At 73.6% G+C, this 57,548-nt stretch carries 45 protein-coding genes and 5 pseudogenes (1 of these 50 running past the window's edge); 26 read left to right on the top strand and 24 right to left on the bottom strand.

The features are described 5' to 3' along the window. From IE271_RS25655 to IE271_RS25625, 7 genes are all read right to left on the bottom strand, one after another. On the bottom strand, positions 1–908 hold the 5' portion of the coding sequence (locus IE271_RS25655; RefSeq protein ID WP_190192791.1) for an amino acid adenylation domain-containing protein. Its footprint begins 619 nt before the window's first position; only the first 908 of its 1,527 coding nucleotides appear in the window; its start codon is at positions 906–908; its stop codon lies off the left edge, out of view. Then, the gene (locus tag IE271_RS25650; protein WP_190192790.1) at positions 905–3,235 is read right to left on the bottom strand and encodes a lantibiotic dehydratase; all 2,331 of its coding nucleotides are present in this window, start codon (positions 3,233–3,235) and stop codon (positions 905–907) included. The genes IE271_RS25655 and IE271_RS25650 overlap by 4 nt, the downstream gene beginning before the upstream one ends. A 48-nt stretch (positions 3,236–3,283) precedes the next feature. Further along, positions 3,284–4,231, bottom strand: a complete 948-nt coding sequence (locus IE271_RS25645; protein WP_190192789.1) for an ornithine carbamoyltransferase — start codon at positions 4,229–4,231, stop codon at positions 3,284–3,286. 29 nt (positions 4,232–4,260) lie between these two features. Next, positions 4,261–5,529: a diaminobutyrate--2-oxoglutarate transaminase gene (locus IE271_RS25640; protein WP_190192788.1), complete on the bottom strand. Its 1,269-nt coding sequence runs from the start codon at positions 5,527–5,529 to the stop codon at positions 4,261–4,263. 30 nt (positions 5,530–5,559) lie between these two features. Continuing rightward, the gene (locus IE271_RS25635; protein WP_229919563.1) at positions 5,560–8,748 is read right to left on the bottom strand and encodes a non-ribosomal peptide synthetase; all 3,189 of its coding nucleotides are present in this window, start codon (positions 8,746–8,748) and stop codon (positions 5,560–5,562) included. Between the two features lie 174 nt (positions 8,749–8,922). Further along, the gene (locus IE271_RS25630; RefSeq protein ID WP_229919562.1) at positions 8,923–9,564 is read right to left on the bottom strand and encodes a helix-turn-helix transcriptional regulator; all 642 of its coding nucleotides are present in this window, start codon (positions 9,562–9,564) and stop codon (positions 8,923–8,925) included. Next, positions 9,561–10,184, bottom strand: a complete 624-nt coding sequence (locus IE271_RS25625; protein ID WP_190192786.1) for a response regulator transcription factor — start codon at positions 10,182–10,184, stop codon at positions 9,561–9,563. Before IE271_RS25625 ends, IE271_RS25630 begins: the two co-directional genes overlap by 4 nt. A 443-nt stretch (positions 10,185–10,627) precedes the next feature. Here IE271_RS25625 and IE271_RS25620 point away from each other — a divergent pair, with 443 nt between their 5' ends. The 3 genes from IE271_RS25620 (at position 10,628) to IE271_RS25610 (ending at position 17,043) form a co-directional block, all read left to right on the top strand. Continuing rightward, positions 10,628–13,732, top strand: a complete 3,105-nt coding sequence (locus IE271_RS25620; RefSeq protein WP_190192785.1) for a type 2 lanthipeptide synthetase LanM family protein — start codon at positions 10,628–10,630, stop codon at positions 13,730–13,732. Positions 13,733–13,858: 126 nt separating this feature from the next. Continuing rightward, on the top strand, positions 13,859–14,065 hold the full coding sequence (locus IE271_RS25615) for a hypothetical protein (RefSeq protein ID WP_190192784.1): 207 nt from the start codon (positions 13,859–13,861) through the stop codon (positions 14,063–14,065). Between the two features lie 71 nt (positions 14,066–14,136). Further along, positions 14,137–17,043, top strand: coding sequence for a helix-turn-helix transcriptional regulator (locus IE271_RS25610; protein ID WP_190192783.1), 2,907 nt, complete (start codon positions 14,137–14,139; stop codon positions 17,041–17,043). A gap of 697 nt (positions 17,044–17,740) precedes the next feature. On the opposite strand, the gene IE271_RS25605 is transcribed toward IE271_RS25610, so the two are convergent. Further along, the gene (locus IE271_RS25605; RefSeq protein WP_190192782.1) at positions 17,741–18,646 is read right to left on the bottom strand and encodes a LysR family transcriptional regulator; all 906 of its coding nucleotides are present in this window, start codon (positions 18,644–18,646) and stop codon (positions 17,741–17,743) included. A gap of 104 nt (positions 18,647–18,750) precedes the next feature. Here IE271_RS25605 and IE271_RS25600 point away from each other — a divergent pair, with 104 nt between their 5' ends. Next, positions 18,751–19,707 (top strand): DMT family transporter, encoded by a 957-nt coding sequence (locus IE271_RS25600; RefSeq protein WP_190192781.1) that lies wholly within the window; start codon positions 18,751–18,753, stop codon positions 19,705–19,707. Positions 19,708–20,221: 514 nt separating this feature from the next. On the opposite strand, the gene IE271_RS25595 is transcribed toward IE271_RS25600, so the two are convergent. Beyond that, positions 20,222–20,806: a TerD family protein gene (locus IE271_RS25595; RefSeq protein WP_190192780.1), complete on the bottom strand. Its 585-nt coding sequence runs from the start codon at positions 20,804–20,806 to the stop codon at positions 20,222–20,224. A 197-nt stretch (positions 20,807–21,003) separates the two neighbouring features. On the opposite strand from IE271_RS25595, the gene IE271_RS25590 reads away from it, so the two are divergent. Both IE271_RS25590 and IE271_RS25585 read left to right on the top strand, forming a co-directional pair. After that, the gene (locus IE271_RS25590) at positions 21,004–21,426 is read left to right on the top strand and encodes a cupin domain-containing protein (protein WP_229919561.1); all 423 of its coding nucleotides are present in this window, start codon (positions 21,004–21,006) and stop codon (positions 21,424–21,426) included. Positions 21,427–21,443: 17 nt separating this feature from the next. Then, the gene (locus IE271_RS25585) at positions 21,444–21,740 is read left to right on the top strand and encodes an antibiotic biosynthesis monooxygenase family protein (protein WP_190192779.1); all 297 of its coding nucleotides are present in this window, start codon (positions 21,444–21,446) and stop codon (positions 21,738–21,740) included. A 206-nt stretch (positions 21,741–21,946) separates the two neighbouring features. On the opposite strand, the gene IE271_RS25580 is transcribed toward IE271_RS25585, so the two are convergent. Next, entirely contained in the window at positions 21,947–24,118 is a 2,172-nt protein-coding gene (locus tag IE271_RS25580) for a TerD family protein (protein WP_190192778.1), read from the bottom strand. Positions 24,119–24,568: 450 nt separating this feature from the next. Between IE271_RS25580 and IE271_RS25575 the strand changes: the two genes are divergently transcribed. Beyond that, positions 24,569–25,744 (top strand): FAD-dependent oxidoreductase, encoded by a 1,176-nt coding sequence (locus IE271_RS25575; RefSeq protein WP_190192777.1) that lies wholly within the window; start codon positions 24,569–24,571, stop codon positions 25,742–25,744. Positions 25,745–25,842: 98 nt separating this feature from the next. Here IE271_RS25575 and IE271_RS42280 read toward each other — a convergent pair. The 3 genes and pseudogenes from IE271_RS42280 to IE271_RS25565 all read right to left on the bottom strand — a co-directional run. Beyond that, positions 25,843–26,085 (bottom strand): annotated as a pseudogene (locus IE271_RS42280) (LysR family transcriptional regulator); the annotation flags it as partial. A 30-nt stretch (positions 26,086–26,115) separates the two neighbouring features. Further along, positions 26,116–26,766, bottom strand: coding sequence for a LysR family transcriptional regulator (locus tag IE271_RS42275; protein WP_229919559.1), 651 nt, complete (start codon positions 26,764–26,766; stop codon positions 26,116–26,118). Between the two features lie 195 nt (positions 26,767–26,961). After that, on the bottom strand, positions 26,962–27,582 hold the full coding sequence (locus IE271_RS25565) for a TetR/AcrR family transcriptional regulator (RefSeq protein WP_190192776.1): 621 nt from the start codon (positions 27,580–27,582) through the stop codon (positions 26,962–26,964). Positions 27,583–27,691: 109 nt separating this feature from the next. Here IE271_RS25565 and IE271_RS25560 point away from each other — a divergent pair, with 109 nt between their 5' ends. The 12 genes and pseudogenes from IE271_RS25560 to IE271_RS25510 all read left to right on the top strand — a co-directional run bounded on the left by IE271_RS25560 (position 27,692) and on the right by IE271_RS25510 (position 39,585). Further along, complete coding sequence (locus tag IE271_RS25560) at positions 27,692–28,177, top strand: siderophore-interacting protein (RefSeq protein WP_229919558.1); 486 nt, start codon at positions 27,692–27,694, stop codon at positions 28,175–28,177. Positions 28,178–28,189: 12 nt separating this feature from the next. Continuing rightward, positions 28,190–30,409 carry a 2Fe-2S iron-sulfur cluster-binding protein gene (locus IE271_RS25555; RefSeq protein ID WP_190192775.1) on the top strand — a complete coding sequence of 740 codons (2,220 nt, stop codon included), beginning with the start codon at positions 28,190–28,192 and terminating at the stop codon, positions 30,407–30,409. A gap of 120 nt (positions 30,410–30,529) precedes the next feature. Then, positions 30,530–30,718, top strand: a pseudogene (locus tag IE271_RS25550) (alpha/beta fold hydrolase); the annotation flags it as partial. A 299-nt stretch (positions 30,719–31,017) separates the two neighbouring features. Beyond that, positions 31,018–32,085: a FecCD family ABC transporter permease gene (locus tag IE271_RS25545; protein ID WP_373308834.1), complete on the top strand. Its 1,068-nt coding sequence runs from the start codon at positions 31,018–31,020 to the stop codon at positions 32,083–32,085. Positions 32,086–32,113: 28 nt separating this feature from the next. Then, a complete protein-coding gene (locus IE271_RS25540) occupies positions 32,114–32,881 on the top strand; it encodes an ABC transporter ATP-binding protein (RefSeq protein WP_190192774.1) in 768 nt (255 codons plus the stop codon). An 8-nt stretch (positions 32,882–32,889) separates the two neighbouring features. After that, positions 32,890–33,912 carry an ABC transporter substrate-binding protein gene (locus IE271_RS25535; RefSeq protein WP_190192773.1) on the top strand — a complete coding sequence of 341 codons (1,023 nt, stop codon included), beginning with the start codon at positions 32,890–32,892 and terminating at the stop codon, positions 33,910–33,912. Between the two features lie 224 nt (positions 33,913–34,136). Further along, entirely contained in the window at positions 34,137–34,553 is a 417-nt protein-coding gene (locus tag IE271_RS44020; protein ID WP_373308831.1) for a GNAT family N-acetyltransferase, read from the top strand. Between the two features lie 32 nt (positions 34,554–34,585). Further along, positions 34,586–34,699: a putative leader peptide gene (locus IE271_RS44015; protein ID WP_351280599.1), complete on the top strand. Its 114-nt coding sequence runs from the start codon at positions 34,586–34,588 to the stop codon at positions 34,697–34,699. Positions 34,700–34,779: 80 nt separating this feature from the next. Next, entirely contained in the window at positions 34,780–35,991 is a 1,212-nt protein-coding gene (locus tag IE271_RS25525; RefSeq protein ID WP_190192771.1) for an LLM class flavin-dependent oxidoreductase, read from the top strand. Positions 35,992–36,012: 21 nt separating this feature from the next. Further along, positions 36,013–37,386, top strand: coding sequence for an NtaA/DmoA family FMN-dependent monooxygenase (locus tag IE271_RS25520; RefSeq protein ID WP_190192770.1), 1,374 nt, complete (start codon positions 36,013–36,015; stop codon positions 37,384–37,386). Beyond that, positions 37,383–38,465 (top strand): LLM class flavin-dependent oxidoreductase, encoded by a 1,083-nt coding sequence (locus IE271_RS25515; protein WP_190192769.1) that lies wholly within the window; start codon positions 37,383–37,385, stop codon positions 38,463–38,465. The genes IE271_RS25520 and IE271_RS25515 overlap by 4 nt, the downstream gene beginning before the upstream one ends. Further along, positions 38,458–39,585, top strand: coding sequence for an LLM class flavin-dependent oxidoreductase (locus IE271_RS25510; RefSeq protein ID WP_190192768.1), 1,128 nt, complete (start codon positions 38,458–38,460; stop codon positions 39,583–39,585). Before IE271_RS25515 ends, IE271_RS25510 begins: the two co-directional genes overlap by 8 nt. Before the next feature lie 75 nt (positions 39,586–39,660). Here IE271_RS25510 and IE271_RS25505 read toward each other — a convergent pair whose 3' ends face one another. From IE271_RS25505 to IE271_RS25485, 5 genes are all read right to left on the bottom strand, one after another. Next, positions 39,661–40,479: an ABC transporter ATP-binding protein gene (locus IE271_RS25505; RefSeq protein ID WP_190192767.1), complete on the bottom strand. Its 819-nt coding sequence runs from the start codon at positions 40,477–40,479 to the stop codon at positions 39,661–39,663. Next, entirely contained in the window at positions 40,466–41,518 is a 1,053-nt protein-coding gene (locus IE271_RS25500) for a taurine ABC transporter substrate-binding protein (RefSeq protein ID WP_190192766.1), read from the bottom strand. Before IE271_RS25500 ends, IE271_RS25505 begins: the two co-directional genes overlap by 14 nt. Positions 41,519–41,554: 36 nt before the next feature. Continuing rightward, a complete protein-coding gene (locus IE271_RS25495; RefSeq protein ID WP_190192765.1) occupies positions 41,555–42,430 on the bottom strand; it encodes an ABC transporter permease in 876 nt (291 codons plus the stop codon). Positions 42,431–43,134: 704 nt separating this feature from the next. Continuing rightward, on the bottom strand, positions 43,135–44,331 hold the full coding sequence (gene metX / locus IE271_RS25490; RefSeq protein WP_190192819.1) for a homoserine O-acetyltransferase MetX: 1,197 nt from the start codon (positions 44,329–44,331) through the stop codon (positions 43,135–43,137). Next, complete coding sequence (locus IE271_RS25485) at positions 44,328–45,689, bottom strand: bifunctional o-acetylhomoserine/o-acetylserine sulfhydrylase (protein WP_190192764.1); 1,362 nt, start codon at positions 45,687–45,689, stop codon at positions 44,328–44,330. Before IE271_RS25485 ends, metX begins: the two co-directional genes overlap by 4 nt. Positions 45,690–45,974: 285 nt before the next feature. Between IE271_RS25485 and IE271_RS43385 the strand changes: the two genes are divergently transcribed. Beyond that, entirely contained in the window at positions 45,975–46,100 is a 126-nt protein-coding gene (locus tag IE271_RS43385; protein ID WP_268256219.1) for a hypothetical protein, read from the top strand. Positions 46,101–46,269: 169 nt separating this feature from the next. Here the strand turns inward: IE271_RS43385 and IE271_RS25480 are convergent, their stop codons facing one another. Both IE271_RS25480 and IE271_RS25475 read right to left on the bottom strand, forming a co-directional pair. Continuing rightward, positions 46,270–46,932: a pyridoxine/pyridoxamine 5'-phosphate oxidase gene (locus IE271_RS25480; protein WP_190192763.1), complete on the bottom strand. Its 663-nt coding sequence runs from the start codon at positions 46,930–46,932 to the stop codon at positions 46,270–46,272. A 360-nt stretch (positions 46,933–47,292) separates the two neighbouring features. After that, positions 47,293–47,781, bottom strand: a complete 489-nt coding sequence (locus IE271_RS25475) for a MarR family winged helix-turn-helix transcriptional regulator (RefSeq protein ID WP_190192762.1) — start codon at positions 47,779–47,781, stop codon at positions 47,293–47,295. A 142-nt stretch (positions 47,782–47,923) separates the two neighbouring features. On the opposite strand from IE271_RS25475, the gene IE271_RS25470 reads away from it, so the two are divergent. Both IE271_RS25470 and IE271_RS25465 read left to right on the top strand, forming a co-directional pair. Beyond that, positions 47,924–49,084, top strand: coding sequence for a PP2C family protein-serine/threonine phosphatase (locus IE271_RS25470; protein ID WP_190192761.1), 1,161 nt, complete (start codon positions 47,924–47,926; stop codon positions 49,082–49,084). A 688-nt stretch (positions 49,085–49,772) separates the two neighbouring features. Then, complete coding sequence (locus IE271_RS25465; RefSeq protein WP_190192760.1) at positions 49,773–50,210, top strand: anti-sigma regulatory factor; 438 nt, start codon at positions 49,773–49,775, stop codon at positions 50,208–50,210. Positions 50,211–50,277: 67 nt separating this feature from the next. On the opposite strand, the gene IE271_RS25460 is transcribed toward IE271_RS25465, so the two are convergent. After that, entirely contained in the window at positions 50,278–50,673 is a 396-nt protein-coding gene (locus IE271_RS25460) for a cupin domain-containing protein (protein ID WP_190192759.1), read from the bottom strand. A gap of 52 nt (positions 50,674–50,725) precedes the next feature. Between IE271_RS25460 and IE271_RS25455 the strand changes: the two genes are divergently transcribed. After that, the gene (locus IE271_RS25455) at positions 50,726–51,718 is read left to right on the top strand and encodes a helix-turn-helix domain-containing protein (protein WP_190192758.1); all 993 of its coding nucleotides are present in this window, start codon (positions 50,726–50,728) and stop codon (positions 51,716–51,718) included. Between the two features lie 176 nt (positions 51,719–51,894). On the opposite strand, the gene IE271_RS25450 is transcribed toward IE271_RS25455, so the two are convergent. The 3 genes from IE271_RS25450 to IE271_RS25440 all read right to left on the bottom strand — a co-directional run bounded on the left by IE271_RS25450 (position 51,895) and on the right by IE271_RS25440 (position 55,681). Beyond that, the gene (locus tag IE271_RS25450; protein WP_190192757.1) at positions 51,895–52,380 is read right to left on the bottom strand and encodes a MarR family winged helix-turn-helix transcriptional regulator; all 486 of its coding nucleotides are present in this window, start codon (positions 52,378–52,380) and stop codon (positions 51,895–51,897) included. A 542-nt stretch (positions 52,381–52,922) separates the two neighbouring features. After that, on the bottom strand, positions 52,923–54,017 hold the full coding sequence (locus IE271_RS25445) for a hypothetical protein (protein ID WP_190192756.1): 1,095 nt from the start codon (positions 54,015–54,017) through the stop codon (positions 52,923–52,925). Then, positions 54,014–55,681, bottom strand: coding sequence for a M48 family metallopeptidase (locus IE271_RS25440; protein WP_190192755.1), 1,668 nt, complete (start codon positions 55,679–55,681; stop codon positions 54,014–54,016). Before IE271_RS25440 ends, IE271_RS25445 begins: the two co-directional genes overlap by 4 nt. A 209-nt stretch (positions 55,682–55,890) precedes the next feature. Between IE271_RS25440 and IE271_RS42270 the strand changes: the two are divergent. The 3 pseudogenes from IE271_RS42270 to IE271_RS25430 form a co-directional block, all read left to right on the top strand. Then, positions 55,891–56,173 (top strand): annotated as a pseudogene (locus tag IE271_RS42270) (MerR family transcriptional regulator); the annotation flags it as partial. A 6-nt stretch (positions 56,174–56,179) separates the two neighbouring features. Continuing rightward, positions 56,180–56,551, top strand: a pseudogene (locus tag IE271_RS25435) (nucleotide disphospho-sugar-binding domain-containing protein); the annotation flags it as partial. Between the two features lie 783 nt (positions 56,552–57,334). After that, a pseudogene (locus tag IE271_RS25430) lies at positions 57,335–57,548 on the top strand (RNA-binding protein); the annotation flags it as partial.

Raw genomic sequence — 57,548 nt, 5'->3', positions numbered from 1 at the left:
GTGCACTCGCTGGGCCCGTACTGGTTGACCAGCCGGCCGCCGACCAGGGCGCGGCCGCCGGCGGCGAGGAAGGGGCGCAGCGACTCGCCGCTGGAGCAGACCAGGCGCAGGGTGCGCAGCCGTTCGGCCGCGCGGGGGGACTGGGCGAGGAAGCTCAGGAAGGAGGGTGTGGTGCTGAGGACGGTGTCGACGCCGTACTCGGCGACGGTGTCGGCGAAAGCGTCGGCACCGAGCAGGCGCGAGCGTTCGGCCAGGACGACGCACCCGCCCGCGGCGAGCGGTGCGAAGGTGTCCCGGATGGACGCGTCGTAGCCGGGCGGGGCGAGCTGGAGGGCGACGGTGCCGGGGCCGAGGTCGTTGTCGCGGACGACGGCGCGCAGGTAGGTGTCCAGGCCGCCGTGCTCGATCAGGACGGGGTTGGGGGCGCCGGTCGAGCCCGAGGTGTGGCTGACGTAGGCGAGCGAGCGCGGATGGGGGACGGGGAAGGCGGCCGGCGGAGGAGCGGCTGCGGGGAGCCGGTCGACCAGGACGGCGCCCGCGTCGACCAGCGCTCCGAGGCGGTCGGCGAGGGCGGCGCAGGTGAGCAGGTGGGCCGCGCCGCCGCCGGCGGCGAGCGCGGCGAGCCGCCGGTCGGGCAGGCCGGTGTCCAGGGTGAGGAACGCCCCGCCGGCCCGGACCACCGCGGCGGTCGCGACCACGGCGTCGGCGCCGGGGGGCAGGGCCACCGCGCAGACCCGCTCCGGTCCCACGCCGTGGGCGGCGAGGTGGGCGGCGAGCCGGTCGACGCGGGCGGCGAGTTCGCCGTAGCCGGTCGGGCCGTCGGCGGTCAGCAGGGCGGTGGAGTGCGGTGCGCGCTCGGCGTGCGCGCGGATGTCGTCGACGAAGGTGGTCCGTGCGGCGGCGGTCATGCCGGCTCCCCGGGGGCGGCGCTCCGGTCGACGGCGACGAGGCGCAGTTCGGAGGTGTAGCGCCGGCCCTGGTCGTCGGTGAGCCAGGTCTGTTCGGGGGTGGGGAGCATCTCGGTGACGGTGAGGCGGGCGTCGGGGTCCTTGCGGGTGAGGCGGCGGGCGGCCTTGGCGAGGATGTTGACGTAGACGGGGCTGTCGAAGTCGACGAAGAAGGGCCGTGGTTCGGTGGGGGAGACGACGAAGACGAAGCGGGGCAGTTCGTGGGTGTCGCGCCACTGCCGGGCCCGGACGAACCGCCGGGCCTCGCTCTTGTCGTCGGCGAAGGCCAGCGCGGAGCCGGTGAACCGCCAGGTCTCCCGGGCGACGACGGTGGAGTCGATGGTGATCCGGGGCGAGTGGTCGCCGTCCGGGCGCAGGGTGAAGCGGTCCATCACACGGTCGGTGAGCGCGTGGCAGAACACGTCGAGCAGGTCGAAGACCGAGCCGTCGGGCAGCACCGCCGACAGCCGGCCGGCGCGCTCCTCCACCCGCACGTCGCCGGAGCGGACGGTGCGCGGGCGGTGCGGGTCGGCGCTGTGGTCGGCGAGTGCGACGTAGTAGTCCTGCGGGCGCTCCAGGGACTGGCGGCTGCGGGCCGACCACTTCAGCGGAAGCTCCTTGGGCAGCATGGGGAGCAGCCGCGGGCCGGGGAAGTCGCGGGTGGTCTCGTCGATCAGCTGCCCGCGGTCGGGGTGCTGGTGGACGAAGAGCGACTGGCCGAGGGTGTTCATGGCGACGTGCAGTTCGCCGATGACGAGCTGGAACTCGCCGCGTTCGACGGCGTCCGGGTCCTCGGCGACGATCATCAGGTCGGGGCTGATGTACCGGCTGAGCGACCAGCCGCGCCCGCCCTCGGGGAACGCCTCGCGCACCTGGTCGGCGATGGCGGCACTGGAAAGCGAGACCCGCCGGGCGCCGGCCGGGGCGCCGATGATCCGCCCCCAGCGTTCGCGCAGGTCGGCCTGGATGCGCTCGATGTCGGCCACGGACTCCGGGTGCGGGGCGGGCAGGCAGGCGAACCAGAGCGAGCCGAGGTCGACCTGCTCGTGCCGCTCCCGCAGCTTCAGGTAGGCATCGTGGATGCGCGCGCCGACGGCCTCCGCGTACCGGTCGGTCATCCAGCGGGCGGCGGTCAGGCACAGTTCCAGCGGCGCGAGCTGCTCCAGGACGGCGGTGCCCACGGTCGCCGTGGCGGACCGGCGGCAGTCGGAGTACACGAGGGCGCGGTTGGGCGCGGTCCTGGCCCCCTTCTCGCGGACCGCCGCGACCTCGGTGATCTCGGCGAAGCCGCTCTCCAGGGCGGCGAGCGCGGCGGTCAGCTCCTCGGGGTCGGCACCGGCCCGCTCGACCCGGTCGCGGCCGGTCTCCAGCACCGCCAGCTTGGCCAGGGCGGGCTCGCGTACCGCCGGGTCGCCGATGCGCTCCAGGAGGGCGCGCAGTTCCCGCTCGGGGTGGGTGCCGGCGGGCACGTCGAGCTTCCAGCCGATCAGGCGGCGGGAGACCAGCCATTGCAGGGCCTCGGCCACCTCGCGGGCAGGCAGGTCCCGGCCCAGCTCCCGGGCGGCCAGGCCGGTGATCTCGGCGGGTGTCCTGCGCCCGTCGCACAGGCGCAGGACGGTGAGCGCGGGTTCACGTACCGGTTGCGGAGGGCGGCCGGGCAGACGCACCGTGCCGTCGGCCACCCGGACGAACGGGACCCGGCGCGGCGGTGTCCACCCGCGTACCCGCGGGTCGCGGTCGATCGCCTTCGCGAGGGCGTCCATCGACCAGCTGGAGAAGTAGACCCGGGACTCGGCCACCAGGCCGGCGCCGGGGCGCACCTCGACGCCGCGCCGGAGGGGGTCGAAGGTGCCCCAGCCGACCGGGCCGAAGAACCCGATGGTGTCGTTCTTGACGCAGAACCGCTGCCAGTAGTGGGCGACCAGCTCCTCGCGCTGGCGGGGCATGCTGGTGCGGCTCCCGGCGGCCGGCGTCCAGTCGAGGAACGGCTTGATGCCGGTGCGGAGCACCGCACGGTTCTGCCAGGCGACCGCGGCCCGGAACGGCGCCGAGGCGGCGATCTCCTGGAGGTCGCGCGCGGTCCGCACCGCGGCCGCGGAGAACGCCTCCTCGAACGCCTCCCAGTCCGCCCCCGCCGGTACCTCCCCGGGGGCGAACTTGTCCGCGGCCGCGGCCAGGCCCTGTGGGGCCAGCCGGAGTACCCCCGCGGCGGGGAAGCCGGGCCCGCGGAGTGCGAAGTGCGTCCACAGGCGCCACCCGCCGCCGGGCATGCGTATGGTGTCGGACATTGCTGTGCTACCTCCCTGGGAAATGTGCGCCGTGCCGGCGGCCGGTCGTCAGGCCGGTTGTGCCGGGATGCCGCCGAGGCACCACTCCAGAACGGCGCGGGCGCTGTGGTACTTGTTCTCGGCCTGTTCGAACGCGATGCTCGCGGGGCCGTCCAGCACCTCGCCGGTCACCTCGTCGCCGCGGTGCGCGGGCAGGTCGTGCATGAAGGCGGCGCCGGGGCAGGCCGCCAGCACGGCGGCGTCCACCCGGAAGGGGGCGAAGACGCGCCGCCAGTCCGGGTCGGGCTTGGTCGTGCCGGTCGTCTGCCACCGGGTGGTGTAGACGATGTCGGCCTGAGGCAGGTCGGCCATGTTGTGCCGTTCCTCGACCAGCGCGCCGGACTCCTTGGCGTGGCCGAGGGCCCGGTCGAGGAAGGCCGGGTCGAGTCCGTAGCCGGCCGGGGTCCGCAGGTGCAGCTCGGTGCCGGGGAACCGGCTGAGGGCCAGGGCGAGCGCCGAGGCGGTGTTGTTGCCCTCACCGACGTACAGCACCCGCAGCCCCTCGATCCGCCCGAAGCGGCCGAGCATCGTGGTGAGGTCGGTGAGGGCCTGGGTGGGGTGTTCGGCGGCGCTCATCGCGTTGACCACGGCCATCCGCTGCTGGGCGGCGTAGGCGCGGAGCTCCCCGGTGCTGCCGGCGGTCCGCGCCACCAGCACGTCGAGCATGCGGGAGAGCACGTCGCCGGTGTCCTCGGAGCTCTCCCCGGTGTTCTCCTGGAGGTCGCCGGGGCCGTAGGTGATCAGCCGGCCGCCGAGCCGGAGCGCACCGGCCGAGAACGCGGTCCGGGTGCGGGTGGACGTCTTGCGGAACAGCACGCCGACGACGGCGTCGGCGAGCGGCCGGGCGCCGTCGTGCTCGCCGGCGGCGTACTGGGCGCCGCGGTGCACGAGCCAGCGCAGCTCCCGGTCGGTCAGGTCGTCGAGGGAGACCAGGTGGTGGCGGTGGGGTCGGGACATCGGAAGGGCCCTTCTCGGGTGGCCGGCCGTCAGTTCGCTCGCAGGGCGTCGTGCAGGATGCCGAGCCCCTCGTCGAGCAGGCCGGGCGAGACGGTCAGCGGGGGCATCACCTTGAGGACCTCGTCGTACCGGCCGCAGCGCTCGACGATCAGGCCGTGCTCGAAGGCGTGGCGCTGGACGCGCTCGGCCCGGTCCGCACCGCCGGCGCGGGCGGTGTCGATGCCGAGCACCATGCCCCGGCCGCGCAGCACGAGGCCGGGGTCCAGCGCGCCCACGTCGGCCCGGAACCGGGCGAGGCGTTGCGCGCCCTGCCGAAGACCGGTCAGGAAGTCGTCCTGCTGCCAGAGTTCGCACGCCGCGGTGGCCGCGACGAAGGCGAGCTGGTTGCCGCGGAACGTGCCGGTGTGCTCACCGGGCTGCCACAGGTCCAGCTCGCGGCGGAACAGGGTGAGCGAGAGCGGCAGCCCGTAGCCGCTGAGGGACTTGGAGACGGTGACGATGTCCGGCACGATCCCGGAGTCCTCGAAGCCGAAGAACGTGCCGGTGCGGCCGCAGCCGGTCTGGATCTCGTCCAGGATCAGCAGCACCCCGTACCGCTCGGTGACCTCGCGCAGCCGGCGCAGCCACTGACGGCTCGCCGGGTAGACGCCGCCCTCCATCTGCACCGGTTCCACGACGACCGCCGCGGGCGGTTCGGTGCCGGAGGACGGGTCGGCCCACAGCCGCTCGATCAGGCCGATCGAGTCGAACGGGCCGAGCGGGCCGTCCTCGAAGGGGACGAAGGTCACGTCCCCGCCGGCGACCGCGCCCGCACGGCGGGCGCGGCGGCTGCCGGTGATCTCCAGTGAACCGCGCGACATGCCGTGGTAGGCGCCGGTGAAGGCCGTCAGACCGGTGCGACCGGTCGCCCGGCGGGCCAGCTTGAGGGCGGCCTCCACCGCGTCGGTTCCGGTCGGGCCGGTGAACTGCACCTTGAAGTCGAGGCCGCGGGGCTGCAGGACGACCTCGGTGAACCGGGTGAGGAAGTCGCGCTTGGCGACGGTGTGCAGGTCGAGGCCGTGCATGAGGCCGTCGTCGGCGAGGTGGTCGAGGATGCGCCGCTTGACGGCGTCGTGGTTGTGCCCGTAGTTGAGGCTGCCGGCGCCGCAGAAGAAGTCGATGAAGGCTCGGCCGTCGTCGGTGTGCAGCAGCGCGCCCTTGGCGCGCTCGAACACCGCGGGGAAGGTGCGGCAGTACATGCGCACCTCGGATTCGGTCCTCTCGAAGACGGAGGTGTCGGTGGTCGCAACGAGGGTCATGGCGGTCCTTGGGCGAGGGGGCGGTTTCGGTCAGCGGCCGGCGGTCGTGCGGTCGCCGCGCGGTCGTGCGGTCAGCCGCGGCAGGGGGCCGTCCGCGGCCGGCCGCGGGTAGCCGTCCAGGGCCGCGGCGAGGGCGGCGACGGTGGGGTGGTCGAACAGGGCCCGCACGGGAACGTCCACGCCGAGGGCGGCGCGCAGTCGCACGGACACCCGGGTGGCGAGCAGCGAGTGCCCGCCGAGCAGGAAGAAGTCGTCGTGGGCGCCGATCCCGGTGGCGTCGAGGACCTCCTCCCAGATCCTGGCCACGGACCGTTCCCGGGGGGTGCGCGGAGCGGCGGCCGGGCCGGCCGCCTGTGGCGTCGGCACCGGCAGCGCGTGACGGTCGACCTTCCCGCTGACCGCGGTCGGGAGGGCGTCCAGCAGGACGAACGCGGCCGGGATCAAGGGATGGGGCAGGGAGTCGAGCAGCCCGGCGCGCAGGACGTCGGGCGTGGGAGGGTTCCCGGCGTCCTCCACGACCAGGTACGCGGTGAGCTGCCGGCCGCCGTCGGCGCCCGGCGTCGGGTGCACCACGGCGGCGCGGACGCCGTCGAGGGCGAGCAGTGCGGCCTCGATCTCGCCCGGTTCGATCCGGTGGCCGCGGATCTTCACCTGGTGGTCGCTGCGGCCGAGGATCTCCAGCGAGCCGTCCGGACGGAGCCGGCCGAGGTCGCCGGTGGCGTACAGCCGGCCGCCGGGCGTGGTGGCGTGCGGGTCGGGGAGGAAGACGCCGGCGGTCTGGGCGGGCCGCCCCCGGTAACCCCAGGCGAGGCCGTCGCCCCCGATGCAGACCTGCCCGGTGCCGCCCTCGGCCACCGGCTCCAGCCGGTCGTCGAGCACCCGGACGGTGGTGTTGTCCACGGCGGTCCACTGCCGTACCCGCCCGTCGGCGCCGTGCCGGGCCACGCTGGTCCAGATCGTGGCCTCGGTCGGCCCGTAGAGGTCCAGGACCGGGGCGCCGCCGGCGGCGAGCGCCGCGGCCAGGTCGGTGTGGAGCTTCTCGCCGCCGGACAGCACGGTGAGGCCGGGGCCGGGGGTCCAGCCGGTGTCGACCAGCATCCGCAGCATCGACGGAGTGGCCTGGAGCAGGTCCGGACGGGCCTCGCCGATCAGACGGATTAGGCGCTCCGGGTCGCGGGCCTGCTCGGCGTCGGCCAGCACCAGCCGGGCGCCGGTCAGCAGCGGCAGGCACAGCTCCAGCATCGAGGGGTCGAAGGAGGCGGTGGTGACGCCGAGGACGGTGGTCGACGGACCCGGCTCCAGCCGGGCCGTCATCGCGTGCAGGAAGTTGGTCAGGGCACGGTGCGGGATCTGCACGCCCTTGGGCGTGCCGGTCGAGCCGGAGGTGTGGAAGACGTACGCGAGGTCGTCCGGTCCGGTGGTCCGCTCGAACCGGTGCGCCGGGCCGGCCGGCGGCGGGGCGCCGTCGAGCAGGAGGGTCCTCGCCCGTGTGCCGGCCACCCGTTCGGCCAGCGGGCCGGTGGTGACGACCACGGCGGCCCTGGTGTCCTCGATCAGGTGGCCGATACGGCGTACGGGGTGCAGGGGGTCGAGCGGGACGTAGGCGCCGTCCGCCTTGAGGACGCCGAGCAGGGCGACGAGGAGCCCGGTGCCGCGCTCCAGCAGGACGCCCACCCGGGTGCCGCGGCCGACGCCGAGGCCGCGCAGCCGGTGCGCCAGCCCGTCGGCCCGCTCGTCGAGTTCGGCGTAGCTCAGCTCTCCGTCCCGGGAGCGGACGGCGGTGGCGTCCGGGGTGCGGCGGGCCTGCCGCTCGAACAGGTCGGCAACGGTCTGCGGGGGCACGGCGCGGGCGTTGCCGAGACCGAGCGCGAGCCGGCGGCGGCGCTCGCCGCCGGGCAGCGGTTCGAGTGCCGAGGTGGCGTGGATCAGCGGCTCGTCCGGGGCGGCGAGCAGGCCGCGCAGCAGCCGGACGTAGTCCTCCGTGAGGCGGGCGGCCGTCGCGGGCGTGAACAGCGCGGTGGCGTACTGCAGACGCAGCCCCATACTGCCGTCGGGACGTCCGAGCAGGTCGAGCGCCAGGTCGAACGGTGTTCCGGCGACCGGGGTGGGCACCAGGTCGACCGTCAGGCCGGGCAGGTCGGGCGGTGCGGCCTGGGAGTCGAGGGTCAGGAAGGAGACCTGGAAGAGGGGGTTGCGGCTGAGGTCGCGGGACGGGGCCAGCTCGCCGACCACGCGTTCGAACGGTGTGTCGGCGTGGGTGAGGTCGGTCAGGGACGCGTCCCTGACCCGGTCCACCAGTTCGCCGAAGCCCGGCCGGCCGGACAGGTCGGCGCGCAGGACCACGGTGTTGACGAAGGGGCCGATGAGGTCCCTGGCGGCGGCGTGGCCGCGGCCCGCGACCGGGGTGCCGACGGCGAAGTCGCTCTGTCCGCTGTACCGGCCCAGCTGGGCCTGGAAGGCCGCGAGCAGCACCATGAACCGGGTGGCGCGGCGGGACCGGGCCAGCCGGTCGGCCCGTGCCACCAGGTCGGCCGGGAGGGTGAACCGGGCCACGGCGGCGGTGCCGTCGAACTCGGCGGGGCGGGGCCGGTCGGTCGGCAGATCCAGCGGCGGCAGGCCCGCCAGCCGTGAGCGCCAGTGGTCGAGGCCGCGGGCGAGCCGGGGACCGGCCGACCGCTCGCGCTGCCGGGCCGCGAGGTCGGCGTACTGCAGGGGGAGTTCCGGGAGTCCGTGGGGGACGCCGGTGGTCCTGGCGCGGTAGGCCGCGGCCAGGTCGCGGGTGAGGATGTTCCAGGAGGAGAAGTCGAAGGCGATGTGGTGCACCACGACGGCCAGCAGGTGGTCGTCGGGGGCGAGCCGCGCCAGGGTGGCACGCAGCGGCGGCGCGGTCGACAGGTCGACCGGCCGGTGCAGCGCGCGGTCGAGGACCGCGGCGATGCCGGCCGCCGAGGCGGGCGCCTCGACCGTGTCCAGCGGAACCGCGACCCGCGGGACCACGTGGGCCAGCGGCTCGCCGTCGGCGGCCGAGTACCGGGTGCGCAGCACCTCGTGCCGGTCGACCACGTCGGTCAGGGCGGCGGCGAGGGCCTCGGTGTCGAGGCCGCCGCGCAGGCGCAGCGCCAGCGGAAGCAGATGGTCCGCCGTGCCGGGTCGCAGTTGGTCGAGGAACCACAGCCGTTGCTGCGAGAAGGACGTCGTCCGGCCGTCACCGCGGTCCACCGGCTCACCTCCAAGGAGTCTCGGGTAGGTCGTCGCGCGCCTCGGCTGGCCGGGGCACATCCGGAGCTTGCCGTCGCGGTGCGGCGGCGCAGTAGGGAAGGAGCGGCAGCGCGTGCAGCGGCTTTTGCTGCGTCAATGTCTCTGGTCGGGGCCGCGACCTGGACCGGGACCGGGTCAGATCAGCCCGGTGCGCACGCCGTACGCCACCGCGTGGGCCCGGTTGCGGACCTGCAGACGGGTCATCAGGTCGTACATGACGTTCTTCACGGTGTGCTGGGAGCAGGAGAGCTCACGGGCGATGGCCGCGTTGCCGTGCCCCTCCGCCACCAGCGTGAGCACCGTTCTCTGCCGGGCCGTCAGCGGCGGGCCGGGGACGGGGTGCCGGCGCTCCGCGTCGCTGTCGTCCGCCTCGCCGAGGAGGCGGACCAGGACGCCGTAGGGCATCCGGCCCTCGCCGTACCGGGCACTGCGGACGGCGGTGAGCAGGCGCTCCGGGGTGGCCTCGGCGGACTGCAGCATGACCACCGCCCCGGCCCGGACGGCCAGCCGCACCCCCGCGGCGGTGAAGGTGTCGGCGACCAGCAGCAGGGGGCCGCCGCCGCGTTCCGGCCAGCCGTCGAGCGCCGCCCCGGGCGTCCGGCCGGCGGCCACCCGCACGGCCCCGTCGGAGCCCGCGGCCGCCAGCTCGATGCCGGCCCGGCGCAGGCCGGCGGCCACCGTGTCGCGGGCCGCCCCGCCCGCCGGGCCGAGGTGCACGCGCAGTGCGCGTTCGCGCCGTCCGGCCTCCGGCGCCGCTTCGAGGACGAGGCCGGTCACAGCAGGCCCGTCCGCAGGGCGTAGGCCACCGCGTGGGCGCGGTTGCGCAGCCGGAACCGCTGGGTGATGTCGCGGACCACGGTGGTCACGGTCCGCGCGGAGTAGCAGAGTTCCTTGGCGATCTCGTCGGTCTCCCGGCCGTCGGCCACCATCCGCAGGACCGCGCGTTCCCGCTCGTCCAGGCCCCAGTCCGGTCCGCGCCCCCGCGCGCCGGGGTACGTATCGGTCCCGGTGCCCTGGTCGAGGAGGCCGTCGATCAGGTCGGGCGGCACGGTGCAGTCGCCGCCGGCCACCGTCAGCACGGTCCGCGCCAGCCGGTCGGCGTTGACCTCGTGCCGGCGCAGGAGGCCGCGGGCCCCGGCGTTGATGGCGTCCGCGGCCTCGGCCGGGGACAGGTCGGAGGCGATCACGATGACGGCGGGTCTGTGAGGACCGGTGCCGGTCGCGTTCACCAGGTCGAGTTCCCGGCGGGCCACTCGATCGAAGATCACGACGGCCACGTCGGCCTTCTCCTCCGGCTGGACCAGCGCGATGTCAGGGTTGCCGGACAGGGCGCTGACGGCGCCGGCCTCGAGCACCGGGTCCAGGGCCACGACGCACAGTGATAGGGGGTTGCCCATGTGCACTCCTCGGTCAGCGTGGGACGAACCTCTCGGCGAAGAGTCTCGGCAACCCGCGCGCCGTGCCGCATGGGGCGTGATCACCCGCATTCCCGTACCCCCGCCGAGCCGCCCCTGCAGGGCCGGCCAACGGCCCGGCCCTGCAGGGGCGGTGCGCCTCATGGTTCCGGCCCGGGGTGCAGCACCACTTGCAGCAGCGGCTGCAGCGACCCGTCGCCGGCGTCCGGTCCCGGGCGTGAGGCGGTCGCCCGCCGCGGGAAGCGGGCGGCGAACACCGCCAGTGGACACCACCGACACCACCGAGACAGGTGACCACCCGGTGCCGGGCCGTCCGGTGGTGCGGAGGGGGGACACGGTGGCGGCGGCACATGGGTAGTCCGCCGCGAAATGTAGGGGCGCCACTCCCTGTACGGACGGGCGACACCGCTGCAAGAGTGGCGGACGTGACCACAACCGACACCGTCTTCCCCGCCACGGGGGCGACGCCCTCCTGGTGGGCGCCGGCCGCGACACTGCGCGAACGGCTGTCGGCCCCGCACCCGCCTGCGGCGCCGGCGGCGGGCCCGGCCGCCGGGGCGCGTACCCGTTCGGCGGTCGAGCCGGCCTGCCAGTCCGCGCGCTCGGCCCGACTGGGCGCCGACGCCCGGCTGATGGCGGCGCTCGCCGTCGAACCTCCGGCCCGGCTGGCCGGCCGGCTCGCCAAGCCGCAGTGGGCGGAGTTCGTGGAAGACGCGGTCGCCGACGCGGCGGACGGGGCGGCGGTGTTCGAACCGGTGCTGCGCCCGCTGGTGGCGGCGGCCGTCGCCGAGCTGCTCGAACAAGCCGGCGCGGGCGGCGCCGAACCGGGCGAGGCGGCGGTGTTCGCCCGGGAGTACGCCCGCTGGCTGGCACGGCGGCTGGCCAAGGCGGCCGCCCGGACCCTGGTCGTCGAACTCGCCGCCGCGCGTGCCGCGGGCGACCTGTCCGGTACCACCGCGGCGGCCCGGTTCGCCGACTTCGCCGCCCGGGCGGGCACCCGGGCGGGTCTCGCCCGGTTGTTCGCCGGATACCCGGTGCTCGCCCGTCTGCTGGCCCGGACCTGCCGGCACACCGCCCGGTCCGGCGCCGAACTGCTGGCGCGGCTCGCCGCCGACCGGCGGGAGCTCGCCGACGAGCTGTTCGGCGGGCGGGACCCGGGCCCGCTGGCCGCCGCCGAGCTGGGACTCGGGGACCTGCACCAGCAGGGCAGGTCGGTGGCGGTGCTCCGGTTCGCCGGCGGCGGCAGCGCGGTCTACAAGCCGCGGCCGGTCGACCAGCACGCCCTGCTGGACCGCATGGCCGGCTGGCTGGGCGCCGAAGTGCCGGGTCTGGAGCTGCGCACCCCGCTCTGGGTGGCCGGGGACGGCTACGGGTGGCTGGAGTACATCGACCACCGGACCTGCCGTTCGCTCACCGAGATCGACCGGTTCCACCGTCGGCAGGGCGCGCTGATCGCGCTGGCCCACACCCTCGAAGGGGTGGACCTGCACTACGAGAACCTTCTCGCGCACGGCGACCAGCCCGTGCTCGTCGACGTCGAGACACTGCTGCACCCCGTCCTGCGGGAGGGGGGAACCACCCGGCCGGATCCGGCCGCCGAGGCGCACGCCTCCTCGGTGCACCGTACCTGCCTGCTGCCGCAGCTCCTGATGGGCGAGCTCGGCGCGGTCGACGTCTCCGCGCTGGGCGGCGCGCCCGGCGGGGAGTCCCCCAACACCCGGATGGTCTGGGAGGACGCCGGCACGGACGAGATGCGCCTGGTGCGCCGCCCGGTGCCGTTCACCGGCGCGCTGAACCGGCCGTACAGCGCCGCGACGGGGCCCGAGAGCGCCGACCGGCTGGCCGCGGTCCTGGCCGGATTCCGCGCCGGGTACGACGCCGTCGTCCGGCACCGCGACGAACTGTCCGGTCCGGCCGGGCTGCTGGCCGCGGGCGCGGACGCGGTCGGCCGGCTGGTGGTCCGCCCGACGATGCTGTACGCCACCCTGCTGGAGGAGGCGACCCATCCGCAGGTGCTGCGCGACGGGCTCGACCGGGACGCCATGTTCGCGGTGCTGTGGGCCGAGTCGGACGGCGACCCGGCCCGCCAGGCCCTGATCGAGTACGAGATCGCCGATCTGTGGGACGGCGACGTCCCCGTCTTCTTCCACCGGCCCGGCTCGCCGGAGGTCCTCGCCTCGGACGGGAGCCCGGTGAACGGCGTCCTGGACATGACCGGCCTCGCCTCCGCGCAGGCGAAGCTCGCCGCCATGGGCGCCGTCGACCGTCACGCCCAGGAGTGGATCATCTCGGCCACCTTGGCGTCCACGGAGCCGGGCACCGCCGGACGCCACCACCGGGTGGATCGCCGGGCCCGCCCGGCTCCCGCCGCCCTGCCGGAACCCTCCGCGCTGCTGGCCGCCGCCTCCGGGGTCGCCGACGAGATCGCCGGCCGGGCCGTCCGCGGGCACGGGCGGGTCAACTGGATCGGCCTGGAGGCGGTCGACGACCGCTGGACGGTGCTGCCCATGGGCGCCGGGCTGGCCCAGGGATACAGCGGTGTGGCCCTGTTCCTGGCCCAGCTCGGCGCGCTCACCGGCTCCGCCCGGCACACCGAGCTGGCCCGGGCGGCGCTCGCCCCGGTTCCCGAACTCGTCGCCGCGATGGCCGCCGACCCGGCGCTGAGCCGAGCCGTGGGCCCGGGCGGCTTCGAGGGCCTGGGCGGGGTCTGCTACGCCCTCGCACGGGTGGCGACCCTGGTCGACGACGACCTCGCCGAGTGCCTGCCGACGGCGCTGGACGCCCTGGCGCTGGCGGCGCTCGGCGACGACACCCCGCCGGACGTGTCGGCCGGCCTGGCCGGAGCGCTCGCCGCCCTGCACGCGGTGCACCGCGAGCGCGGTCTGCCGCAGGCCGCCGACCTCGCCGACCGGATCGCCGAACGGCTGCTGCGGCTTCCGCCGGCCGCCCGGCCCGGCGACGAGGCGCCGGAGCGCTTCGGCTTCGCCTTCGGCGAGGCCGGGATTGGCTGGGCGCTCGCCCGGCACGCACGGTTCGCCGGCGGCCCGCTGGGCGCGCGGGCCGACGCGGCCGGCCGGGCCAGGCTGACCACCGCGCTCGCGGCGACGGACCGGCTCGACGCGGGCTGGTGCTCCGGCACGGCCGGTGTCGTGCTGGCGGCGGCCGACGCCGGGCTCTGTCCGCAGTCGGCTCAAGGCCCGGCCCGGGACGCGAGCCGCCGGCTCACCGAGCACCCGCCGGTGGCCGACCTCAGCCTGTGCCACGGCGAGCTGGGCATCGCGGAGGCGGTGGCCGCACTCGCCGGGCACGGCCACATCGAGGCGCGCGGCAGCCTGACCGGCCGGACCGGCCCGGTCCTCGGACTGCTCCACGCCTGGGGGCCCCGCTGCGGGACACCCGGGCGCACAGCGACACCCGGACTGCTCACCGGGCTGTCCGGCATCGGCTACGCCCTGCTCCGGCTGGGCTTCGCCGACACCGTGCCCTCGGTCCTGCTGCTCGATTCCGCCCAGGGCGGCGGGTGGAGCTGAGCGCCCTGTACCGCCGCCCGGTCCGGTACCCGCGGCGCGGGCGCCACGACGACCTTCCCGAACAGCGCGACAGTCAGCGAACAGAACGATCCCAGAGCGGATCGATCCCCATGGAGAGGAAGACCCATGTCCCACTTCCCGCAGAACGGTGCCGTCCGCGACGAGGCCACGAGAGCGTCCGTGACGGCCACCGACCCGGCCGGCGAAATCCGACTGGTCCGCTGGAACGGGGCGTGCGCCCGGACCCGGGCGCTGGCCGGGATGAACCTCGGCAGCGGCGTGCTGGTCGGCCTCGGCTCCGTCACCAACACCACGGTGTCGGTGCCCGCTTGACCTGCCGTCACGCACGATTCGTCCGAACAGGTCTGCGCCTTTCGTGAGGCGAGTGACTACTATCCGTAGGTATGCGTCTGCGGGCAGCTCATCTCATTGGTCGTGAGGCCGAAGTCGCCGAGCTCGGCGAATTGCTGCGGGATCTGAGCCGGTCACGCGGAGGCACGGCGTTTCTGGTCGGAGAGGGCGGGATCGGCAAGTCGCGGCTGGTCGCCGAGTTGATCGGGTCGGCGCTGGACGCCGGTGTCCGGGTTCTCAAAGGCCGGAGCAGCACCATCGGGCCGATGGTGCCGCTCCGGCCCCTCACCGAGGCCCTGATGCCGCTCTCCCGCGGCGGGGTCACACCGGACGAGGCGAGCCTCGGGCCGTACCGCCCGGCCCTCGGCCGGCTTGTCCCGGGCTGGAGCACCGGCGCCCCCGACCAGGGATCGACGGTGGTGCTGGCCGAGGCGGTCCTGCGGCTCCTCGCCTTCGCCGGCCGCGAGAACGGCTGCCTGCTGGTGCTGGAGGACCTGCACGACGCCGACACCGAGACCCTCGCCGTCGTCGAGTACCTGGTGGACAACCTCGAACAGCAGCCGCTCATGCTGGTGGCGACCGTCCGGTCGGAGCCCGGGGAGGCGTTGCGCCTCGCCGAGTCCGCCGGGCGCCGTTACAGCGGGACGGTGTTCCGGTTGGCGCCGTTGGACGCCGACGGGGTCGGCCGGATGATCGCCTCCTGCCTGGACACCGATCCGGGCCTGATGCCCGCAGAGGTGCTCGTCCGGATGTGGGAGGACAGCGCGGGCATCCCGTTCCTGGTGGAGGAACTCCTCCAGGGTGCGGTCGCCGGCGGCTCGCTCGTCCGCGAGGGCGCCGCCTGGCGGGTGGCTGGCGACCTCCGCCGCAACATGCCCAGAACGCTGCTGGAGGGCGCCATCCACCGTATCGACCAGCTCGGCCCGCAGGGGCGGACGCTGCTCTCCGCCGCCGCCGTGCTGGGCCGGCGGTTCCCCTTGTCGGTGCTCCAGTCGATGACCGGCGTCGACGACCGGAGCCTGCTCAGCCACCTGCACGCCGGCGTCGCGGCCCGGCTGGTCGCCGCCGACGAACCCGCCCCCGACTGGTACGCGTTCCAGCAACCGCTGACCGCCGAGGCGCTGCTCGCACAGCTCACCCCGACCGCCCGGGCCACCCTGTCCCACCAGGCCGCGAACGCGATCGAGACCCTCAACCCCGGCTTGCCGGGCGACTGGTGCCCGCTGGCGGCGACCCTGCGCGCCGACGCCGGCGACCCCGTCCGGGCCGGCCGGCTGTTCACCGAGGCCGGACGTCGTGCCCTCGCCGACGGCGCGGTCGCATCCGCGGTCGCGTTGCTCGACCGCGCCGAGCGGCTGCTGGCGGGAGGAGGTGACTCCGCCGCCCGCGCCGAGGCCCTGGAGGCGCTGCTGCCCGCGCTCGCGGAGACCGGGGACCTGACCCGCGCGCTCAGCCTCACCGGCAGTCTGCGCGAACTCGTCGGAGCCGGCCTGGACGCGGCCCGGCTGGCGGCCCTGCACACCCGCCTCGCGCACGTGGCGTACATGGCGGGTCGCTGGGCCGACGGCAACAACCAGATCGAACGGGCCCGCGCCCTGCTGGAGACGGCGCCGGACGAGACGCACACCGCGCTGACCGACGTGGTGGAGGCATACCTGTGCCTCGACACGCCCGGGCAGGACCGCACCCAGCGGGCCGAGCGGCTGGCACGGGCCGCGCTCGGCACCGCCGAGCAGCGCGGTCTGCCCCTGGTGGCCTGCCAGGCGTGGGAGCTTCTGGGCGTGGTCGCCCGTGAGCGCGACCTGTCGGAGGCCAGCACCTACCTGGAACGGGCGATGAGCACCGCCGAGCGGCACCGCCTGCCGCTCCAGCGGATGTACGCGCTCACCCGGCTCGGCGGCATCCGATGGCTGGACGACGGCAGCACCGCCACCCTCGACGAGGCCCGTACGGAGGCCCGGCGGCTGGGCGCGGTCACCGTCGTCTACGACATCGACGGCATCCTCACCCTGCACGACGTGCTGTGCGGCCGGTTCGCCGAGGCCCGGGCGCGGGGCGACGAGACGCTGACCATGGCAGCCCGCCTGAAGCTGACGCCGACGGGCCGCTACGTGCTGATGACCCGCGCGGTGCTGGCGGCCCACCAGGGCGACCGGACCGCCATGGAGGAGGCCCTGGCGGAGTTCGGACGCTGGGGCGGGAGACGCTCGCCCGAGGAGCCGCTGACCCTCGGCCTGGCCCGGGTCTTCTGCGCCCTCCTGGAGGAGGACCGGGACCGGGCGGCCCGGGACATGGCCGAGCTCCAGGTGCTGGAGGCCGAGAACCCGACCACCTTCCACCTGAGCGGACGGCACGGCCTCGGCCTGCTGCTCGACCTCCTGGGCGGCCGGTCCGACCGCGGTCACCTCGACCGGGTGGCCGCCAGCGCCGCGGGCCGGATGCGGTGGAACCGCCACTTCGTCCTGCTCGCCGAGGCCGTCCTGCTCGGCCGGGAGGGCCGGCCCGAGGAGGCCGGACGCGCGGCGCTTCTCGCCCAGAGGGAGGGCGCGCCCTATCCCACCGCCCGCCACCTCGGACAGCGGCTGGTCGCGGAGGAGGCCCACGAGCTGAACTGGGGCGATCCGGAAAGATGGCTGCGGGAGGCCGAACACCACTTCCGCGAGACCTCCGACACCGCGGTGGTCGGCGCCTGCCGGACCCTCCTGCGCGCGATCGGCGCGCCGGTGCGCCAGCACCGCACCGGCAGTGACCTCATCCCGCCGGAGCTGCGCCTCAAGGGCATGACGGTCCGCGAGTACGAGGTGTTCCAGCTGCTGGCCGACCGCCTCAGCAACAAGGACATCGCCGCCCGGCTCTACATATCGCCGCGCACCGTCGAGAAGCACGTCGCCAGTCTGATCGCCAAGACCGGGCAGCCCAACCGCTCGCGGCTCTGCGCCCTGGCGGCGGAGCGGTCCTGACGGCCGGGCAGGTACTCCCGTCCTGCTTCGGAACCGCCTCACGCCCGTGGAGCCGGGGCGCTGTCGAGGGATCAGCTCGCGTGACGGTGCTCGTCGACGAGGCCGGCGACGGCTTGTCGGCGTTTGCTCCGGGGCGTCGGCAGGGGGGACGACGCCAGGGCCGTCGGGGAGGGGCGGCCCCGGCGGCGGTGCGGGAGCCGACGTCGGCCGACGTCGGCACGCCGCTGGAGCGATTGGTGGTGGCCGAGGCGGCTGCGGAGGGCGGACACCTCCCGTACGCCGCCCCGCTCGGCGAGCCGGTGCCGGAGCGGTTCGCCGGGGAACTGGCCGCCGCCCGCGAGCATGTCGGGTACCGCGAGCGGGGTGAGACACGCCGCCCGCCGAGCTGGAGGAGCGCTGCGCCCGCGTCCGCGAGGACGTGCTGCCGTCCTTGCCGGCCGCCGGCGGTCCGGACCGGGTGACCTGGGCGTGAGCCGGGTGACGTGGCTTTACGGTGCCGCGCGGGTCGCGGACGACGGCGGTCTCGCGGCCGGCGGAAGTCGGGAAGACGGCCCCACGGCTGTGAAGGTCATGGTGAAGGGGGCGGATGTCACGGCGCTGAGCTTTCGGCGCGTACGCCGCTGGGCGAGCGGATCGGGGCTGAACCGCTCCTGGCCCCATGGAGATCTCGGACGGTGCGCGCCTGGCCGGGGACGGCTCACTTCCTCGTCGCGCCCACCGTGCCCGTAAGGGTGTCGAGGAGGGTGCGCAGTGCGGGCCGGTCCAGGGACGCCTCCTGGACCACGGCGTAGATCGCCCTGACGGGCTCGGGGCGGCGGACCCGGCGGACGACGACGCCGGGATGGCGGGCGTCCAGTCCCAGCCGGGGGATCAGGCTGACGCCGAGGCCCGCGGCGACGAAGCCCTGGGCGGTGGCGTAGTCCTGCGAGTTCGCCACGAAGTCGGGGCTGAAGCCGGCCGCGGCGCAGGCGTCGAGGAGCGGGTCGAGGCACGGACCGGGGGACTCGCTGCCGACCCAGGGTTCGCCGGCGAGGTCGGCCAGGTCGACCACGCGGTGCGCGGCGAGCGGATGTCCGGTGGGAAGCACCGCCCGGTAGGCGTCGTCGAGCAGGTGCACCACCCGGACGCTCCGGCCGTGCTGCCCGTCCGGGGGCCGGCCCACGACGATGCCCAGGTCGACGTTGCCGCGGCTCACCTCCGGCAGGGTTTCGTCCGGATCGGCCAGCAGGGGGTCGATCGCCACGCCCGGGTGCTCACGGCGGACCCGGGCGAGGGCGGGGGCCAGGAGCGTCGGGCCGACCGAGGAGAAGTAGCGGACGGTGAGCCGTCCGGTGCGTCCGGCGCGCAGATCGGCCAGCGCGGTCTCGGCCTCGGACAGGCGCTCGCTGATGTCGGCGGCGTACCGGCCGAGCAGCCGGCCGGCCGCCGTGGGCCGCACTCCCCGGCCGGCCCGTTCCAGCAGGGCGAGTCCGGCCTCCTTCTCCAGTGCCGCCACCTGCTGGCTGACGGCCGAGGGCGTGTAGCCGAGGTGGGCCGCCGCCGCGGTCACCGATCCGCTGCTGATCACCGCGCGCAGCACCTGCATGCGCCTCACATCGAGCATGCAGCACAGCTTAACGAAGATGCAGAACTTTTCACTTGTCCTTCCAAATGGGGTGCGGCACCGTTTCTCGGGCCGACCGGGACGACGCAAAGGGGATCGGTGTCATGAAGAGGACCTGGGCGTGGGCGCGGATCGGCGTGCTCGCCCTGCTGTGGGGATCGACCTTCCTGTGGATCGATCTGGCCCTGGACGCACTGACTCCGGTGCAGGTGACCTTCAGCCGCTGCGCCCTCGGAGCGGTCACGCTCCTGGTCGCCTGCCGGGTGTCGGGTCACCGGCTCCCGCACGGCCGGGCGGTCCGGGGCCGCATCGTCGTGGCCGCCGTCTTCTGCAACGCCGTACCGTTCGCCCTGTTCAGCTTCGGCCAGCAGGGCATCGACTCGGGCGTCGCCGGCGTACTGAACGCCACGACCCCGCTGTGGTCGCTGCTGATCGGTGCCGTCGCCGGAACCGAGCGCGGACTGCGGGCGGCCCGGCTGGGCGGGTTCCTGCTCGGTTTCGCCGGCGTCGTGCTGATCCTCGCCCCGTGGCAGGCGGCCGGGGCGGGCGGCCTGGGCGTCCTCGCCGTCACCGCCGCGGCGGCCAGTTACGCGGTCGGCTTCGCGTTCATGGGCAGGCACCTGGTCGGCCGCGGCATCCCCACCCTCTCGCTCTCCGCGGCACAGCTCCTCGCGGCGACCGTCCTCACCGCGCCGACTCTGCCGGCCGGCGGCCTGTCACCGGTCGAGCCGGACGCGCGGACGGTGATCGTCGTCATCGTCCTGGGCGTGGTCGCCACCGGGACCACGTTCCACCTGACCTACCGCAACATCGCCGCAGAGGGCGCCACCAGCACGGCGACCCTGGGCTACCTGCTGCCCGTGGTCTCGGTGGCGCTGGGAGTCGTCGTGCTCGACGAGGACTTCGGCCCGCGGACCGCCCTCGGCATGGCGGTCGTACTCGTCGGCGTCGCCCTGACCCGGCGGCAGCCCCGGCCGTCCGCACCGGCGACGCGGCCGCCGGCGCAGCCCGCGGGACCGGCCGCCACCGCCGCCGAGAACCCACCGCACCGCCTTCCGTGACGGGAGGGGAGCGTACGGCGGTGACCGCACTGGCCCCGACCACGGCCCCTGCCGCATCACTGCACACCGGCCGCCCGGTCATCGGCGTCCGCGAAGGGCCGGAAGGCCCGACGACGCTCGCGCCCGGTACGACGGCGGCGCAGCGAGCACGCGGCGCCCCGCTGACCGCGGCACTCCGTCTCCTCGGGGCGACCGGCGCAGAGGGGACGGGGGTTACGGCTTGCGGTCCGACTCCGCGAGTTCGGGGTGGCCTTCCGCCGGCGCGACATCGCGTGCTCGTGGCGCGGGATGAGCATCCCGGCGTTCTGCGCCGCGGTGGGTCTGCCCGGCAGGGCCAGTCGCGTGAAGAGCCGCGCGGCACACGGGCAGGCCGTGCGCACGAGCACGGCGACCGGTCGTGCCGGACCGTCGGTCCGGCGCGTTGCCTCAGGTCGGAGGCGGTGAAGCGGGTGCGGAGCACCGCGGCGTCCCGCGGGGCCCGGCGGTCGTCCGGCTGCCGGGCCCGAGGGGCGTCCTACTTGCTGACGGCGAAGCGCATCAGGGCGTGCTCGTCGCCCTGCTTGATCTTCCCCGTCGCGTTGATCACTTCGAGCTTCCACGTGTCACCGACCCGCACGGCCTTGGCCACGGCGCAGCCGTTGTCCTGGGTGAGCAGGCTGGGCCAGATGTCGGCGACCTGCTGGGAACTTCCCCCGGTCGCGTCGTAGACCTTGAAGCTGATGTTGCGTGCCTTCTGGAAGGAGCTGCCCCTCTTGAAGGCGGCGGCGACGAACACGATCGATGTGATGTTGGCGGGGACGCGTGCGAACTCCACCGTGACGGTCTCGTCGTCGCCGTCGCCGCGCCCGGTCTGGTTGTCGCCGCTGTGCACCAGGGAGCCGTTGCCCATGGGGTCGAGGGAGTCGAGGCCCGCCAGGCGCACCGGGTCCGCGCCCTGCATGGCGATGGCGATCAGGTCGAGGTCGGTGCCGGTCTTGCGGCGCAGCAGGCCCATGACTCCGCCGCTGGCGCCGGCCGTGGGGTCCCACGACACGCCGATGGACAGATGGGTCACTCCGTCCAGGTCTGCCGGGCCGTCTTCCTTCGTGAGCGTGATCATGCGTATGTCATCCTTTTGCCGAGGTACTACACACGCAGAGTGTGCCCGGTGCTCTGTTGGTTCCACGGAACGGGTCCGGGACGGGGCGCGCGACCCCGGCAGCTGTCCGTTCCGGTGACGGAGGCGGCCCACCGACTTCGGTGACGCGTCGTGGCCCCGGGCCGGCCGGGCGTCACGGCCCGTCCCGTCATGCGAGCGTGCCGGCGCCGGTCGGCAGGGCGAAGGCGATGTACGCCGGAGAGACGGGCCGGTGCGTCGGCGACGCCGGTGCCGTGCTCGCCCCCGGCGGCGAGATCCCCGACGGCCCGGGCCGCCACGACGCGCCCACCGGCGGCGCGGGCATCGCCCTGCACACCCACGACTGCCCGGAGAGCGTCACCGTCCTGGAAGGTGACGCCGTCGTGGAGATCGACGGCACCGAACACCACGTCACCCGCTTCGACACCACGTACGTCCCGGCCGGCATGCCCCACCGGTTCCGCAACGCCTCCGCCACCGAGCCGATGCGCATCCTGTGGATCCATGCCACCGTCGATGTCACCCGCACCATGGTAGAGACGGGCGTCACCGCACGGGGCGACGCCGAGCACCACGAGGCCGCCGCCGAGAAGCGCGGCTGACCAGGGAGAAGCACCACATGATCACCGAAATCGCCCAGATCGAAGTCCAGCCGGGCCAGGAGCAGGGGTTCGAGGAGGCCGTCGCCGAGGCCCTGCCCCACTTCCTCGCGGCCGACGGCTGCCACGGGGTCGACCTGCTCCGCGGCGTCGAGCACCCCTCGCGCTACCGGCTGATGGTCCGCTGGGAGACGGTCGAGCACCACACCGTCACCTTCCGCGCCTCCGAGGGCTTCGCCCGGTGGCGGGCCCTGGCCGAGCCGTACTTCGCCGTTGCGCCGCAGGTCGAACACGTGCACTCCGTCCTTGCGTCATGACGTCGGCGGCCGGGACCGCCGAGGTCCCGGCCGGCCCCGGCCCACAAGGATGTGACAGCCGCTGAGCCGATCCGGGCGGCGCCCGCGCGGTGAGCGCGGGCGCCGCCCGGATCGATGCCGAGGGCGAGGGAAGCGAGAGAGCTTGTTTCAGGAAAGGAATGAAGAAGGAAGCCCTTTCATGGCCTCGCCTCGGGCGACGTTAGCACTCAGCCCGGGATCACGTCGCGCAGATTTTTGAGAGTGATGACGCGGGAGTCCGGGTGCAGCCCGTCGGGACGTTCGAGACCGATGTACGTCACGGGCCCGTCCGGGACCGGCCCGCCGTCCCACAGCTCCACGTCCGCCGTGTCGCCGGACATCAGGCCGACCAGGTAGCGCACCGTCAGGTACTCGCGCGTCACGACGGCGCGCACCACCTTGGACACCGACACCTGGTTCTCCTCGACGCGGTTGGCCGACGAGACGCCCTTCAGGTACAGGTGCGTCCACTTCGCGCGCCACCGGCCGTCGTCCTCGCGCCGGAACACCAGCGGCAGCGCCACCCGCCCCGCCCCGCGGAGCTCCGACTTCATCCGCACCGTCCGCGGCTCGAACGGCCGGCCCTTCTGCTCGCCGTCGCGCAGCATGAAGCCGAAGAACGACTCCTCGACCTCCTCGAAGCCCTCGCCGGCGAAGATGTTGACCTGCGGAACGATGAACGCGCCGCGTACCCGGTCCAGGGACAGGTCGATGAACTCCGAGGCCCCGTCGGGCGCCTCGGTGACATCGCCCGAGTGCCTGCCGCCGACAGCCGTGAGGGACGTGTAGGAGAGCCAGGAGTCGGTGCTGTAGTCGGCGCGGAGGAGCAGCGCCGAGAGGTCGTAGTCGGTCCGCTTCCCGGTCTCCTTCCAGTACACGAAGAAGCGCAGCCGTTCGCCGTCGACGGCCGAGACCGAACCCCGCGGCAGCGTGCCGAGCCCGGCCGCGGTCGCCCTCCCGCTGAGCGGGAGCGCCACGTCGAGGACGTCGGGGTCGAGCAGCAGCCGGCCCGGCGCCGGGAGCCTGCGGCGCACCTCGGCGTCGAGGGCGGCGACCAGACGGTCGCGGTCGGCGGCGGGTACGGGCCGCCGGGCGTCGGGGGCGGCCCAGCCGCGGCCCCGGCGGTTGACGAAGACCCGGGGGTCGCCGGTGGCCGGCTCCCGGTTCTGGAAGTGCTCGCGCACCGACAGCACGACCCGGCCGGAGACCGCGGGAGCGGCCCGCACCGCGGCGGCCACCACCGCGTCCCGCTCCTCCTGGCCGGCGGCGGTACGCAGCAGGAGGTCCAGGGCGCGGAACAGTCTGCCGGGAGCGGACTCCAGCAGCCGCACCGCACCGAGAACGTCGGGCTCGTCGAGCAGCTGCTGGACACGGCTGTCGAAGGACCGCGCCTCCTTCTGCCCCCGTGCCACGGCGAACACGTCGGCGGCGTGCGGCCAGTGCGGGTACTCGTGCGGGTGGAGACGCTCACCGAGCCGCTTGAAGGGCTCGCGGTGCGCGTGGACGTCGGCCAGCTTGGCGGGGTTCGCCGCGACCACGGAGTCGAGGCCCGCGAGCAGCGCACGGCGGACCGGCCGCGGCAGAGTCCGGAACCGGGTCGGCTCCTGCAGCGTCACGTCGCCGCCCGACAGCGCGCAGGCCAGTCGCAGCACATCGGTGACGGTGTCCAGCAGGAGGTCCGCGCCGGCGGCGAGACGGGCCTCGTTGACGACCGCCCGGTTCTCCCGGACCGGGATCGACTCCGGCTGGGGGCCGGGCGCGCACCGCTCGGCGAGGGCCTTGAGGTCGCGCAGGTGGTCCTCGCCCAGGGGCGTCGTGCTGCCGGCCAGGGCCAGGTACAGGTCCGTGAGTTCGTCGTCCAGGTCCCGCCCGAGGTGCAGGACGGTCACCCGGTCGCCCGCCGAGGCGATCAGCTCGTCCTGCGCCGCGAGCATCTCCTCGTAGGTGTGCTGGTAGCGGCCGTACGCGGGGAGGCTGAGCAGGTCCAGCACACCGTGCGCCAGCTGCGTCAGCACGTTGTCGCGGGACGTGCCGTCACTCAGCGCCTTCGTCACACACCGCATCCAGAACTCTTCGGTGTCCGGTACGTTCGCCGGGAAGTCGATGAAGTACGAGTTGTGCCGGACGTGGTCGCCCACCATCTCGCCCACGGTGCGCAGCGTCCGCCTGGCGGTGTGCACGACCGCGGCCTCGGACAGCCCCGCCAGCCGCTCCAGCAGCTCCGCCGAGAGCTTGAAGCCCACGGACGCCAGCGCCGCGTCGAACTGCCGCGCGGCGGTGGTCCCTTCCCCGGCGGAGCCCTTGGGGAAGGGAAGACGGTGGGTGTGCCGGATGACCAGCGATTCGAGACTGTGCGCCATTCAGGGATGATCGCAGGGGCGCACGAGTCGGCGCACGGGAGTTTCCGCTCCGCACTCCGGCGTTGTGATCACACCGTCGCCCTTCTCCGGTGTCCGTACCGTCCATACCGGCGACGGCGTCGAAACCGTCGCCCGCTCCTCCCACGAGCCGCTCACGACCCGCGGGCTCCCCGCCGGCCGCCGGCCGCCAGATGCCGGTCAGGCGATGCGCAGTGCGCGATACGGACTTTGGGCCTCCGTCCACCCCTGGCGTCCCGCGTCATCGGCTTCTCGGACCGGAAGGTACGTCACGGGGACGCTCCGCTCGCAGAGGGCCGGTCCCCGCCGTCGGCCGTAGGCCGGGGGAGGACCGCGTTCGGGCCCGGCCCGCTCACGATCGACTCGGCGCCGTCGTTTCGGTTCGGTGACGGGGCGGGACCGGCTCGGTGAGGGGCCGTACGTTGTACCGGCATGAGACCCCGTACCCGTATCGCCGTGGTCGGCAGCGGACCCGCCGGCCTTGTCCTCGCCCGTGTCCTGCACCGTCATGGCCATCCTGTCACCGTCCTCGAACGCGACCCCGCCCCGGATGCCCGCCCCCCGGGCGGCACGCTGGACCTGCAGGAGGGGATGGGCCAGCTGGCGCTGGAGAAGGCGGGGCTGCTGGCGGGGTTCCAGGCGCTGTCCCGTCCCGAGGGGCAGGCCATGCGCATCCTGGACACGGACGGGACCGTCCTGCGCGACTGGCGGCCTCGTCCGGGCGAGCGGGCCCATCCCGAGATCGACCGCGGGCAACTCCGTGACTTGTTGCTCGGCCCTCTGGACGTGCAGTGGGGGCGGGGCGTGACGGAGGTGGTGCCGGAGGGCCGGGACGGCGTGCTGGTCCGGTTCGCGGACGGGCGTCAGGAGACGTTCGACCTCGTGATCGGCGCGGACGGTGCCTGGTCCCGGGTGCGTCCGGCGGTCTCGTCCGCGACGCCGCAGTACACCGGCGTCACCCTGGTCGAGACCTCCCTGGACGACGTCGACACCCGCCACCCCGACCTCGCCCGGCTGGTCGGCGACGGTTCCGTGGCGGTGTACGGCGTGAACCGCGCGCTCGTCGCCCAGCGCAACAGCGGCGGCCACGTCAAGGTGTACGCCCAGTTCCGCGTGGAGCTGGACCGGCACACGGACCCGGACCGGCATACGAGGCACATGGGCCCGGACCGGCGCGCGGGCCTGGGCCCGGCCGACGCCGAGGCCGTGCGGTCGAACCTGCTGGCCCTGTTCGACGGCTGGGCCGCTCCCGTCCTCGACCTCCTGCGCCATGGCACGACGTTCGTCCGCCGCCCCCTCTACGTCCTTCCCGTGCCTCACACCTGGACCCACGTCTTCGGGGTGACGCTGCTGGGCGACGCCGCCCACCTGATGCCGCCGTTGGGGGCGGGCGCGAACCTCGCGATGCTGGAAGGCGCCGAACTCGCCGAGTCCATCGCCGCCGCCTCCGGCCCGGAAGAATTGGACGAGGCCGTCCGCGCCTTCGAGGAACAGATGTGGGCACGGGCCGGCAGGTGGGCGAACATCACGACGGCCGGTCTGGAACGCCTCGTGAGTCCGGACCCCTCCCAGGCCATCGCCCTCTTCGACGAGGTCCAGCCTTCCTGACCCGACTGCCGGGCACGGGGACACGGCCCGGTCCGCCGGGCCTTCGCCCCGGACCGCCCGGCTGTGCACAGGGTCACTGTGCCGGCCGGCCGCGGAACTCAGATCGTCCGTCGTAGCGCGGTCTCCACGGCATCGATCAGCGGGTCGCCTTCGGACCGGGGGTGCCGTGCGAGGCCGAGTCCGACGTCCGGCAGGACGGGCGGAGCGGCTGCGTCGTGGCAGGCCATGGCCGGTTCGAGGTTCGTGGGCAGGAGCGCCGCGACGCCGAGCCCGGCACGTAGCGCGGCGAGCACACCGGCCAGGCTGTTGCTGTCGAACGCCACCCGCCAGGGCCGTCCGGCGCGTTCCCGGGTGTCCGGCGCCGACGTACGTCAGGAGCACGTGTCGGAGAACGGCACCACCGGCAGCGGATCGGCGGCCACGTCCATGCCTTGGCCGATCGCCCAGACCAGCGGGTGGCGCACCGTCCGGCGCGGCGGTCCGGGAATGGCCGCCACCTCGTTGAGCACGAGCTGGACGCGGCCCGTGTCGTAGGCCTCCCGCATCGCGGCGTCGGACATGCTGAGCACCTCCAGGGTCGCGTCGGGATGCAGCCGGGCGAGGTCGGCGAGGGCCTGCGGGAGCTGGGACGCGGCGAGGTCTTCGAGCAGTCCGACACCGCAGCGGCCGGTGAGCACGCGCCCGGTCTCGGTGAGTGCCTGCGCGGACAGCGAGAGGATGCGTTCGGCGTACGGCAGGAGCTCCTCGCCCGCCCGGGTCGGCGGGACACCGGACGGTGAGCGGTGGAGCAGTGGACGTCCGACGGTTCTTTCGAGCTTGCGCACCTGCTGGCTGAGCGCGGGCTGAGCCTGTCCGAGCGTGGCCGCGGCGCGGCTGATGCCGCCCGCCCGCACGACGGTGACGAAGGACCGCAGCGGCGCGGTCTCGAGGTCCGCCGACCGGATTCCTGCCGTCCCGACGCCGTGCGTCGCCTCGGCCGCCCACTGCGGCTCGCCTCCGGTCGGCGAGAGGAACGGACGCAACCCGTGTGCAGTGATCAGCGGCTCGAACCGCGGGGCACCGAGCCGAGCGCGTGACGGTCCCGGCCCTGCACGGCGCTGGGATCGGCTCATTGCCTTCCGGCGCGTGTCCGGCTGCGCCTTCGGGTTCTCGCGCCGGCGTCCACCTTTCCTGCCGTCGCGGTGGATGCGGCGACGAGGGGCGCCGTGCCGGTGCGGCTACTGGTCGCCGCGCAGATAGCGGGTGACCATGTCCACCAGTTCGTTCTCGAACGTCTCGACCGGGATGGTCCGCGGATGGGCCATGAGCCTGTGCGTATTGATCTCCACGGTGGACACGATCAGCTCGGCCGCGGTGTCGAGGTCTCGTACCCGGACGTCCGGGTGCCGGGCGAGGAGGTCGCGCACCTGGCCGACGCGCGTCCTTCCGTGCCGGTCGATGGCGTCGAGCAGTTCCTGTGAGAGCGGCGCCTCCTCGATCATGATGCGCAGCAGGTGCGGGTCTTCGCGGTGGTGGTCGATCGCGTCGCGGACCAGTACCCGCGCCATCGCCTCCAGGCTGCCGGCGGACAGATCGATCCGGTCGGTCCGCGTCAACGCGCCGCGGTCGATGTGCCGCACCATCAGCTCGGCGAGGATGGCGTCCTTGTTCGGGAAGTACTGGTACAGCGAGCCGATGGAGATGCGGGCGCGCTCGGCGATGCGGTTGGTGGTGCCGGCGGCGTAGCCGTACTCGGTGAAAACGTGAGCAGCGGCGGTGAGGATGCGCTCGCGGGTGAGCTCGGCGCGCACCTGACGGGGCTTGCGACGTGGCTGAAGACGGCGGTCGGCCGACGGCATCTGCAGGTCCTCCTCAGGGTGGGAAAAGCGAGTAGTCAAAAAGCTGAGTCATTGCTCACAATAATGGCATGACCTGCAAAGACAGCGGCACGGCCGATCCGGGGGACACATGGTGATCCCCAAGGCGCACCCACCCGGGCCGCGCACGACGGCCACGCCGGAGGTGCGTCGTGGCACCTTCCTCGCGCCGGGCTTCGCGAGCGTCGCTCCCGGCGGTCCGGCCGTGCGGGACCTCACCGTCGCCGGCGACGGCCACACGGTTCGGCTGTTCCTCCCGCGCGAGGGACAGGGCGTGTCACGGATGCCGGCGGTCCCGGACGGGGCATGGACCGCCCGGCTGATGCCGGGGCCGAAGCCGGTCCGGCCGCGGGTGCGCAACCTGACGGGCCGGCGCGTGCGGCCCGCGGACGACGCGATCGGCGTCGAGTCCGTCCCGCACGGGGATTCGCCCCTGTCGTCCCGGGTGCGTCGGGCCGAGCCGGGCGACCCGGCCGGCCACGTCGGTGCGGCGGCATCCGGTCGACGACCGCGGCGTGCCCGAGCGGGACATCTCGTTCTTCGGCTGCCGGCCCCTGGGCCGGTCGGCCTCGGCTGAGAGGAGTAGTTCGTGCAGCAGTCGAACCAGTCCAGCACCCTGCGCCGGCTGACGACGGTGGACGAGGTCGAGGCGGTCGTCGGCCGCCCGGCGTCGGTGGTCGTGCTCAAGCAGATCAGCGCCCTCGACGAGGGCTGCCGGGCCGTCCTCGCCCGGTGTCCGGTCGCGGCCTTCGGCTACCGGGACGCCGACGGCGTCAGCAGGACGACCTTCATCGGCGGCACCCCGGGGTTCGCCCGCGTCCACTCGCCTACGCGGATCTCGTTCTCCCTGCCCGAGTCCGGAGTCCCGCACGGTCCGGTCTCGTTCTTCTTCCTCCTGCCGGGCGTCGGGGAGGTCCTGCGCGTCAACGGCTCGGTGGCCGCGCACAAGGGCGCGGAGACGACCGTCGACGTCGAGGAGGCCTACGTGCACTGCGCGCAGGCCGTCCTGCGGTCCCGCCTGTGGCAGCCGCCCGGCCCGCCCGGCCCGCCCGGCCCGCCCGTCCCGGCCGGGCCGGCCGCCGGACTCGCGGGGGACGGGCCCCTGTGCCGACCCGGCGTCGCCGAGTTCCTGGCTGCGGCCCCGTTCCTCGCACTGTCCACGTGGGACCGCTCCGGTGGGAGCGACACGAGTCCGCGGGGGGACCGGCGGACGGTGGCGCGGATCCTGGACGGCCGCACGCTCGCCATTCCGGACCGCAGGGGCAACAAACGCGCCGACACGCTCCACAACCTGCTCCAGGACGACCGGCTCTCGCTCGCCGCGCTCGTTCCGGGGCGCGCCGGTGTCCTGCATGTCCGCGGCCGCGGCGCGATCACCGACGATCCCGCGCTGCTGGAGACGATGGCGCTGCGCGGGACGCCCCCGCACCTGGCGCTGCTCATCGACGTCGAGCACGCCGAGGTGAGCGGCAACGACGCCGTGGCGCGCTCGCGGCCGTGGACCCCCGGCGCACACGTCGACCGCGGCACGGTGCCGGATCTGATGGCGCTGGCGGGGGAACACCTCGCGGCCGGTTCGGCCGGGACCGGCGGCGGTCCTCCCGCGTTCCTGCTCAGGCTCATCGGGGCGATCCCTGGGGTGGACCGGTTGCTGCGGCTGGTGATGAACCGCGCCTACCGCTCCGGACTGCGCAAGGAGGGCTACGAGGACGTCGGGCCCGGTGCGGGCGGTCGGCGCCGTGGCTCCGTGCGTCGGCGTTCCGCCGCCGACGGCGGGACGGAGGGAACGGAGAACCCTCTGCGAGAGGTGCGCATCGCCGAGGTGCGCAGGGAGACACCGAGCGCGCTCACCCTCGTGCTGGAGGACGTCGGCAAGAACCCGGGAACGTTCGACTTCCGGCCCGGCCAGTTCTTCACGCTCGTCGCCGGCGTCGACGGACGCACGGTGCGGCGGGCCTACTCGGCCTCGTCCGCACCCGGGTCGTCCCGGCTCGAGGTCACCGTCAAGCACATCGAGGGCGGCCGGTTCTCCACCCACGTGCACCGGAACCTGCGCCCCGGGGACCGCCTCGCGGTGTGCGGCCCGTCGGGGACCTTCCACACCGAGCCGCGGCCCCCGGATCAGATCGTGCTCGTCGCGGCGGGCAGCGGCGTGACGCCGATGATGAGCATGATCCGCGCACGGCTCGCCGACCGGCCGGGCCGCGACCGGATCGCGCTGCTCCACAGCAGCCGCAGCGCGGAAGAGACCATCTTCGGCGACGAGCTGACCCGGCTGGCGAAGGACAATCCCGACCGGCTCTCGGTCACCCACGTCCTGACCGGCCGCGACGGGCGGCTCGACGCGGACGGCGTGCGTCGTTGGGTCACCGGCCTGTCCCCGGCCCGGGACGCCCACTACTACGTCTGCGGTCCCGGACCGCTGATGGACACCGTCCAGGGCGTCCTGGCCGGGCTCGGAGTCCCGGACGAGCTGGTGCACCAGGAGCACTACACCAGCGCACGGGGTACCGGGACCGTGGCGACGGTGCCCCAGGAGATGACCGTCGAGCGGGACGGGCGTCCCGTCGGCACGGTGGTGGTCGAGCCCGGCCAAACGCTGCTCGACGCGGGACTCGCCGCGGGGCTGCCGATGCCGTACTCCTGCACGGTCGGCAACTGCGGCGATTGCATGGTGCGGCTCCGCGGCGGAGAGGTCGCGCAGGGCGAGCCGAACTGCCTCACGCCGGGACAGAGAGCCGACGGCTACGTGCTGACGTGTGTGGGCCGACCACTGTCCAAGGTCACTCTGGACATCACGGACCAGTGATCGCCGGCCGAGCCGCGCGCGACGCGGCCGGCCGGTCCGGAGGTGCCTCTGTGTGCTTCGTCAAGCGTGCGGGCGACCTCGGCCCGAGTCCGATCCTCCGCGGGTGAGAGGACGGCGGGCATGGACATCCGCCGTAGGAACAATGTGACGGTCGTCGGACCGGTCACCGGCCCGGACGGCGGGGCGGCCGCGGGCCCGGCCGTGGTCCTGGCGCACGGCTTCGGCTGTGACCAGAACATGTGGCGGCTGGTCGTGCCCGCGCCGGCCGAGCGGTACCGGGTGGTGCTGTTCGACTACGGCTCGGCTCGCCCCTGATGCCGCCGAGACCGCGGGCGCCGGCTGCGCCTCCTCGGCCGGCACCCGCGTTTGTTAAGCTGCCCGGGCCTCCCGCGGGGGAAGTCCGGTGAGAGTCCGGCGCTGACCCGCAACGGTGTGCGCGGGGACCTGACGGTCCGTCGCGCGAGCCCGATCGCCCGTGGGTGGTGCGACCCGTTGACTGCTCGCCGTGGACTGCGAGAGGGGACCGCGCGGCCGGTGTGCCGTACGGGCTGTCTCCCGCCTGACGCTCTCCCGGTGGCCCGAGGCGAAGGACCGCCACCGCCGTGCCCGTGCCCCCACCTTCGACACTGTCAGCCGGCCGCCGCCGGAGATCCGCGGCGCCGCTGGTGCTCGGGCTCGCGGTCCTGCTCCTGGCGTCGCTGGTGTGCGGTGTGGGCCTGGGAGCCGCCGGGATCGGCTGGGCCGAGGTCCTGCGGTTCCTGTGGGCCGGCCTCACGGGCGGAACCGTGCGCGCCGGGGACGCCGCCGCCTACACCATCGTCTGGGAGATCCGGCTGCCGCGCACCGTGCTCGGCGCCGTCGTCGGAGCGGGCCTCGCGGCCGTCGGTACGGCCGTCCAGGCCATGGTCCGCAACGCACTCGCCGACCCGTTCGTGCTGGGCGTCTCCTCCGGCGCGGCCGTGGGCGCCAACGCCGTCATCCTGCTCGGGGCGTTCGCGGGACTGGGGGTCTGGGCCCTGTCGGCGTCGGCGTTCGCGTCGGCGCTCGCCGCCATGGCCCTGGTGTACGCGGTGGCCCGCTCGCCGCACGGGCTCACACCGCTGCGCCTGATCCTCACCGGTACGGCCCTGGCCTTCGGCTTCGAGGCCGTCACCACGGTGATGGTGTTCGGCGCGGCCCGCGGTGAGGCGGCCCGTGCCGCGATGATGTGGCTGCTGGGCAGCCTGGGCGGCGCCACCTGGGCCCAGGTACCGCTCGCCGCCGTGACCGTGGCCGCAGGCTGGGCGTGGCTGCGGGTGCGGGCCGAGGCGCTCAACGCGCTGGCCATGGGGGACGAGACCGCCGCGGCGCTCGGCGTGCCGCCGGGGCGGTTGCGCAGGGAGCTGTTCGCGGTCACCGCCGCCGTGACCGGGACGGTGGTCGCGGTCAGCGGGGCGATCGGGTTCGTGGGGTTGATGGTGCCGCACCTGGTGCGGATGCTGGTGGGTGCCGACCACCGGCGGGTGCTCGCCGTGGCGCCGCTCGCCGGGGCCGTCCTGCTGGTGTGGGCGGACGTGCTGTCCCGGCTGCTGCTCGCACCGGCGGAGCTGCCGGTCGGAGTGATCACCGCGGTGCTGGGCGTCCCCGCCTTCCTGCTGCTGATGCGGCGCGGCGGCTACGCGTTCGGAAGCCGCTGACCGCGGCGGAAAGGAGGGGAGGCGACCCATGCGGCTCGACATCGAGGACGTGACGGTCGAGGCGGCCGGGGCCCGGCTGGTGGAGGACATCCGGCTCACCGTGGACGACGGCTCCTTCGTGGGGCTGGTCGGCCCGAACGGCAGCGGCAAGTCGACGCTGCTGCGCTGCGCGTACCGGGCGCTGCGGCCGGCGGCGGGCGCGGTGCGGCTCGACGGGGACGACGTGCACGCGCTGGCGCCCCGGGCCGCGGCCCGGGTGCTGGCCGCGCTGCCCCAGGAGTCGTCGGCGGAGTTCGACTTCACCGTCGCCGAGGTGGTCGCGATGGGGCGGCTGCCGCACCGGGAGCGGACCGCCGCCGAGGACCGGGCGATCTGCGCGCAGGCCATGGACCGCACCGGTGTGGGACACCTGGCCGGCCGCGGGTTCCTGGCCCTGTCCGGCGGCGAGAGGCAGCGGGTGCTCGTCGCCCGCGCGCTCGCCCAGCGGCCCCGGGTGCTCGTCCTCGACGAACCCACCAACCACCTGGACATCGCCCACCAGTTGGACGTGCTGTCCCTGGTCCGGGCCAGCGGCCCGACGGTGCTGGCCGCCCTGCACGACCTCAACCTGGCCGCCGCGCACTGCGACGTGCTGTACGTGATCGCCGGCGGCCGGATCGTCGCCTCCGGACCGCCGCACGACGTCCTGACCCCCGACCTGCTCGCCGAGGTGTTCGGAGTCCGCGCGCACCCCGTGCGGCACCCGGGGACCGGCGCCGTCCAACTGCTCTTCGACCTGCTTCCGCCCACTGCGTAAGGACACTTGTGCGCAAGCTCCTCGCCGCCTCCCTCTGCCTGCTCGCGACCCTCACGGCCACCGGCTGCGGTGCCACCGTCGAACCGTCCGGGAGAACCGGAACCTCCGAGAGGGCCGGGACATCCGCGGTCACCCTCACCAACTGCGGCCGCGAGGTCACCTATGACAGGGTTCCGCAGCGTGTCGTCACCAACGACGTCGGCATCACCGAGCTGATGTTCGCCCTCGGTCTGGAGGACCGCATGGCCGGGTTCGCCATGCCCGACGACAAGGGCGACGTGGCCGACGTGCCGTGGAAGGACGGCTACGAGAAGGTGAGATGGCTCTCCAGGGACCGGCTGACCAAGGAGAACGTCCTGGACGCCCGGGCCGACCTCGTTTTTGCCGGCTGGAACTACGGATTCAGCGAGGACACCGGCCTCACCCCCGACGCCCTGGAGAAGCTCGGGATCCCCTCGTATCTGCTCACCGAGTCCTGCCGCAACGGTCGCACCGACACCTCGCGCGGCATCATGCCGCCCCTGGACGCCCTGTACACCGACCTCGCGAACCTGGGAAGGCTGTTCGGGGTCGAGGAGCGGGCGGACGCACTGATCGCCGACTTCGAGCAGCAGGTCGCCGACGTGCGGGCGAAGGCACCGCGGGGCGCCGACCGGCCCACCGTGTTCCTCTACGACAGCGGCGAGACACAGCCCTTCACCTCCGGCCGTTACGCCGCCCCCGACCAGATCATCAGCGAGGCCGGCGGGGTCAACGTCATGCACGACATCGAGGACTCCTGGACCACAGTCGGCTGGGAGAGCGTCGTCGAGCGTGACCCGGAGACCATTGTGATCTGCGACTACGGTGACGTGAGCGCCGAACGGAAGAAGGAGTTCCTCCTCTCGCACCCTCCGCTGCGCAACGTCTCGGCCGTCAGGCACCGGCGGATCCTCACCCTCGACTACGCCGACCTGGTCGAGAGCCCGCGCAACCCCTCGGCCGTCGCCGCCCTCGGTGCGTATCTGCGCGACGTGGCCGGCCAGGAGTGAGGCACTGCGGGCAGCGGCGAGGGCGGCGCCGTACGACCCCGGGGCCCGCCGTCGTCCCCCGCCACCGCAGGGGCGCCCGCCCGTCGCCGCCCTCGGTGTGCGCGACCGGACGGGCAGGGGGAGCCGGCCGCGAGCCGTTCGGACGTCCCGGTCCCGGCGAACCCGGACGGAATTTCACACGGCCGCAATGATGTAGCCCGCAACTACCTGCTAGACATGCTGGGGTGACCCCTCAGCGGCCGTCTCCGTGGCATCCTCGATCGACGTACGTGGTGGCGAAGCCCCGGCCGACCCGGGCACGCGCCTTCTGGACAGCGCGGTGCGGGCCGCACCGGTCGGCGAGCGAAGCGGGACGGGGTCCCTCGGCCGGAGGCCGGGGGAGGATCCGTCCGCTCGACCGGACGGGGACCAGCGCCGTCCGCACCGTCCCGGACCACCGAGGCCGCGGCCTCGCCGCGCGCCGCATCCGCGCGGTCGCGACGAGCACCCGCGCACGGGGCGGCGCTCCCCTCCCGCACGCCGCCGACGGCGACGCCAGGACAATGCGCCTGCACGAGTCCGTCGGCTTCCCCCCGCGACGCCGCTCGCCCGTCCGGCCCGTCCACGGCCCGGGAACACCGCGCGAAGCCGGAACGTTGTGACGCACGACGAGATCCGCCAGGCGCCGGCGCGCATGGCCCCGAGGACGGAGGTGGCGGACGTGACGCACACATTCCGCACCGTCCACCTCCACTCCCGGCCCCACATAGACCTCCAGCGCGTGGCCGGCGCGCTCTGTTGTTCCTGACCCGTTCCTTCACCGCCGTCGCCTCCTCCCGTGCGAGGGGCCGGCGTTCTTGTCACGGACTTCCAGGAAGGCACCCACTCGTGTCCTCGACACCTCCTTCTCCCCTGCACCTCGCCGTCGCCCTGGACGGCACCGGCTGGCATCCCGCCTCCTGGCGCGAGCCGGTGGCCCGCCCCCGAGACCTGTTCACCGCCGGATACTGGGCCGACCTGGTCGCCGAGGCCGAGCGCGGTCTGCTCGACTTCGTGACCGTCGAGGACGGCCTCGGCCCGCAGTCCTCCCACTTCCTCGACCCGGACGAGCGCACCGACCAGGTGCGCGGCCGCCTCGACGCCGTCCTCATCGCCTCCCGCGTTGCCCCGCTGACCCGGCACATAGGTCTGGTGCCGACGGTGGTCGCCACCCACACGGAGCCGTTCCACATCTCCAAGGCCATCGCCACCCTCGACTACGTCAGCGCCGGCCGCGCCGGCCTGCGCGTACAGATCACCGCCCGCCCGAACGAGGCCGCGCACTTCGGCCGCCGCACCGTCGCGCGCATCGAGGCCTACGACAGCCCGGCCGCCCAGGAGGTGGTGGCCGACCTGTTCGACGAGGCCGCCGACCACGTGGAGGTGGTGCGCCGCCTCTGGGACAGCTGGGAGGACGACGCCGAGATCCGGGACGCCGCCACCGGCCGCTTCATCGACCGCGACAAACTGCACTACATCGACTTCGAGGGCAGGTACTTCAGCGTCAGGGGCCCCTCCATCACACCCCGTCCGCCGCAGGGCCAGCCGATCGTCAGCGCCCTCGCCCACGACACCGTCCCGTACCGGCTCGTGGCCCGTGCCGCCGACATCGGCTACGTCACCCCGCACGACGCCGACGAGGCCCGCGCGATCGTCGCCGAGATCCGTGCCGAGCAGGAGACGGCCGGGCGAGCGGGCGAACCCCTGCATGTCTTCGGTGACGTGGTGGTCTTCCTGGACGACGACCCGGCTGCCGCGGAGGACCGGCGTGCGCGCCTGGACGCCCTCGCGGGGGAGCCGTACACCAGCGACGCCCGGATCTTCGCCGGTACGCCCGACCGACTCGCCGATCTGCTGCAGGAGTTGCACACCGCCGGGCTGACCGGCTTCCGGTTGCGCCCCGCCGTCGCGGGCCACGACCTCCCGGCGATCACCCGGGGGCTGGTCCCCGAACTGCAGCGCCGGGGCGCCTTCCGCCGCGCCTACGAGGCGGACACCCTGCGCGGCCTGCTGGGCCTGGCCCGCCCCGCCAACCGCTACGCAGCCGCAGCCACCGCCTGAGCCGGAGGGACGTCCACGACCATGAGCAAGCCGCTGAAGCAGATCCACCTGGCCGCCCACTTCCCCGGCGTCAACAACACCACCGTGTGGAGCGACCCGCGGGCCGGCAGCCACATCGAGTTCAGCTCCTTCGCGCACTTCGCGCAGACCGCCGAACGCGCCAGGTTCGACTTCCTGTTCCTCGCCGAGGGGCTCAGGCTCCGCGAGCAGGGCGGACAGATCTACGACCTGGACGTCGTCGGCCGCCCCGACACCTTCACCGTCCTGGCCGCACTCGCCGCCGTCACCGAGCACCTCGGCCTGACCGGCACCATCAACTCCACCTTCAACGAGCCCTACGAGGTGGCCCGCCAGTTCGCCAGCCTGGACCACCTCTCCGGCGGCCGCGCCGCCTGGAACGTCGTCACCTCCTGGGACGCCTTCACCGGCGAGAACTTCCGCCGCGGCGGCTTCTTGCCGCAGGAGGAGCGCTACTCCCGCGCCAAGGAGTTCCTGGCCACGGCGAACGAACTCTTCGACTCCTGGCGCGGCGACGAGATCCTCGCCGACCAGGCCACCGGCACCTTCCTGCGGGACGCCAAGGCGGGCGCCTTCGTCCACACCGGGCAGCACTTCGACATCCACGGGCGGTTCAACGTGCCGCGCTCCCCGCAGGGCCGCCCGGTGATCTTCCAGGCCGGCGACTCCGACGAGGGCCGGGAGTTCGCCGCGTCGAGCGCGGACGCGATCTTCAGCCGGTACGCCACCCTGAAGGAGGGCCAGGCCTTCTACACGGACGTCAAGAACCGCCTCGCCACGTACGGCCGCCGCCCCGACCAGCTGCTCATCCTGCCCGCCGCCACCTTCATCCTCGCCGACACCGACGCCGAGGCGGAGGAGCTGGCCAAGGTGGTGCGCCGCCAGCAGGTCAGCGGCGCCACCGCCCTCAAGCACCTGGAGTTCGTCTGGAACCGGGACCTGTCCTCCTACGACCCGGACGGGCCGCTCCCCGACATCGACCCGGACGTCAGCGGCCGGCACATCTCCCAGGGCCGCGCCCAGGTCCGCATGTACCGCGACCCGCTGGCCACCGCCCGCGAGTGGCGCGAGCTCGCCGCCGCGAACAACTGGTCGATCCGCGACCTGGTCATCGAGACCGGCAACCGGCAGAACTTCATCGGATCGGCGCGGACGATCGCCCGCACCATCAACGAGTTCGTGCAGGCCGACGCCAGTGACGGCTTCATCCTCGTCCCGCACATCACCCCGACCGGCCTCGACGCCTTCGCCGACCAGGTCGTCCCGCTCCTGCAGGAGCAGGGCGTGTTCCGCACGGAGTACGAGGGCCCGACCCTGCGCCACCACCTCGGCCTCGCGCACCCGGACGACGTCCGCGACGAGCGGGCGGCGTCATGAAGTTCCTCGCCATCACCCTGATCGTGCACCGCCCGGATCCGGTCACGGGCTTTCAGAAGTCGACCCACGACCGCTTCCGCGAGGTCCTCGACAGCGCCCTGCTCGCCGAGGAACTCGGCTTCGACGGCTTCGGCGTGGGGGAGCGGCACGAGCGGCCCTTCCTCTCCTCCTCGCCGACCGTCGTCCTCGGCCACGTCGCGGCCCTGACCCGACGCATCCGCCTCTTCACCGCCGTGACCACGCTCAGCCTCCTGGACCCGGTGCGCGCCTACGAGGACTACGCCACCCTCGACCACCTCTCCGAAGGACGGCTGGACCTGATCATCGGCAAGGGCAACGGCGCCGCCCAGCGCGAGCTGTTCCACGTCACGCCCGAGGACCAGTGGGACCGCAACGCCGAGAGCTACGAGGTGTTCCGGCAGATCTGGCGGCAGGACAAGGTGACCGCGGCCACCCGCTTCCGCCCTCCGCTGACGGACGCCGAGGTGTGGCCGCGGCCCTACCAGCAGCCCATCCGGGTCTGGCACGGCAGCGCCACCAGCAAGGAGTCGGTGGACCTGGCCGCCCGCCACGGCGATCCGCTGTTCTCCGCGAACGTCACCCACCCCGTCGAGCCGTACGCCGAGCTGATCCGGTACTACCGCGAGCGCTGGGAGCACTACGGCCACGACCCGGCGAGGATCGCGGTCGGCGCCGGTACGGCCGGGCTGCTCGCGACCCGCACCTCCCAGGAGGCGATCGAGGCGTACCGGCCGGTCTTCGAGTCGACTCTGGCGTTCCAGAAGCAGTCCGGCCTGCCGGTGGTCTTCGAGAGCGTGGAGGACTTCGCCGAGCGCAGCTCCGCCCTGATCGGCAGCCCGCAGCAGATCATCGACAAGGTGCACCGCTACCACGAGCGGTTCGGGCACACCGTGCTCCACCTGCACGCGGACGCGAACGGGCTGCCGGACTCCCGGCACCGCGCCTCCCTCGAGCTCTTCCAGGCCGAGGTCGCTCCCGTGCTGCGCCGTGAGATCCCGGACCCGCCCTTCGCCTGGGGACCGGTCCTGCCCGTCACCGAGGAGCCCGCCCATGTCTGACATCCCCCTCGGCGTCCTCGACCTGGTGCCGATACCGTCCGGCTCGACGGCCGCCGACGCCCTGCGCAACTCCATCGACCTGGCACAGCACGCCGAGCGCTTCGGGTACGCCCGGTACTGGTTCGCCGAGCACCACCTCAACCCGGGGGTCGCGGGCACGTCCCCCGCGGTCGTCCTCGCGCTGACCGCCTCCGCCACCTCCACCATCAGGCTCGGCTCCGGCGCGGTACAGCTCGGCCACCGCACCGCGCTCAGCACCGTCGAGGAGTTCGGCCTGATCGACGCCCTGCACCCCGGCCGCTTCGACCTCGGCCTGGGCCGCTCGGGCGGCCGTCCGCCGGGACGACCCACCGCGGCCCCCGCGACCGCGACGCCCGTCGTGGACGGCCGGGCCCCGAACGGCCTCCTGATCCCGCCGCGCTTCTCCTTCGAGCGCCTCCTCGACTCGCCCCGGATCGCCCTGCAGCGCAAGCTGCTCCTGCTGCCCGGTGCCGAGTCGCAGGACTACGCCGAGCAGATCGACGACATCCTCGCCCTGCTGGCCGGCGCCTACCGGTCCCCGGAGGGCGTCGAGGCGCACGTCGTGCCGGGCGAGGGCGCCGACGTCGAGGTGTGGATCCTGGGCAGCAGCGGCGGCCCGAGCGCCGAGGTCGCGGGTGCGCGGGGTCTGCGGTTCGCCGCGAACTACCACGTGAGCCCGGCCACGGTGCTGGAGGCCGTGGACGGCTACCGGGCCTTCTTCCAGCCCTCCGACGTCCTCGGCAAGCCCTACGTCGGCGTCTCGGCCGACGTGGTCGTGGCGGAGGACGACGAGACGGCCCGCGAGCTGGCCACCGGCTACGCGGCATGGGTGCGCAGCATCCGCACCGCCGAGGGCGCCATCGAGTTCCCCACGCCGCAGCAGGCCCGGGCCCTGGAGTGGAGCGAGCAGGACACGGACCTGGTGCGGGACCGCGTGGACACGCAGTTCGTCGGCTCACCGGGGCGCGTGGCCGACGGCCTGGAGCAGCTCCAGGAGGCGACCGGCGCCGACGAGCTGCTCATCACGACCATCACCCACGACCACACCGACCGGGTGAGGTCGTACGAGCTGCTCGCGCGGGAGTGGAACCGCAGGTGAGGGGAGCGCCCGCCCCCGCGCAGCGTGGACCGCTGCGGGCCCGCTCACCCGTGTGTCCGTTCCCGCGTACCGGGATCAGGTCGCCGCGGCGGCCTTGACGGCGTGGGAGACCTGCGCGCGCAGCTCGGCGAACTCGCGGGAGCCGCGCAGTTCCTCGGCGTCGACGTCGCCGCGGGGCAGGCTGATCGGCAGGTCCAGGGCCACGGTCCCCGGGCTCCTGGTCAGCACGACGATGCGGGAGCCGAGGAAGACCGCCTCGTCCGCCGAGTGCGTCACGAACACCGTGGTCCGGCCGGTGAGGTCGGTCACCCGGCGGACGTCCTCCTGGAGCCGCTCCCGGGTCAGCGCGTCCAGCGCCGCGAACGGCTCGTCGAGCAGGAGGAGCGGGTTCTCGGCGGCGAGCGCCCGGGCGATGGCGACGCGCTGCTGCTGGCCGCCGGAGATCTCCCAGACGCGTCGCCTCTCGGTGCCGTCCAGGCCGACCCGGGCCAGCAGCTCCGCACGGCGCTCGGGCCACCGGGCGCGCTCGACACCCGCGTACCGCAGCGCCAGGTCGATGTTGCCCCGCACGGTCCGCCACGGGAACAGCCGCGGCGTCTGGAACACCACGCCGGCCGTTTCACCGGGCCGCGGCTCGGCGCCACAGACCCGCACCGAGCCGTGCGTGGGCCGTTCGAACCCGGCGATCAGCCGCAGCAGGGTGCTCTTGCCGCAGCCGGAGGCGCCCACCAGGACCAGGCACTCCCCGGCCGGGACGGTCAGGTCGAGCGGACCGACGGCGGTGAAGGTCTCGCCGCCCCGGCCGTAGCGGTGGGTGACGTGGTCGATGCGGACCGACCCGGATCGTGCGGTGCCCGCCCCTTGCACGGTCCCGGTGATCTCACTTGAGGACATCGGACAGCCCCTTCAGGTAGAACGCCTCACGCACGACGTCCTCGGACGGTGCGGCGTCGATCTGCTTCTGGTCGGCCAGGAACCGGGCGGTGTCGGTGACGTAGGTGAGCAGTTCGCCCGGGCCACCCTCGGTGCCCAGCCAGTCGGCCGAGACCACCTGCTCCGGGGTGAGGAACACCCCCTGCGCGAGCTGCGCCTCGGCGTCCGCGGCGCTGATGCCGAGTTCGGCCGCGACGGTCTCGACCGAGCCGTCGCGGTCGGACTCGAGCAGGCGCAGGGCCTCGGCCTGCGCCGTGCGCCAGGCGTCGATCGCCTGCGGGTCCCCGGCGATCAGGTCGTCCGACACGACGGCCAGGTCGAGGGTCGGTCTGCCCGCGGCGCCGATCTCCTTGCTGCTGGTGAGCTGGGTGCCGGTCGTGCGCAGCTCGTCCAGGGTCGGCAGCCAGACGTAGGCGGCGTCGATGTCGCCCCGCTGCCAGGCGGCGAGGATCGGCTGCGGCTGCAGGTCGATGAGCTCGACGTCGGACGGCTTCAGGCCGGCTGTCCCCAGCGCCGCCAGCAGGCTGTAGTGCGAGGTGGAGGCGAAGGGGGTGGCGATCTTCTTGCCCTTGAGCCCGGCGACGTCGGAGATGCCGGTGGCCCTGCGCGCCACGAGGGCCTCGTTCTCGCCCGCGACGTCGAGGATCCACGCGACCTTGTACGGGATGGGCGAGCTGCCGGACACCCCGCGGGCGAACGGGCTGGAGCCCAGCGCGGCGATGTCGAGGGACTTGCCCAGGAAGGCCTGGTTGACGCCGGCCCCGGAGTCGAACTTGATCCAGGTGATCTTGTAGTCCGGCAGCGCCTTCTCCAGCAGCTTTCTGTTCTTCACGAGCAGGTCGCCGCTGGGGAAGGCGAAGTAGCCGATGCGCAGCCGCTTGGAGCCGCCGGACGAGGACGCCTCACCGTCCGAGGAGCAGCCGGTGACGGCCGCGGACAGGGCGGCCAGGGCGCCGGTGAGGAGGAGACGGCGGGAGGGGCCTTGCAGGGGACGGGACATGGCGGAGCCGTTTCTGTGCGGAGGGGAGGAAGGGTGCTACGCGTGACCGCGCCACGGCACGGCCGTGCGTTCCAGCCGCAGCAGCAGGCCGTCGATGATCAGGCCGGAGACGCCGATGGCGATGATGCCGACCAGCACCACGGGGGTGTTGTTGTAGTTGGCGGCGTCCTTGACCATGCCGCCGATGCCGGGCAGGCCGTTGACCAGTTCGGCGGCGACGAGCGAGGAGTAGGCCACACCCACGGCGAGCCGGACCCCGGTGAGCGTCTGCGGCAGAGCGGACGGCACGACGACGTCCCTGACGACGTCCCACCGCGACGCGCCGAGCGCACGGGCGGCCTCGACCAGACTCTTCGGCACGGCCACGACGGCCGTGGTGGTGGACACCGCCACGGGCGGGAAGGCGGCCACGGCCAACAGGGTGACCTTCGGCTCCTCGTTGATGCCCAGCCAGATGACGAGCAGCGAGAAGTACGCCAGCGGCGGCAGCGTCCGCAGGAAGGTGATCCAGGGCTCGAACAGCGAGCGCACCCAGCCGACGGTGCCCATGAGCAGCCCGGACAACACTCCGAGCGCGATGCCGATACCGGCTCCGAGCGCGATGCGCCGCAGGCTGATGCCCAGGTGCTCGACGAGGTAGGTGCCGTTGTAGCCGCGTACGCCGTCGTGCGTCGTGGACACGTTGACGAACGCGTCCCACACCTTGGCGGGCGACGGCACCAGCGTCTCGCTCCACGTCCCGCTCGCCGCCAGCAGCTGCCACAGGACGAGGAACAGCAGGAGGGAGCCGAACGGCAGCGCGACATGGCGCACGCGCGCCCACACGCCCCGCGCCGGCGAGCGGGGTTCGGGCGGCACGCCAATAGATGACGGTGCGTCACCTGGGGTGGGAAGAACAGGGGTTGTGGACATGCGTCGTCCTCCTTGGGCGCCGGGACGTGAGCTGCTGCCGTCGGCCGGCGGGGGTGGCCGGACCCGAGCGACAGCGATGCCGAACGAAGAGGAGAGGGAGCACCCCTGCGGCAGGGGCGCGGCAACCGCCCTCGTGCGGGTGACATCACCGCACGGCAGGGCGCGTAAGAGCAGAGCTCAGATCAGCGACAACACGAACCCGGGCGTCGGCACAGGTCGATGACCAGGTGTCGCACCAAGGGCTCGGACATCATGAGGCCCATTTCTACAGCAGCCGCAGCGCCGCACCAACTGCTGTCCACTCCCTGGAACACAGGAGGCGGCGGGCAGGCCGGCGTCGACGAAGGTGCCGGTGCCGGTGGAGGAGTCCCGGACGGTCACATGCACTCCCACGGAATACGGAACCGGTGGTCGAAGGGGCACGGGGCAAAGACGGGAAGGCCGGGTTCAGGGGCCGACGGGGAACGGATCGCCCCAGCTCCGGGCGGAGAAGGTCTCCGCCACGGGACGCCGCTCACGGGCGGCGGTCTCGCGGTCTCGTCGGTGAGCGTGTGCGTGGCGTCGAACGAGCGGGGACTCCAGCGTCCGGCGAGCAGCGGGTGGACGGTCACGGCTGAGTTCGCGGTGCGAGGCGACATGCGTGCTGCCCTTCTTCGATGGATGGGGCGCCTTCTTCCCGGTGCCTGCCGGTGGCCGGGAACCCGTCAGGGGAGCGGACGGTGACGTCTCGGCTCCGGTGCCGGTGGTGAGGAGTCCCTGTGGACGAGCTCGCCCACGAGCGCGGCGACCTGCTCCACCTCGATCAGGAAACCGTCGTGGCCGTAGGGGGAGTCGATGAGCCGTAGGTGATCCGCCGAGGCGATGCCCGCCGCCAGCTCCGCTTGCTGGGACGGCGGGTAGAGGCGGTCGGAGCCGACGCCGGCCACGAGGGTGCGGGCGGTCACCCGGCGCAGGGCGGCGCGCACGCCGCCGCGACCGCGGCCGATGTCGTGGTTGTTCATGGCCTCGGACAGGACCACGTAACTGCCCGCGTCGAACCGGCGCACCAGCTTGGCGGCATGGTGGTCGAGGTAGGACTCGACCTGGTACCTGCCGCCGTGCCACGGATCCTCCGTCCCTTGCGGCTCGCGGCCGAAGCGCAGCTGGAGTTCCGGCTCGCTGCGGTACGTGACGTGGGCGATCCGCCGGGCCAGGCCGAGTCCGGCGTGCGGGCCCCGGCCGGTGTCGTGGTAGTGGCCGCCGTGCCAGTGCGGGTCGGAGCGGACGGCGTGCAGCTGGACGCCGGCCCAGGCGATCTGTTCGGCGCTCGCCGCGGCGGTCGTGGCGAGCAGCAGCAGCGCGTCCGTGCGCTCCGGATACGACACGGCCCACTCCAGCGCCCGCATCCCGCCCATCGAGCCGCCCACGATCAGGGCCCAGCGGTCTATGCCCAGCGCGTCGGCGAGACCGGCCTCGGCGGCGACCTGGTCGCGCTGGGTCAGGAACGGGAAGTCGCCGCCCCAGTACGGTCCGCCGGGGCGTGGGGAGGACGGGCCGGTGCTGCCCTGACAGCCGCCCAGGACGTTCGGGGCGACGACGAACCACCGGTCCGTGTCGAGCGCCAGCCCGGGACCGACGAGTCCGTCCCACCAGCCGGGGGTGGGATGGCCCGGCCCGGCAGGGCCGGCGACATGGCTGTCGCCGGTGAGGGCGTGCAGTACCAGCACGGCGTTGGAGCGGTCCGGGGCGAGCCGCCCCCAGGTCTCGAAGGCGAGCCGCACGCCGGGCAGTTCGCCACCCGCCTCCAGCGTGAGGGGCCTTCCCCGCTCGTACCACTGGCGACGCCCGGGCGGGTCCCCCTCCCGCCAGGCCCCGGAGGCCGGCGGGAGGGGGACCTCGGACGGCGTCGGTACGGTGTTCAGGACGCGCCCTTCGCCGCGCGGAACCCGGCCTCCAGATCCGCCTTGAGGTCGGCGAGGTTCTCGATGCCGACCGAGAGGCGCACCAGGCCGGGCGAGGCGCCGGTGGCCGCCAGCTGTTCCTCGTCGAGCTGGCTGTGGGTGGTGGAGGCCGGGTGGATGATGAGGCTGCGTACGTCGCCGATGTTGGCGAGATGGCTGAACAGCTCGACGGCGTCCACGAACCGCTTGCCGGCCTCGATGCCGTCCCGCAGCTCGAAGGAGACGATGGCGCCCGCGCCGCGCGGGAGGTACTTCCGCCCGGCCTCGTACCAGCGGCTGGAGGCGAGACCCGGGTAGTGGACGGCGGCGACCTCGTCGCGCTGCTCCAGCCACTCGGCCAGCGCCAGCGCGTTCGCGGAGTGCCGCTCGATGCGCAGGCTGAGCGTCTCCACGCCCTGCAGGAGCAGGAAGGCGGAGTGCGGGGAGAGGGCCGGACCGAGGTCGCGCAGCAGCTGCACCCGCAGCTTGACGGCGTACGCGCCCGGGCCGAGCGCCGGCCAGTACCGCAGGCCGTGGTAGCTCGGGTCGGGCTCGGTGAAGTCGGGGAACCGGTCGGCGTGCGCCCCGAAGTCGAAGGTGCCGCCGTCGACGACGACCCCCGCGACGGCCGTGCCGTGCCCGCCCAGGAACTTGGTCGCCGAGTGCACGACGATGTCCGCGCCGTGCTCGATCGGCCGCAGCAGGTAGGGCGTCGGCACGGTGTTGTCCACGATCAGCGGCACGCCCGCTTCGTGGGCGACGTCCGCGACCGCCCGCACGTCGAGGACGTTGCCGCGGGGGTTGCCCAGGGTCTCCGCGAACAGTGCCTTGGTGTTCGGCCGGATCGCCGACCGCCACGCCTCGGCGTCGTCCGGGTCGTCCACGAAGGACACCTCGATGCCGAACTTCGGCAGCGTGTGCCGGAACAGGTTGTACGTACCGCCGTACAGAGAGGCGCTGGAGACGATGTGGTCGCCGGCGCTCGCCAGCGCGAGGACCGCCAGGGTCTCCGCCGCCTGCCCGGAGGACAGCGCCACGGCCGCGACCCCGCCCTCCAGGGCGGCGACGCGCTGCTCGAAGACGTCCTGGGTGGGGTTGTGGATGCGGGTGTAGATGTTGCCGGGCTCGGCCAGGGAGAACAGGTCGGCGGCGTGCTGGGTGTCGCGGAACACGAACGACGTCGTCTGGTAGATCGGCGTCGCCCGCGCCCCGGTCGTCGGGTCGGGCGCGGCACCGGCGTGGACCTGCCTGGTCTCGAAGGACCAGGCGGAGGTGCCGGGCCCGGCCGCCTCGTCGTCGGGGGTGTGGCCGGCGGTGACGGAGTCGATGGGCTGGCTCATGGTGGTGCTCCCTTGCGCGGAGGGGGAGGGCAGGCGTGAAGGGACCGCAGAGCCGCGCGCCCCGCCCCGGTACGGGTGCGAAGGCCAGCGCGATGCAGTGGGAAAGAGAGAAGAGGCTGCTCAGAAGCCGGAGCGAGGCGTCAGCTCGCGGCGGAACAGCCCGTGGTGGTGACACGCACGTAGTCGACGTGGCGGCGGGTCACGAGCACGGTCATGGGGCCAAGATAACCACAGGTGGTCAGCGCGCACCAGACTCCATGGTCGTTTCACCCGTCAGGAGGCGTGGTGGACGCACCTTCCACGGTGCGCTCTCATCCGGCCGTGGAGATCGCCGACCGGGCACATGCGGTGCTGGTCGGCCCGTTCCGGGTGAGCCGCCGCGCCGACCGGTTCGACCGGGCCCGCCGCTGATCGCCCTCCCCCGGCTCGCGTCCCCGGCCTTCGAGCACCCGCCCCTTCCCCGGTCCGCACACGGCTCTCCGCCCGGTCGGCAACGGACCGCCTCCGTACGGCGGTTGTCACATGTCCGCCGAGGCCGGCGCGCTGCTGCCGACGTCAGTATGTGTGGACCGGACAGGGATCAGGGCCACAGCATCTGCTTGGTCCATCCGTCGGGGGAGGACAGGTAGACGAGCCGGGTGTGGCGGCGCTGCTTGTCGCCCTGCCAGAACTCCACCGACTCCGGGCGCACCGAGTACAGCGTCCACCCTGGCGCCACGAGGTCCGGCTCGCTCTCGATCCGGGTGAGCGCTGCCTCCACCTGAGCGTCCCTCTCGGCCAGGTCCGCGAGCGGTTGCGATTGCCGGCCGAGCAGGGCTTCCGCTCGTGCCCCCGCGCTGCGGGCGAGGAAGTCCGCGGCGCACCGTTCGGGGGTCTCCCGCACCACCGGTCCGCGCACCCGGACCTGGCGGGCGAGCGGCGCCCAGTAGAAGGTCAGTGCCGCATAGGGGCGGGCGGCGAGGTCGCGGCCCTTGAGGCTGCTCGCGTCCGAGGCGAACTGCCAGCCCTCGGGGCTCACGTCCTTGAGGATGAGTACACGGGCGGTCGGATCACCGTCGGCGTCCGCCGTGGCCAGCGTCATGGCGTGCGGCTCCCGCACCCCGGCGCCCAACGCGTTGAGCAGCCACTCGGTGAACAGCTCGAACGGTGTGTCCGGTGCGGTCGACGGGTCGAAGCCGGGAAGCTCGCCGGCGAAGACCTCGATGTCCCGCAGCGTCTGACGCAGATGGGCCGCACCGGTCACGTTCCACTCCCCCAGCCTTGATGGCTCATGTCGAACCGAACCTATCAACCACGGTCCGCAAGCGGATCGTGGTCGCTCACGCCGCTGCCGCCCCGAGGTGTCCGACGAGATGGCCGTCCCCGAAGCGAACCGCGTACGGGCGAGCGCGACAAGGCCGGGGGCGCGCCTGTGACTTCGGTCGAGGAGGGCAACGAAGAAGCAACTGTTGCCGTTTGACAACTATAGTCGTAGGGCAACAGAGTGTGCCGTGGTGAACGTGCGTGTGGAGAGGCTTGAGATGTCCCGGTGGGCGGGCGCTGTCCGGTGGACCGGTCACCGGCACCGCGGCGTGCCGGGGAGCCCGGCGCCGCGCCCTGTGGTTCAGGCGGAACGGGTGTCGGCGTCGGTGCCGGCCTCGTGGTGGATCCGGGTCGCCGCGGCGCTGCGGAACGCCTCCAGGCCTTCGAGCAGTGCCTCCCGTTTCGCCGCGGGCATCAGGTCCAGCACCGCCCGCAGCTCCCGCTCCCTGCGCTTGCGCAGGTCGTCGAGGAAGGTGCGGCCCCGCTTGCTGAGGTACAGGTGCACCTCGCGCCGGTCGTTCGCGCTGACGACGCGTTCGACGAGGCCGGAGGCCTGCAGCCGGTCGCACAGCCGGCTGGTCGAGGGCGGTGTGGAGGCGAGGGAGTCGGCGAGGGTGCGCAGATTGATGCCCTCGTGGTGCTCGAGGATGAGCAGCACGCGCAGTTGGGAGGCGGAGGCGGGCGCGGTGGAGGCCCGGCCCCAGAGCACTTCCAGCAGCTCCGCGGCCGTCGAGGTCACGCGTGCGATCTCGTCGGTCTGTGGGCGGGGGCGGAAGGTACTCACGGTCACACTCTCGCAGACACTGGGACGGCTGACAGCGTACTAGCCGTGTGGGCTGACGGCAGAGGGCTTGTGCGGCCGCATGACCGCATCGCACGTCTCACTTCCCCGGACATTCCCCTAGGAGTCCGGCAAAAGATTGGTTTCTATCGTGAACAGATTTGTGGCCGCCGAGCGCGCTGTCCGTACGGCGGCTCCGCACGAGTTGCTCGACGCTGTCCGTCGTGTACTGGTCGAGCAGTATGCGGCGGAGTCCGTCGAGCTGCTGATGGCCGACTACGGTCTCACGATGCTGCAGCCGGTGTCCGTGCTGCCGCACACCCTGGAGCCGGTGTCGGTGCACAACAGCTCCGAGGGCCGGGCCTTCGGCGCCCAGGAACCTTTCATGGAGAGCGCCCCCGGTGGCCTGGTGCGCGCCCATCTGCCGGTCAGCGTGCGCGGCGACCGGCTCGGGGTGCTGTCGGTCGTACTGCCCGGCGGGGACCACGTGCGCGGCTGCCTGGAGGAACTGGCCGAGATAGCGGAGGTGCTCGCCCACGCGGTGATCGTGGCCGAACGGGAGACCGACCTGTACATGCAGGCCCGGCGCACGAACCGGCTCACTCTGGCCGCCGAGATGCAGTGGCAGCTGCTGCCCGGACGTTCCTGTGCCCGGCGCGAGTACGAGCTGGGCGCCCAGCTGGAACCCGCGTACGCCATCTTCGGGGACAACTTCGACTGGTCCGTGACCGCGGACCGCCTGCTGCTGTACGTCACCAACGGCATGGGCGAGGGCATAGAGGCGTCCCTGCTGACGAACCTGGCGGTCAACGCCCTGCGCAATGCCCGCCGGGCGGGCATCCCCCTGGCCGACCAGGCGGCACTGGCCGACCAGGCGGTCTACGCCCAGTACCAGGGGCGGCAGTACCTGTCGGTACTGATGTTCGACTTCGACCTCGCCACCGGACGCGCCTTGGTGGTGGACGCCGGCTCGCCCCAGATGCTGCGGCTGCGCGGCGGAACGGTGGAGCGGATCGACTTCGAGGCGCAGCTGCCGCTGGGCATGTTCGAGGAGACCGACTACCGCACCCAGGACTTCCAGGTCGAGCCCGGCGACCGGCTGGTCTTCGTCAGCGACGGGGTCTACGCCGTCGCCTCGCCCAAGGGCGAGGCGTACGGCGACGCGGCGCTGGCGCGGGCGATCCACGCCACGCGGCTGCTGCCCGCCGCCGAGGTTCCGCGCGCCATCCTGCGGGAGCTGACCGGGCACCGTGGCCAGCAGGCCCCCGACGACGACGCCCTGGTGGTCTGCCTGGACTGGCGGGGACGGTGACGGAAGGCCGCTGCGCACGGCCCGGCGCGAGGGGTGCTTGTTCGTGCCGCTCCCCGCGGTCTAATGTTTGTCATACGACAACTATCGGTTCAGTGGGTGCGCCCACCGGCGGAACGCGGAACCAGTGCAGCAGGGAGAGGATGCGGGTGTCGCAGCGGGACGCGACTCAACGGCCGGAGGCGCAGCGGGTCGGTACCTACTCGGCCGGCGCCGCGAGCAGATCGCTGAGCGCCGGACCCGAGCCCTCCCGTCATGCGCGGTCCTCACCGGCTCGTGCGACGGAGCGGTCGGGGCGTCCAAGGTTTTGGTGACCGCCCCGCCCGCCGTCGCGCCCTACGGCGAACCGGCGGGTACCGCGGCGCCCGGCTCCGGCACGGCCGGTTGCCGGCCGAAGCGCACGGCCGCCCCGTCAACGGTTTCCGGAGGCGGCCACGCCGGTGACCCGGCCCCGGGTGTCGCCGCCCCGCTGATCGGCGCCCTGAACAGCGCGCGCAGCCGGACAGTCCTGGAGAGCCTGCCGGAAGCGATCGTCGCCCGGCGGGGCGCGCCGCGCCGTGCCGAGGGCGCCGGCCGGACCGATGCTCACCGTCCATGGGCCGCGTACCACCCTCGGCGTCGAGGAAGCCCCGGCCCCGCCGGGCCGGGTTCCCCGCGCCGAACCGTCCCCACACCTGGAGGAGGGCGCGTCATGCAGGCCCGACTCGGCTTGACGACCAGGATCCCCATCGGCTCCGGCGCCGACCTCGCCGGCGCGAGACGCCGGATCCGCCAGATCGCGAACGAACTCGGATTCAACCTGATCCAGCAGACCAAACTGGTCACGGCAGCCAGCGAACTGGCCCGCAACACCCTCGTCCACGGCGGCGGTGGGCACATGGACATGACCGTGCTGGACGACGGGCGGACCCGTGGGCTGCGGCTGTCCTGCGTCGACGAAGGGCCCGGTATCCAAGACATCGACCTGGCCATGACCGACGGCTACACCACCGGCCAGGGCCTGGGACTGGGACTGAACGGCGCGAGACGCCTGGTACAGGAATTCACGCTCGACAGCCGGCCCGGACAAGGAACCACCGTCACCATCACCGACTGGGTTTCCGCACCGCCTTTCCCCCACGGCGAATGACGGGCCGTCGGCGGTCCCCGCCCCGTTCGCGGCAGGCAGGGGAAGGGCGCGCCCGGAGCCTGTCGGCTCAGGTGGTGAGCGCGTGCCCGGTCGTCGCGTCCACGTGGTCCGGGACCTCGTCGTGGCGATCGCCCACGGTCTGTGTCCCGGTGGGCTCGAACATGAGGATCGCGGCGCCGGACGGAGCGTAGGGCTTGTGCTCCGTGCCCCGGGGGACGGTGAAGACCGCTCCCCGCGGGAGCAGGACCGTGCGCTCCCCGTCGGGCTCGCGCAAGGAGATGCGCAGCTCTCCGTCGAGCACCAGGAAGAACTCGTCGGTGTGGTCGTGAACGTGCCAGATGTGTTCGCCCTCGACCTTGGCGATGCGGACGTCGTAGTCGTTGACGCGCGCGACGATGCGCGGGCTCCACAGGGCGTCGAATGAGGCCAGAGCTGTGCTGAGGGGGATGGGTCCGTTGCTCATGGGCTCATCCTGGGCCGTTCCGCACGGCCGGTGTGAGTGCTAGGAATCGCATATGGCGAAAGAATCCTCGCAAGCGGTTCACACGGCGGGCGTACACCGGGTCGTCGTGGTCGTGGACGAGAACTCCAACCCCTTCGAGCTCGGCTGCGCGACCGAGGTCTTCGGCCTGCGCAGACCGGAGATCGGCCGTGATCTCTACGACTTCCGGCTCTGCTCGCCCGAGCCCCGCACCCTGATGCGGGACGGGTTCTTCACGCTCACGGGGGTCGCCGGACTGGAAGCGGCCGACGCGGCGGACACCCTGATCGTCCCCAACCGCCCGGACGTCGAGGTGCCCCGCCGCCCCGCCGTGCTCGATGCCGTCCGGCGGGCGCATGCACGCGGCGCGCGCCTGATCGGCTTCTGCAGCGGCGCCTTCACCCTGGCCGAGGCCGGCGTCCTCGACGGCCGGCGGGCCACCGCGCACTGGCAGTGGGCGGATGCCTTCCGGGCCCGCTTCCCCTCCGTCCACCTCGCAACAGACGTGCTGTTCGTGGACGACGGCGACATCCTCACCGCCGCGGGGAGCGCGGCCGCGCTCGATCTCGGGCTGCATGTGGTCCGCCGCGACCACGGCGCGGAGATCGCCAACTCCGTCAGCCGGCGACTGGTCTTCGCCGCGCACCGGGACGGCGGGCAGCGGCAGTTCGTGGAGCGCCCCATGCCCGACCTGCCGGACGAGTCCCTGGCGCCCGTCCTGGCCTGGGTCCAGGAACGGCTGGACTCACCGCTGACCGTGTCCGACCTCGCGACGCGTGCGGCGGTCAGTCCGGCGACACTGCACCGCCGCTTCCGGGCGCAACTGGGCACGACGCCGCTGGCGTGGCTGACGGGGGAACGGCTCGCCCTGGCGTGCCGGTTGATCGAGCGGGGCGAGACCCGTTTCGAGGTGGTCGCGCGGCGCAGCGGGCTGGGCACCGCCGCCAATCTGCGCACACTGATGCGCCGCGGGACCGGCATCACTCCGTCGGCGTACAAGCGCCGGTTCGGGCCGCAGACGAAGTGACGGCGGGCCTGCCCTTCCGGCGAAAGGGACCCGACCGCCGACGCCGCTGTCGTCTGGCCGGGCCGGAGCGGCCGCACGAGGACCGCGACACCGAGCGAGCGGCCGGACGGGGGCCGCGACACCGAGCGAGCGGCCGGACGAGGGCCGCGACACCGAACGAGTGGCCGGCCCCGCCGTCACGCGCCTTCCGGCGGGAGGGAGCCGTCGGTGTTCTGCGTGGTCCGGAAGGCCCGCAGGCCGCGACGCAGCGCCACGCGCTCAGCCGGCCGCATCCCCTCCAACGCGGCCGTCAGCACCCGCATCCGACGTGCTGCCAGGTCCTCCATCACCAGGCGCCCCTGTGCGGTGAGGCTGAGCCGTACTTCACGTCGGTTACGCGGATGCACCGCACGCTCCAGCAGGCCGGCCGCCTCCAGCCGGTCACACAGCCGACTGGCGGTGGGGAGCCCCGCGCGCAGCCCGTCCGCCATGGCCGTGAGGTTGAGACCGGGTGACGCCTGCAGGATCCGCAGCGCACGCAGTTGATGGGCGGACAGGCGCAAGGCGGCCCCCTGAGCCGCCAACGACCACAGGTCCGTCAGAGCGTCTACGGCATCGGCGATCTCCAGCGCGATGGCCTGTGCGTCGTCACCCGAACCTCCTAATTGGTCGCCATGCGCCACAACCTGCCGCTTTCGGTCAGAGCCGGCGTGGCAGGTGCCACCGCCGTCCCCGCCCCTGTTACCCGAAGAGCGCAGGAGCAAGCAGCCACCTGTCTCCTTCTGTCCGGACCGCCGGGAAGTAACCCCACGCCGGTAGGACCCTCACGGGTGTCGCGGACCGGACCGTCGGAGCATCGCCGTTCCCGCCGAAAGCCGGCGGAGACCGGTCCTGACGGCAGCCGTCGTGGCCTTGACCGCCGCACTGCCGGACCTGAGCGCGGCTCTGCTGCCAGTCAACGGCAGGACCGCCGTGGGTGACACCGGACAGGGGCGCGTACGGACCCCTGTCCGGCTGCGACGGCCGCGCAGGCCGGGTGGAGGGTGACGTCCCACCCGGCCCGCGCGGCTCCGCCGTCCCCGGCGGTCCGGCGCGGCCGCATGCCCCGGCCGACGTCCGCGCCCACGCCGAGGCCGGGGAAGCCGGCCTGCGCGTCGGCTTCCCGACACCACGTGAGGGCGGCACTCGGCGCACGGTCGAGCGCCGCCCCGCATTCCGGCCGACGTCAGCCCGTGGCAGCGACCACCTGCGCCGACGAGTTGCGGATCTTGCAGTAGTACGCCGTCATGTCGGCGCCGCCGCCCCGGTAGCGCCAGGGCAGCGCGTTCACATGACCGTCCACGAGCCGGAACTGCTCGATCGCCATCTCGTCCCGGTCCTGCAGCGAGAGGTAGTACGCCAGCAGGTGGCGCAACTCCGGCAGCCGCGGATGGGCCGGGTCGGCCGCGGCCGCGTCCGCCAGGCCCGCGTCCACCCGGGCCACCATCTCGGGCGTTCGGTCGCCCTCGGCGTCGTCCGACTCGTCGTGCTCGAAGTGGGCGATCAGGGGGAGCACGGTCAGCAGGCTGCCCGGCGGAGCCTTCGCCGCGGCCTGCTCGGCGAACTCCGTCGCCAGCTGCTCGGAGCCGCGCCACTTCTTGCACCAGTACTGGAGCGCCCGCCAGTGCCCCTCGTAGTGGTACGGGGCGCGTGCGGTGATCTCCGCCCACAGCCTGTCCATCTCGGAGTGCGGGTAGCCCAGGCCGAGCGCCACCGTGATCTCCATGACGTAGGGCGTGGGGTCGTCGGGGTCGAGCGCCGCCGCCCGGGCTATCTCGTCGCGGGAGCGGTGCAGCATACGGTGGAAGCCCGCGAACTGCTCCTGCGTCGTGTACTCGGCCCGCTTGGCGCCGCGGATCCGCCCGGCGAGGGTGACCGTGCTGGTGGCCCGGACCACGGCGGCGTCCGGGTCGTCAGGGCGGGCCGACTCCCAGGCGAGGAGCCAGGTGTCGTCGTCCGCCGCCAGTCCGCTCAGCAGCCCGACGGCCATCGACCGCCGGTCCCAGTCCCGCCCGATGCCCCGCAGCAGCTCGGCCGCCGCGTGCCAGTCGCCGCCGCCCACGCGGCTCAGCGCCGCTTCCCAGCCCGTGGGCAGCGGGCCGGCGTGGCCGGTGTTCTGCCGGTCGGCCGGCAGCAGGCCGAGCTTCTCGGCCGCCTCGGCCGCGGCGTCCTCGTCATGGCTCGGGGAGAAGAACTCCTTGAGGAACACCCAGGCCAGCCACCCGAAGAAGATCAGTGTGGGTACGGCCAGGACCGCAAGGATCCACAGCACTACGGTCATCGGGAACTGTCCGTCTCTCGGTTCGCGGGGTCGGTCGGGGTGGAGGGCAGCAGGGCGCGCAGCGGTCCGGTGTCCGGGTGGTCGGCGACGGCGGCGCCCACAGCGGGGTCGATCAGGTCGCTCAGGGCCGCGTCGGACGGCGGCGCCGGTTCCCCCGGCGCGGGCAGCAGCCGTGCGGTGGCCCCCCGCTCCCAGGAGAACTCCCAGTGAAGGCGGGCGTGTGCGCTGAACTCGGCCAGCACCATGCGGTGCAGCGACTCGGTCAGGGCCGGACGCGCGAACTCCCGGAAGGCGCGCCCCTTCGCGGCCACCGCCTCGTCGGACAGCGGCAGTCGCCGCGCCAGCTGCCACAGCCGGCCGTCGTCGATCAGGTCGAGCAGCGCGGGCAGGGTCGGATGCGTCTTGGTGTACAGGGCCAGGGCCCGGTGCAGGGGCGTGTCGAGGCCCGCGAACTGGGTGGTCATCGAGCCGTTGAGCAGTTCCGGCCAGTCGGCCGTACGCCGGAACCGCCGCACCTCCTCCGTCAGGACCGCGTCCTCCAGCGCCGCCAGGGTCCGTTCGGGGTCGGACAGCAGACCGAGGGCGGCGCCTCTGCCCTCGTCGGTACGGTGGTCGGCGGGCAGGGCCTCGATGCGGCGGACGCGGTCGGCGATCGGCGGGTGGGAGTCGTACGGCGAGACGGGCTCGGTCGGCAGGTCGGTGCGCAACCCCGCCAGCTCCAGCTGGCGGGCGCTCAGCATCCGGCCGAAACCGCCGAACACCTCACCGCGGGGAGGCAGCAGCCCGGCCTCCTCGCCCAGGGTGACGTAGTGGTGCATGTAGAAGCCGAACGCGGCGTCCAGCACCGGGATCTCGCGCAGAGCCGAGGAGGTGGCGTCCCGGCCGGCGACCCGGGCGGCCGCGGCGTCGGCGGCGTACTCCTGGCGGCGGGCGCCGGCCAGCGTGGCGCGGAGGTACAGCTTGGCGTACGCGGTGTAGATCCGGGCCATCGCGCGGTACGTGATGCCCTGGTGCCGGGTGTCGACCTCCTTCGTCTTCCTGCCCTTGGCCGCGGCCTTGGCGTTCTTCCTCTCCTGCCGGGCCTGTTCCCGTGCCGCGGTCCTCCCGGCGAGCTCCTCGAAGTGCCCGATGACGCGCAGGATCTGGGCGCGGCCGCGCACGCCGAGGGCGGCGAGGCGGGTGTCGGCGTTGGAGTAGTGGCCCAGTTCGTGCGCGATGACCGATCGCAGCTGAGCCTCCGTCAGCCCCTGAACGAGAGGCACGCCGAGGTGGAGGCGGCGCGAGCCGGGCAGCAGGCCGAGCAGCCGGGCGTCCTCGGCGACGGCCGCGTTGACGTCCGGCGTCAGCAGGATGCGGGACGGGGCGCGGGTGCCGATCCGGTCGGCCAGCTCCCGAACGGTGCGCCACAGCACGGGCTCGTCGGCCTCCGTGACGGGCAGGCCGGGAGCCTCCTCGGCCTTCGGCGTCCGCAGCATGAACAGGCCGCGGGCCACCGGGATCGCCAGCAGCACGGACACGAGGTACAGCTTCACCGCGACGCTCGACGGGGCGTGCAGATACAGCAGCCAGTCGATGCCGGCGAGCACCGCCAGCAGCAGGACACCGAGCAGATAGAAGCCGGCGAGCAACAGAAGAGCGCGCAGCGCTCGTAGGGTTGCGCCCATCGGGCAGAGTCCCTCCCACGGGATGTCCGGTTGACGGAATCGGGTGCGGCGACACAGGTGCCGCGGCTGAGCACGGCCGGTGCGAGGCGGATCCGTGAACGGTCGTGATCAACGATTGTGGGGGGAAGCGGAGTATTGCCTACCGTGGGGTTGACGTGCAAGGCGTGTTCGCACCCCCTGACCTGGGGATCAGTGGACCGGCCCGGCGGATGCCGAACGGCGCCGGGACCGGTACCGCTCAGGGCCCGGCCCGCCGCTGCCGGGCGGTCGCGGCTTTCGCCGGGGTGACGGTGCGGACGCTGCGTCACTACACAAGGCGGGGCTGCTCTCGCCCGGTGATCGCAGTCCGGCCGGCCATCGGCTCTGCAGCGACGCCGACCTGGTGCGTCTGCAGCAGATCCTCTTCCACCGCGAGCTGGCTTCTCCCTGGAGGAGATCGCCACCGTCTTCGAGAATCCGCGGGCCGACGCCCTGGAACACCTGCGGGCCCGGCACACCAGTGCCGACGGCGACGACCTGCTCACCATCGGGGACGTACCGCACGCCCTGCTGTTCCCGCGGCCGGCCGCGGTGGTCCACCACGCCGGGGCCGGCACGTCGGCCGCCGCCCTGCGCGCCGCGGTGTCGGCGGTCCCCGTGCCGGTGACCGCCGACCAGCCGTTCTGGGCGAGACGACTCGCCGCCCTCGGCGCCGCGACCGAACCCGTTCCCTTCCGGGCCCTCACCGCCGAACGGCTCGCCGACGCCCTCGACCGTGTGGTGCGACAGCGGACATACGCACGAGCCGCTGCGGCAGCGGCACATCACATCGCGACCGGGGACGGAGCGGGCCACGTCCTCAAGGCCGTCCAGCAGTCGGCTCATGGGTAACGCCGGGATCGTCACCCCTCAAGGCCACCGGCTGCCCCGGTACACCCGGCGCGCCCTGCGCCGCTACGACGAGATCGGTGCGCTGTCGCCCGCGCCGGTCCGGACCGGCGCGGGCGGTCACCGCCGCTACGGGGAGCGCCGGCTCCTGCGGCCGCGGGAGAGCCTCGTGCCGCGGGTGCCGCACGACGGACGGGAGGCACCGGAGGTGAGCGGCGGTCCGCAGAGGTACCGGTCGCCCGGCCGTCCGGGCAGGGGTGGACGTCGGAGCAGGCGGACACCTACGACCGGTTGTGGCGGCAGTGGCGGGGCAAGGCCGCCGAGGTCCACGTGCACGCGTAGGGGAAGCGGTGCACCAGTGGGGTCGGCTGTGAGGCGCGGCAGGCGCTCAAGCGGTTGCCTCAGGTGCAGCCGGTGATGCCGGTGACGCCGGTGGGGACGTGCGGACCGGTGCCACGTCCGCGAGAACACCACTCCCGGACGCAGCGGCTCCGGTCACGCCGTGCGGACTGCCGCGCATGGACAGCCGGTCCGCCACGTCGCCCTGGGGTGGCCGTGAGGCGGTCTCCACCGTGACGGGACGGGGGTCTGGCGGGCGGGTGCGGGGGCGAGTAGACATAGCTATAGGTCAGTGCGTGGCCGGGTGGTTTCCACCCAGTCCCCGTGCGTGCTTGTCCGGTTGCGGTCGCTGACACCGACGATGCGGAAAGCGTTCTGACCATGCCTGCCCCTGCCTCTGATCCGCCGAGTGGGGAAGAACCCACTGTTCTTCCGCGTGAGCGGCGGGTGACGGCCGCGTTGATCGATCTGGCCGATGTGCTGGTCGCCGACTTCGATCCGGCGGAGTTCCTCTACCGGGTCACCGAGCACTGCATGGACCTCCTCGACATCAGCGACGCCGGAGTGATGCTCGCCGCGGCCGGCGCACCCCTGCAGCTGGTGGCCGCCTCCTCGGAGCGGATGCGGGCGGTGGAGCTGTTCGAGCTCGACGCCCGCACCG

The sequence above is a fragment of the Streptomyces minutiscleroticus genome (assembly GCF_014650875.1).
Classification (GTDB): Bacteria; Actinomycetota; Actinomycetes; order Streptomycetales; family Streptomycetaceae; genus Streptomyces; species Streptomyces minutiscleroticus.
The sequence above is the reverse complement of the archived record's forward strand: the minus strand, read 5'-3'. Positions and strand labels throughout refer to the sequence as shown.

Bases quoted from the DNA above. Each gene is read 5' to 3' on its own strand.
- IE271_RS25650 (WP_190192790.1), bottom strand. From the start codon at position 3,235: ATGTCCGACACCATACGCATGCCCGGCGGCGGGTGGCGCCTGTGGACG.
- IE271_RS25645 (WP_190192789.1), bottom strand. From the start codon at position 4,231: ATGTCCCGACCCCACCGCCACCACCTGGTCTCCCTCGACGACCTGACC.
- IE271_RS25640 (WP_190192788.1), bottom strand. From the start codon at position 5,529: ATGACCCTCGTTGCGACCACCGACACCTCCGTCTTCGAGAGGACCGAA.
- IE271_RS25625 (WP_190192786.1), bottom strand. From the start codon at position 10,184: ATGGGCAACCCCCTATCACTGTGCGTCGTGGCCCTGGACCCGGTGCTC.
- IE271_RS25615 (WP_190192784.1), top strand. From the start codon at position 13,859: ATGTCCCACTTCCCGCAGAACGGTGCCGTCCGCGACGAGGCCACGAGA.
- IE271_RS25610 (WP_190192783.1), top strand. From the start codon at position 14,137: ATGCGTCTGCGGGCAGCTCATCTCATTGGTCGTGAGGCCGAAGTCGCC.
- IE271_RS25605 (WP_190192782.1), bottom strand. From the start codon at position 18,646: ATGCTCGATGTGAGGCGCATGCAGGTGCTGCGCGCGGTGATCAGCAGC.
- IE271_RS25600 (WP_190192781.1), top strand. From the start codon at position 18,751: ATGAAGAGGACCTGGGCGTGGGCGCGGATCGGCGTGCTCGCCCTGCTG.
- IE271_RS25595 (WP_190192780.1), bottom strand. From the start codon at position 20,806: ATGATCACGCTCACGAAGGAAGACGGCCCGGCAGACCTGGACGGAGTG.
- IE271_RS25585 (WP_190192779.1), top strand. From the start codon at position 21,444: ATGATCACCGAAATCGCCCAGATCGAAGTCCAGCCGGGCCAGGAGCAG.
- IE271_RS25580 (WP_190192778.1), bottom strand. From the start codon at position 24,118: ATGGCGCACAGTCTCGAATCGCTGGTCATCCGGCACACCCACCGTCTT.
- IE271_RS25575 (WP_190192777.1), top strand. From the start codon at position 24,569: ATGAGACCCCGTACCCGTATCGCCGTGGTCGGCAGCGGACCCGCCGGC.
- IE271_RS25565 (WP_190192776.1), bottom strand. From the start codon at position 27,582: ATGCCGTCGGCCGACCGCCGTCTTCAGCCACGTCGCAAGCCCCGTCAG.
- IE271_RS25560 (WP_229919558.1), top strand. From the start codon at position 27,692: ATGGTGATCCCCAAGGCGCACCCACCCGGGCCGCGCACGACGGCCACG.
- IE271_RS25540 (WP_190192774.1), top strand. From the start codon at position 32,114: ATGCGGCTCGACATCGAGGACGTGACGGTCGAGGCGGCCGGGGCCCGG.
- IE271_RS44015 (WP_351280599.1), top strand. From the start codon at position 34,586: ATGGCCCCGAGGACGGAGGTGGCGGACGTGACGCACACATTCCGCACC.
- IE271_RS25520 (WP_190192770.1), top strand. From the start codon at position 36,013: ATGAGCAAGCCGCTGAAGCAGATCCACCTGGCCGCCCACTTCCCCGGC.
- IE271_RS25515 (WP_190192769.1), top strand. From the start codon at position 37,383: ATGAAGTTCCTCGCCATCACCCTGATCGTGCACCGCCCGGATCCGGTC.
- IE271_RS25510 (WP_190192768.1), top strand. From the start codon at position 38,458: ATGTCTGACATCCCCCTCGGCGTCCTCGACCTGGTGCCGATACCGTCC.
- IE271_RS25505 (WP_190192767.1), bottom strand. From the start codon at position 40,479: ATGTCCTCAAGTGAGATCACCGGGACCGTGCAAGGGGCGGGCACCGCA.
- IE271_RS25500 (WP_190192766.1), bottom strand. From the start codon at position 41,518: ATGTCCCGTCCCCTGCAAGGCCCCTCCCGCCGTCTCCTCCTCACCGGC.
- IE271_RS25495 (WP_190192765.1), bottom strand. From the start codon at position 42,430: ATGTCCACAACCCCTGTTCTTCCCACCCCAGGTGACGCACCGTCATCT.
- IE271_RS25485 (WP_190192764.1), bottom strand. From the start codon at position 45,689: ATGAGCCAGCCCATCGACTCCGTCACCGCCGGCCACACCCCCGACGAC.
- IE271_RS25465 (WP_190192760.1), top strand. From the start codon at position 49,773: ATGCAGGCCCGACTCGGCTTGACGACCAGGATCCCCATCGGCTCCGGC.
- IE271_RS25460 (WP_190192759.1), bottom strand. From the start codon at position 50,673: ATGAGCAACGGACCCATCCCCCTCAGCACAGCTCTGGCCTCATTCGAC.
- IE271_RS25455 (WP_190192758.1), top strand. From the start codon at position 50,726: ATGGCGAAAGAATCCTCGCAAGCGGTTCACACGGCGGGCGTACACCGG.
- IE271_RS25445 (WP_190192756.1), bottom strand. From the start codon at position 54,017: ATGACCGTAGTGCTGTGGATCCTTGCGGTCCTGGCCGTACCCACACTG.
- IE271_RS25440 (WP_190192755.1), bottom strand. From the start codon at position 55,681: ATGGGCGCAACCCTACGAGCGCTGCGCGCTCTTCTGTTGCTCGCCGGC.